The sequence below is a fragment of the Methylophaga sp. genome (assembly GCF_009711715.1).
In the GTDB taxonomy this organism is placed as follows: domain Bacteria; phylum Pseudomonadota; class Gammaproteobacteria; order Nitrosococcales; family Methylophagaceae; genus Methylophaga.
This window is the reverse complement of the sequence record NZ_VENF01000012.1, coordinates 1-57671: the sequence shown is the minus strand read 5'-3', so window position 1 is coordinate 57671 and position 57671 is coordinate 1. Positions and strand designations below refer to the sequence as shown.

55 protein-coding genes and 1 tRNA gene (1 of these 56 running past the window's edge) are annotated in these 57671 nt (G+C 52.0%); 25 read left to right on the top strand and 31 right to left on the bottom strand.

Annotated features, from left to right (window positions below; genetic code table 11):
* Window positions 1-86 carry the 5' portion of a hypothetical protein gene (locus FH755_RS09860; RefSeq protein ID WP_292440949.1) on the bottom strand. Its footprint begins 706 nt before the window's first position, so the window shows 86 of its 792 coding nt (coding positions 1-86); it begins with the start codon at window positions 84-86; the stop codon falls past the left edge of the window.
* A 130-nt stretch (window positions 87-216) separates the two neighbouring features.
* Between FH755_RS09860 and FH755_RS09855 the strand changes: the two genes are divergently transcribed.
* Complete coding sequence (locus FH755_RS09855) at window positions 217-1122, top strand: hypothetical protein (RefSeq protein ID WP_292440948.1); 906 nt, start codon at window positions 217-219, stop codon at window positions 1120-1122.
* On the opposite strand, the gene FH755_RS09850 is transcribed toward FH755_RS09855, so the two are convergent.
* The 3 genes from FH755_RS09850 to FH755_RS09840 form a co-directional block, all read right to left on the bottom strand.
* Window positions 1119-1808: a site-specific integrase gene (locus tag FH755_RS09850; RefSeq protein WP_292440947.1), complete on the bottom strand. Its 690-nt coding sequence runs from the start codon at window positions 1806-1808 to the stop codon at window positions 1119-1121. The genes FH755_RS09855 and FH755_RS09850 overlap by 4 nt on opposite strands.
* 1235 nt (window positions 1809-3043) lie before the next feature.
* Window positions 3044-4228: a porin gene (locus FH755_RS09845; RefSeq protein ID WP_292440946.1), complete on the bottom strand. Its 1185-nt coding sequence runs from the start codon at window positions 4226-4228 to the stop codon at window positions 3044-3046.
* 510 nt (window positions 4229-4738) lie between these two features.
* Window positions 4739-4814, bottom strand: a tRNA-Phe gene (locus FH755_RS09840).
* 366 nt (window positions 4815-5180) lie between these two features.
* Here FH755_RS09840 and FH755_RS09835 point away from each other — a divergent pair.
* Window positions 5181-6281 carry a hypothetical protein gene (locus tag FH755_RS09835; RefSeq protein ID WP_292440945.1) on the top strand — a complete coding sequence of 367 codons (1101 nt, stop codon included), beginning with the start codon at window positions 5181-5183 and terminating at the stop codon, window positions 6279-6281.
* Window positions 6282-6376: 95 nt separating this feature from the next.
* Window positions 6377-9469 carry an efflux RND transporter permease subunit gene (locus tag FH755_RS09830; protein ID WP_292440944.1) on the top strand — a complete coding sequence of 1031 codons (3093 nt, stop codon included), beginning with the start codon at window positions 6377-6379 and terminating at the stop codon, window positions 9467-9469.
* A 182-nt stretch (window positions 9470-9651) separates the two neighbouring features.
* On the opposite strand, the gene FH755_RS09825 is transcribed toward FH755_RS09830, so the two are convergent.
* The 5 genes from FH755_RS09825 to FH755_RS09805 form a co-directional block, all read right to left on the bottom strand.
* Window positions 9652-10776, bottom strand: coding sequence for a hypothetical protein (locus tag FH755_RS09825; protein WP_292440943.1), 1125 nt, complete (start codon window positions 10774-10776; stop codon window positions 9652-9654).
* A 25-nt stretch (window positions 10777-10801) separates the two neighbouring features.
* The gene (mutL, locus tag FH755_RS09820) at window positions 10802-12454 is read right to left on the bottom strand and encodes a DNA mismatch repair endonuclease MutL (protein ID WP_292440942.1); all 1653 of its coding nucleotides are present in this window, start codon (window positions 12452-12454) and stop codon (window positions 10802-10804) included.
* 185 nt (window positions 12455-12639) lie between these two features.
* A complete protein-coding gene (locus FH755_RS09815; RefSeq protein WP_292440941.1) occupies window positions 12640-13995 on the bottom strand; it encodes an N-acetylmuramoyl-L-alanine amidase in 1356 nt (451 codons plus the stop codon).
* A gap of 98 nt (window positions 13996-14093) precedes the next feature.
* Window positions 14094-14549 carry a tRNA (adenosine(37)-N6)-threonylcarbamoyltransferase complex ATPase subunit type 1 TsaE gene (tsaE, locus tag FH755_RS09810; protein WP_292440940.1) on the bottom strand — a complete coding sequence of 152 codons (456 nt, stop codon included), beginning with the start codon at window positions 14547-14549 and terminating at the stop codon, window positions 14094-14096.
* 12 nt (window positions 14550-14561) lie between these two features.
* Window positions 14562-16049 (bottom strand): NAD(P)H-hydrate dehydratase, encoded by a 1488-nt coding sequence (locus FH755_RS09805; protein WP_292440939.1) that lies wholly within the window; start codon window positions 16047-16049, stop codon window positions 14562-14564.
* A 47-nt stretch (window positions 16050-16096) separates the two neighbouring features.
* On the opposite strand from FH755_RS09805, the gene queG reads away from it, so the two are divergent.
* Together queG and FH755_RS09795 are read left to right on the top strand one after the other, a co-directional pair.
* Window positions 16097-17167 (top strand): tRNA epoxyqueuosine(34) reductase QueG, encoded by a 1071-nt coding sequence (gene queG / locus FH755_RS09800; RefSeq protein ID WP_292440938.1) that lies wholly within the window; start codon window positions 16097-16099, stop codon window positions 17165-17167.
* 57 nt (window positions 17168-17224) lie between these two features.
* Window positions 17225-19168 carry a methyl-accepting chemotaxis protein gene (locus tag FH755_RS09795; protein ID WP_292440937.1) on the top strand — a complete coding sequence of 648 codons (1944 nt, stop codon included), beginning with the start codon at window positions 17225-17227 and terminating at the stop codon, window positions 19166-19168.
* Here the strand turns inward: FH755_RS09795 and FH755_RS09790 are convergent.
* Genes FH755_RS09790 through orn form a run of 7 tightly spaced genes read right to left on the bottom strand, consistent with a single transcriptional unit; the run spans window position 19165 to window position 26162 of the window.
* Entirely contained in the window at window positions 19165-20535 is a 1371-nt protein-coding gene (locus FH755_RS09790; protein ID WP_292440936.1) for an ATP-binding protein, read from the bottom strand. The genes FH755_RS09795 and FH755_RS09790 overlap by 4 nt on opposite strands.
* A 60-nt stretch (window positions 20536-20595) precedes the next feature.
* Window positions 20596-21993: a deoxyribodipyrimidine photo-lyase gene (phrB, locus tag FH755_RS09785; protein ID WP_292440935.1), complete on the bottom strand. Its 1398-nt coding sequence runs from the start codon at window positions 21991-21993 to the stop codon at window positions 20596-20598.
* Window positions 21990-23543, bottom strand: a complete 1554-nt coding sequence (locus FH755_RS09780; RefSeq protein ID WP_292440934.1) for a cryptochrome/photolyase family protein — start codon at window positions 23541-23543, stop codon at window positions 21990-21992. The genes phrB and FH755_RS09780 overlap by 4 nt, the downstream gene beginning before the upstream one ends.
* Entirely contained in the window at window positions 23543-23938 is a 396-nt protein-coding gene (locus tag FH755_RS09775) for a DUF3429 domain-containing protein (RefSeq protein ID WP_292440933.1), read from the bottom strand. The genes FH755_RS09780 and FH755_RS09775 overlap by 1 nt, the downstream gene beginning before the upstream one ends.
* Window positions 23938-25404: an exonuclease domain-containing protein gene (locus tag FH755_RS09770; protein ID WP_292440932.1), complete on the bottom strand. Its 1467-nt coding sequence runs from the start codon at window positions 25402-25404 to the stop codon at window positions 23938-23940. The genes FH755_RS09775 and FH755_RS09770 overlap by 1 nt, the downstream gene beginning before the upstream one ends.
* 2 nt (window positions 25405-25406) lie before the next feature.
* Window positions 25407-25544 (bottom strand): DUF2256 domain-containing protein, encoded by a 138-nt coding sequence (locus tag FH755_RS09765; RefSeq protein ID WP_292440931.1) that lies wholly within the window; start codon window positions 25542-25544, stop codon window positions 25407-25409.
* Window positions 25545-25604: 60 nt separating this feature from the next.
* Entirely contained in the window at window positions 25605-26162 is a 558-nt protein-coding gene (gene orn / locus FH755_RS09760; protein WP_292440930.1) for an oligoribonuclease, read from the bottom strand.
* Between the two features lie 106 nt (window positions 26163-26268).
* Between orn and FH755_RS09755 the strand changes: the two genes are divergently transcribed.
* Both FH755_RS09755 and FH755_RS09750 read left to right on the top strand, forming a co-directional pair.
* On the top strand, window positions 26269-27513 hold the full coding sequence (locus FH755_RS09755; RefSeq protein ID WP_292440929.1) for a M48 family metallopeptidase: 1245 nt from the start codon (window positions 26269-26271) through the stop codon (window positions 27511-27513).
* 1 nt (window position 27514) lies between these two features.
* Window positions 27515-27793: a hypothetical protein gene (locus FH755_RS09750; protein ID WP_292440928.1), complete on the top strand. Its 279-nt coding sequence runs from the start codon at window positions 27515-27517 to the stop codon at window positions 27791-27793.
* Here the strand turns inward: FH755_RS09750 and FH755_RS09745 are convergent.
* The 4 genes from FH755_RS09745 to trxB form a co-directional block, all read right to left on the bottom strand.
* Window positions 27790-28824, bottom strand: coding sequence for a GGDEF domain-containing protein (locus tag FH755_RS09745; protein WP_292440927.1), 1035 nt, complete (start codon window positions 28822-28824; stop codon window positions 27790-27792). The genes FH755_RS09750 and FH755_RS09745 overlap by 4 nt on opposite strands.
* Before the next feature lie 65 nt (window positions 28825-28889).
* Complete coding sequence (locus FH755_RS09740; protein ID WP_292440926.1) at window positions 28890-30167, bottom strand: MFS transporter; 1278 nt, start codon at window positions 30165-30167, stop codon at window positions 28890-28892.
* Between the two features lie 18 nt (window positions 30168-30185).
* Window positions 30186-30629, bottom strand: coding sequence for a universal stress protein (locus tag FH755_RS09735; protein WP_292440925.1), 444 nt, complete (start codon window positions 30627-30629; stop codon window positions 30186-30188).
* Between the two features lie 52 nt (window positions 30630-30681).
* The gene (trxB, locus tag FH755_RS09730; protein ID WP_292440924.1) at window positions 30682-31617 is read right to left on the bottom strand and encodes a thioredoxin-disulfide reductase; all 936 of its coding nucleotides are present in this window, start codon (window positions 31615-31617) and stop codon (window positions 30682-30684) included.
* Window positions 31618-31750: 133 nt separating this feature from the next.
* On the opposite strand from trxB, the gene FH755_RS09725 reads away from it, so the two are divergent.
* The 3 genes from FH755_RS09725 (at window position 31751) to FH755_RS09715 (ending at window position 36088) form a co-directional block, all read left to right on the top strand.
* Window positions 31751-34048, top strand: coding sequence for a DNA translocase FtsK (locus tag FH755_RS09725; RefSeq protein ID WP_292440923.1), 2298 nt, complete (start codon window positions 31751-31753; stop codon window positions 34046-34048).
* Between the two features lie 65 nt (window positions 34049-34113).
* Entirely contained in the window at window positions 34114-34743 is a 630-nt protein-coding gene (lolA, locus tag FH755_RS09720; RefSeq protein ID WP_292440922.1) for an outer membrane lipoprotein chaperone LolA, read from the top strand.
* Window positions 34744-34759: 16 nt separating this feature from the next.
* Complete coding sequence (locus tag FH755_RS09715; protein WP_292440921.1) at window positions 34760-36088, top strand: replication-associated recombination protein A; 1329 nt, start codon at window positions 34760-34762, stop codon at window positions 36086-36088.
* Between the two features lie 4 nt (window positions 36089-36092).
* Here FH755_RS09715 and FH755_RS09710 read toward each other — a convergent pair whose 3' ends face one another.
* From FH755_RS09710 to FH755_RS09700, 3 genes are read right to left on the bottom strand one after another with little or no spacing between them, the layout of a single operon-like run.
* Entirely contained in the window at window positions 36093-36845 is a 753-nt protein-coding gene (locus FH755_RS09710) for a class I SAM-dependent methyltransferase (protein WP_292440920.1), read from the bottom strand.
* Window positions 36838-37833, bottom strand: coding sequence for a cytochrome D1 domain-containing protein (locus FH755_RS09705; RefSeq protein WP_292440919.1), 996 nt, complete (start codon window positions 37831-37833; stop codon window positions 36838-36840). Before FH755_RS09705 ends, FH755_RS09710 begins: the two co-directional genes overlap by 8 nt.
* Window positions 37833-38396: an SRPBCC family protein gene (locus FH755_RS09700; protein WP_292440918.1), complete on the bottom strand. Its 564-nt coding sequence runs from the start codon at window positions 38394-38396 to the stop codon at window positions 37833-37835. The genes FH755_RS09705 and FH755_RS09700 overlap by 1 nt, the downstream gene beginning before the upstream one ends.
* A gap of 208 nt (window positions 38397-38604) precedes the next feature.
* On the opposite strand from FH755_RS09700, the gene FH755_RS09695 reads away from it, so the two are divergent.
* Genes FH755_RS09695 through hisC form a run of 10 tightly spaced genes read left to right on the top strand, consistent with a single transcriptional unit; the run spans window position 38605 to window position 46162 of the window.
* Entirely contained in the window at window positions 38605-39423 is an 819-nt protein-coding gene (locus tag FH755_RS09695; RefSeq protein WP_292440917.1) for an ATP-binding cassette domain-containing protein, read from the top strand.
* Complete coding sequence (mlaE, locus tag FH755_RS09690) at window positions 39420-40202, top strand: lipid asymmetry maintenance ABC transporter permease subunit MlaE (protein ID WP_292440916.1); 783 nt, start codon at window positions 39420-39422, stop codon at window positions 40200-40202. Before FH755_RS09695 ends, mlaE begins: the two co-directional genes overlap by 4 nt.
* Window positions 40203-40204: 2 nt before the next feature.
* Complete coding sequence (mlaD, locus tag FH755_RS09685; RefSeq protein WP_292440915.1) at window positions 40205-40672, top strand: outer membrane lipid asymmetry maintenance protein MlaD; 468 nt, start codon at window positions 40205-40207, stop codon at window positions 40670-40672.
* Window positions 40672-41310: a phospholipid-binding protein MlaC gene (locus tag FH755_RS09680; RefSeq protein ID WP_292440914.1), complete on the top strand. Its 639-nt coding sequence runs from the start codon at window positions 40672-40674 to the stop codon at window positions 41308-41310. The genes mlaD and FH755_RS09680 overlap by 1 nt, the downstream gene beginning before the upstream one ends.
* A complete protein-coding gene (locus FH755_RS09675) occupies window positions 41307-41621 on the top strand; it encodes an STAS domain-containing protein (RefSeq protein WP_292440913.1) in 315 nt (104 codons plus the stop codon). The genes FH755_RS09680 and FH755_RS09675 overlap by 4 nt, the downstream gene beginning before the upstream one ends.
* Before the next feature lie 13 nt (window positions 41622-41634).
* Window positions 41635-41859, top strand: a complete 225-nt coding sequence (locus FH755_RS09670; protein ID WP_292440912.1) for a BolA/IbaG family iron-sulfur metabolism protein — start codon at window positions 41635-41637, stop codon at window positions 41857-41859.
* A 26-nt stretch (window positions 41860-41885) separates the two neighbouring features.
* Complete coding sequence (gene murA / locus FH755_RS09665) at window positions 41886-43166, top strand: UDP-N-acetylglucosamine 1-carboxyvinyltransferase (RefSeq protein ID WP_292440911.1); 1281 nt, start codon at window positions 41886-41888, stop codon at window positions 43164-43166.
* The gene (gene hisG, locus FH755_RS09660; protein ID WP_292440910.1) at window positions 43166-43810 is read left to right on the top strand and encodes an ATP phosphoribosyltransferase; all 645 of its coding nucleotides are present in this window, start codon (window positions 43166-43168) and stop codon (window positions 43808-43810) included. Before murA ends, hisG begins: the two co-directional genes overlap by 1 nt.
* Window positions 43803-45104: a histidinol dehydrogenase gene (hisD, locus tag FH755_RS09655; protein ID WP_292440909.1), complete on the top strand. Its 1302-nt coding sequence runs from the start codon at window positions 43803-43805 to the stop codon at window positions 45102-45104. The genes hisG and hisD overlap by 8 nt, the downstream gene beginning before the upstream one ends.
* A 2-nt stretch (window positions 45105-45106) precedes the next feature.
* Entirely contained in the window at window positions 45107-46162 is a 1056-nt protein-coding gene (hisC, locus tag FH755_RS09650; protein WP_292440908.1) for a histidinol-phosphate transaminase, read from the top strand.
* Here hisC and FH755_RS09645 read toward each other — a convergent pair.
* Window positions 46159-46827 carry a DUF4124 domain-containing protein gene (locus FH755_RS09645; RefSeq protein ID WP_292440907.1) on the bottom strand — a complete coding sequence of 223 codons (669 nt, stop codon included), beginning with the start codon at window positions 46825-46827 and terminating at the stop codon, window positions 46159-46161. The two genes, hisC and FH755_RS09645, sit on opposite strands and share 4 nt — an antisense overlap.
* Before the next feature lie 31 nt (window positions 46828-46858).
* Between FH755_RS09645 and FH755_RS09640 the strand changes: the two genes are divergently transcribed.
* The gene (locus tag FH755_RS09640) at window positions 46859-47614 is read left to right on the top strand and encodes a sulfite exporter TauE/SafE family protein (RefSeq protein ID WP_292440906.1); all 756 of its coding nucleotides are present in this window, start codon (window positions 46859-46861) and stop codon (window positions 47612-47614) included.
* Here FH755_RS09640 and pyrE read toward each other — a convergent pair.
* From pyrE to FH755_RS09610, 6 genes are all read right to left on the bottom strand, one after another.
* A complete protein-coding gene (gene pyrE / locus FH755_RS09635) occupies window positions 47611-48252 on the bottom strand; it encodes an orotate phosphoribosyltransferase (RefSeq protein ID WP_292440905.1) in 642 nt (213 codons plus the stop codon). The genes FH755_RS09640 and pyrE overlap by 4 nt on opposite strands.
* On the bottom strand, window positions 48252-48848 hold the full coding sequence (gene metW / locus FH755_RS09630; protein WP_292441000.1) for a methionine biosynthesis protein MetW: 597 nt from the start codon (window positions 48846-48848) through the stop codon (window positions 48252-48254). Before metW ends, pyrE begins: the two co-directional genes overlap by 1 nt.
* Before the next feature lie 2 nt (window positions 48849-48850).
* The gene (locus tag FH755_RS09625) at window positions 48851-49999 is read right to left on the bottom strand and encodes a homoserine O-acetyltransferase (protein WP_292440904.1); all 1149 of its coding nucleotides are present in this window, start codon (window positions 49997-49999) and stop codon (window positions 48851-48853) included.
* Window positions 50000-50067: 68 nt separating this feature from the next.
* Window positions 50068-50634 carry a YggT family protein gene (locus tag FH755_RS09620; RefSeq protein ID WP_292440903.1) on the bottom strand — a complete coding sequence of 189 codons (567 nt, stop codon included), beginning with the start codon at window positions 50632-50634 and terminating at the stop codon, window positions 50068-50070.
* A complete protein-coding gene (proC, locus tag FH755_RS09615) occupies window positions 50627-51460 on the bottom strand; it encodes a pyrroline-5-carboxylate reductase (RefSeq protein WP_292440902.1) in 834 nt (277 codons plus the stop codon). The genes FH755_RS09620 and proC overlap by 8 nt, the downstream gene beginning before the upstream one ends.
* A 50-nt stretch (window positions 51461-51510) precedes the next feature.
* On the bottom strand, window positions 51511-52206 hold the full coding sequence (locus FH755_RS09610; protein WP_292440901.1) for a YggS family pyridoxal phosphate-dependent enzyme: 696 nt from the start codon (window positions 52204-52206) through the stop codon (window positions 51511-51513).
* Between the two features lie 91 nt (window positions 52207-52297).
* Here FH755_RS09610 and FH755_RS09605 point away from each other — a divergent pair, with 91 nt between their 5' ends.
* The 3 genes from FH755_RS09605 (at window position 52298) to FH755_RS09595 (ending at window position 55496) form a co-directional block, all read left to right on the top strand.
* The gene (locus tag FH755_RS09605; protein WP_292440900.1) at window positions 52298-53335 is read left to right on the top strand and encodes a type IV pilus twitching motility protein PilT; all 1038 of its coding nucleotides are present in this window, start codon (window positions 52298-52300) and stop codon (window positions 53333-53335) included.
* Window positions 53336-53344: 9 nt separating this feature from the next.
* Window positions 53345-54487: a PilT/PilU family type 4a pilus ATPase gene (locus FH755_RS09600; protein WP_292440899.1), complete on the top strand. Its 1143-nt coding sequence runs from the start codon at window positions 53345-53347 to the stop codon at window positions 54485-54487.
* Between the two features lie 205 nt (window positions 54488-54692).
* Window positions 54693-55496, top strand: coding sequence for an OmpA family protein (locus FH755_RS09595; RefSeq protein ID WP_292440898.1), 804 nt, complete (start codon window positions 54693-54695; stop codon window positions 55494-55496).
* Window positions 55497-55556: 60 nt separating this feature from the next.
* Here FH755_RS09595 and FH755_RS09590 read toward each other — a convergent pair whose 3' ends face one another.
* Window positions 55557-56354, bottom strand: a complete 798-nt coding sequence (locus FH755_RS09590) for a DUF2927 domain-containing protein (protein WP_292440897.1) — start codon at window positions 56352-56354, stop codon at window positions 55557-55559.
* A 585-nt stretch (window positions 56355-56939) separates the two neighbouring features.
* Here FH755_RS09590 and FH755_RS09585 point away from each other — a divergent pair.
* The gene (locus FH755_RS09585; RefSeq protein WP_292440896.1) at window positions 56940-57305 is read left to right on the top strand and encodes an antitoxin Xre-like helix-turn-helix domain-containing protein; all 366 of its coding nucleotides are present in this window, start codon (window positions 56940-56942) and stop codon (window positions 57303-57305) included.
* The last annotated feature ends 366 nt before the right edge of the window (window positions 57306-57671 follow it).

Sequence of the window (57671 nt, the reverse complement as noted above, 5' to 3'; positions counted from 1 at the left end):
TGCAGCTGGTTTACAGTGTTATCAAAGACTTCAATTTCAGCGTTGGCAGAAGTGTCGTTTTTCACGACAGTTTTTTTATCGGACATGAAAGCCACCTTTTATTAGTTAGTTTCAAGTATCGTCGAAAGCAGTGTTTTTCTGCATTTGACAGGTTCTATTTTAAGCCGTTAGCATAATCATGCTTTTTTTGATATTTAAGTGATAACGCCAAACAAGATGAGTGAACTGGAAAAGCATCGGAGACGTATCTATAAGGGAATGCCTGGCTTGCACAGGATTGATAGAGAGCAGGAAGCCGATGCTGCACTAAATTCTGCTTACTACTGGTGGTTTGAGTATCTGAAGTTAAGTAAAAACTACTGGTGGGTTTGCAGGGGAAATAATTTTAAATACACAAAATCACGCATACTCGCTCGAACAGCGGAAGATTTTGGAGACGTGTTCAGTTTGTCGTTCAGAGACTGGTGGATGAAAACCGGTTGTGAGTTATTCGTTGAGCAACTGGAGTTGCCTAAGGTTAAACAGGTGGGTAGGGATGGTACGCAGCCCTCTATTGTTCAAGCTGATAAGGTGACAGTGGAGATCCCGCTTAACCTCACAGAGCAAACAATAAAAAAGCAGGTGATAGAAATTGTTCGTCAACAGTCAAAAAGACATATAAGCAGAACAACCTCGGCAAAAAGAAAATTAGCCAAGCTCAAGCGTGTCCGTCTTGGTGTACTTGAGAAAGCACGCGATGTTTGGTGTTTGAATCAAATAGGACTATTGGCTGCTGACAATGTTAAAGGCTTTGAGGGGGTTAGTCCTGCAGCGTTGTCTCTCTATGAAATTGGGAAGCGGACAAGGTTAGTAGAATCATGTATGCCTAAGCCTACTGATGGATTGGAGTTGTCACGCAAAAAAAGAAATGGCATGAAGGTGGCTGTGAAGCGAATGCTTAATCGCGCTGATGCCCTTATAGCTAATGTGGATCAAGGCGTTTTTCCCTCTTTCAATATGCCTGAGCTAGAATATTGCTGGACCGATGCGCAGCAAAAACTCATAAACCAAGCTGTGGTTAATGGGGAATGGGTACCTGAGCACTTGTTTAAGTTAAAGCAGGCGCTCAGCAGTAGCAGTTAAATCAGTTCTACAGCAGCACGTTTCATGTCATCGGTGACATCTATGTATCGCATTGTAGTTTGTGCTTGTCTGTGTCCTGCAAGCTCCATCATGGTTCTTAAAGCAACGCCTTTGCCTGATAATTTGGTTAGAAAGTGCCTTCTTCCGCTGTGGCTGCTTGCGCCTTCAAGTCCAGCAGCCTTGTAGAGCATGTGGAAGTGGTAGCAAAGTGTATTTGCGCTAAAACCATTACTTTTCTGCGTTTTAAATAAAGGTTTGTTGTATTCGTCTTTGCAGTAGGGCACTGCGATTAGCTCTTTGGGTGTAAACCGGGATAGTAGATATTGACGCAGTTCTTTTTGCAGTCTGCTACTCAACACAATAGTTCGAGCATATTTCCCCTTAGTTTGGGATGGTTTGAGCACAATTTCGTTTTTAACTGTGCCGTCGTTTGCTAACACATCAATAATACGTGTGCCTGCTACCTCCTTTACCCGCATGCCTGCCAAGTGTGTCATCAATACCATTGCTCTATCTCTTGCTGAATATTTTCTGGTGTTGATAAAAAGCAGTAGTAGATTAAGTTCTTTTTCACTCAGTACACGCGCTTGGGACATCTTATTTTTCCTTCTAAACCAAGTAATTTCATTACGTGTATTGTTTATTCTTTGTTTTATGATTCCTACCGTTTTATACCAAATGTTCATAGATAGATTAATCCTTATATTATTCAGCTGGTTAAGTTTAAATGGCTTTTAAACCAAAGCTTTTGTATATTCTCTTTGGTTTATCTTGCGCCAACTTTTTTACTTATCCCCGCGTAATCAGCACAGCTGATTCCTCGTTCACTTTCAGCATTTATCAGCTTCACTGCGTTTCGCTTCAAACTGCTTCAGTGATTTATTTCGTCAGTTTTTTATGGGGGGGATTTTTGTAGATTCAGAGCTCATAAAGAGGCTGTCACGCCTCTAAATAGCAGTAGCTTTTTGTGAGTTCTTTCTGCCAGCAGTTGCGCACAACTAACAAATGTTAGTAGACAGGGTTGGGCTGTTGCCTTTACGTGCGAAGAGTTAATCCCAGCGCAATGCCATGTCAGCCAATTGCCACCAACACAGCACATACAAGTTACTACCTTCGTAGCCTCTCGTCTTGTTCCACTGCATAAGTTTTTATACAAGCCCGTTGCAGCTTTGCTTGTTGTTTTTGCCGCTGTTAAAGCAAAACATGGACAGCAAGTTCTGTCGGCTAACCCTCGCTAGCAGACTCAATGCTTTTAATGTGGTCCTGTTACAGCTAGCCAATTCGTTGAGGGTTGCAACGCTTGGCGTAATTGTATTTATGCAAAACCAAAGGGAAGCATAAAAAAATCAAAGAATTTTGAAGGCCTTTGTAGGTAGGAAAAAGTTGGGTTAGAACGTACTGTTTTATTTTTGGTGGGGCAGTCGTTATGCAGCTATATGAATGTTGGATTTGTACCAATCTTAGGTTATTGCAGACGCATAGAGTTAAGGTGAGTGCGGAAAATCAAGTACTCGCAAAGAAGCAAATCGAAAGCCTATACCGGCCTGTAAAGCTATTAGGCAAGCCTTACGCTGTAAGTAAAGCCAAAGAGCAAGATATATCTAGCTAGCTGATTTTTATCGCGCTATTGCATAATGCAAGCGGCAGCTGTTTTATGAAAGTGTCGTTTTACACGACATTTCTTGCAAAGCGATGTAAATAAAACTGTCGTGTAAAACGACAATTAATTTACTTGTTACCTTCAAAGGAGATTTCTTGTTTTACAGTGTAGCTGCCGGATAGGTAATACTTTGGCATTTGAATTCCTTTGTGATCTAACTCGACTTCATAATATCTCAAGCAAAAAAAGCCCCAACCCGAAGGTTGAGGCTTTTTTCAGTTTTTTATATCAAATCCGGAGACTTGATACTGAAACTGCTGACTACCAGGTTACGAAACCACCCAGAGCGAAGATGTCTGAATCAAGCAGAGCATCATTGTCATGCTCAACTTTGGTGTATTCAGCAACCAGTTTCAGGTTAGCGTTAACATCGTGGTAAACACCCAGAGTGACACGCTCAGCAGTGTCATCAGAACCTACACCAGCAGAGTCATCCTGAAGTTCTGAGTAGTTAGCTGAAACCAGAGTAGTGCCGGCAAAACGGTAACCCGCTTGAACGACGTATTGGTTCCATTCCAGTTTTTGAGAATCTGTTGCTGCAACTGTAGTCAGGAAAGTTGAGCTGCTTGGGTCTGTGTCATAGAATGCAGCAGTACCAGCAGTAGCGTCTTCTGTATCAGTGTACTGTGCCATGAACTCAAAACCAGATAGTTTCAAGGTACCACCAACAGTCCAAGCTTGTTTGTCTTCAGCCAGATCGTCTTGATCTTGCATCATAGCAGACAACCACATCATGTAGCTACCATTGTCGAATGCACCAGCATAGCTCAGGTCAGCTTCATAACGCAGATCTTCTGAGTCAACTGAAGAGCCTGTGTCAGCGATTGGACCGATTGCACGTGAAGCAGCTGGACCTTGTGGATCAACAACAGCAAAAGCTACTTTGAAGCCGTTCATGTCTGGTGAAGTCCAGCGTACTTGTGAACGCCATGCAGCATAGTCATAACCCAGACCGATACCACCCAGAGTGGTTTGCAGGTTGCCGGTGGTACCGTAACCAACACCATACAGAGTTTGTTCAGTCAGGATGTTGTGTGAACCATACAGGCCCAGTGCTTTACCAGCCAGGATTTGACCGAATGAACCATCAATAGTGGCAAACGCTTCACGTTGTTCCATGGCACCAGACTCACCAGTGTCACCGAAGTAGCTGCCGCCGTTGGTAGATGGAGAGATAGAAACACGAGCACCGATCTTCAGGCCATTGATTTCAGGAGCTGAAACGTTAAAGCCGAAGAATGTTGGCAACAGGCCGTTGCGCATTTCAGAAGTTTCGTCACCGTTGTCGTCGTCTGTGTAAACGAAGAATTGGTTGATGTTGCCGTCTACGCTGAATTCGTAGCCGTTTTCGCCGCCGACCACGATGGTGGCGTTAGCAGCACCGGCTGTTGCCAGGGCAGCTGCACCGACCAGAGAGGCCAGAGTTGTTTTTTTCAATGATTTCATTCTGTTTCACCTTCTATTGTTAACAGATTACTTTAATTTCTCTCGCAACCGGATTGAATCACGGTTGATAGCTTATTTTGCACAGAAAAAAATTCATTGCAACACTTTTACAACAAAAATTTCGCTATAGACAAAAAATTCACAAATCTGTGTTTTTTTTACCACATATTGGTGCTGACCACAGAGACACAGAGGGCACAGAGAAAAGTTGCTACTCATCTCTAATAACGTAGTGCGCTTATGCAGAAGCTTGAAGCAGTAGAAATGTTATCCAGTCACAAGGGTGAGGAGAAGCAACGTCGTATCTAGGGTGAACTATCAAAAAAGACGGCGTTCAGTCATTTTCTAGATCACGCTCGGAGATAAGTGGATTGGGAGCCATGGAATTACTTCGGTGCACGGAAATGTCAGAGGTATATTTCGTTTGTAGTTCTCTGTGTCTGTGTTTATTTCACAACACGTAAAAACAAAAAAGCCCTGTCAGCAAAACTGACAGGGCTTTCATGTTCGTGGTGGCTCGACCTGGAATCGAACCAGGGACACAGGGATTTTCAATCCCTTGCTCTACCAACTGAGCTATCGAGCCGATAAGGCTGCGTATTAAACCTTGTGCGGGGCCCTGTGTCAAGGGTAAAGGCCGATAAATTGTTTGCTTTTTTAAGGCTTCTTCGCTGGTCTGGTGGTCATGCGCTTTCATGAATCAGCAAATAAGGGGACTCGCGCTGAGACCGTTTTGACTGCTGAGACGCTTGGGAGGCGACTTTATATAGAGTGCTGCCGGCAAACTGGCTGAGGATGAGTAAGCGAAGCTGTTTCGTGAACCTGTTGTGGTGAGCTTTTGCTCAGTATATGGCGGTGTCGTACCACGCCTGACCCATTGCTCAAACTTGTCGATGGCATAGCAGCGTGCTCTAATGGCTGCTGATTTTGTCCTGAATAAGTTGGGAAAAAGATGGCATCACGCAACAAACTTTCCTTATGGCTGACGCTGGCACTGATCCTGATTGTTGCCTTTGGGGTACCGCTGGTCACTGATAAATCATGGTCTACACTGATTGATGCAGGCGTGGAGCAATATACTGATGCGGCTGAGCGAGCATCACAAATCGGTGAGGAAGAAGATGATGATGATGAGCGTGAAGGCGCCGAGCCGATGCTGGTTGAGCTCAATGATGAGGTAAAGAACGCAGCTGGCATTGAACTGATGACACTGCAGCAGGATTTGTATTACCCCGAGTCCCGCGCCTATGCCAGCGTCGTCGATGTGCGTGATTTGATTCAGTGGCGAACCCGGCTCAAGCAACTGGCAGTGGAACTGGAACTGGCGCAGATGGAAGAGCGGGCGCAGTTACAGGAATTGAACCGTCTGCGTAAACTGGCTGAAGCCACGGGCAGTATCGCCAGTAAGAATATCAACTATGCCGAGTCTAACTGGCAACAGGCACGGGCAAAACGCCAGGCCGCCGAGTTGGCTTTGGAAGCTGCCAGAACGGAGTTGACGCAAGGTTGGGGCGCCGTGATTGCTTCCTGGGTGTCAGACGAAGATTCGAAAGAATTCGAGCGCCTGGTGACCCGTCAGGACACCTTAATTCAGATTACCCTGCCGGTCGCGCTGACTCTGCCCGCTGATGTGAATGTGATCCGGGTATCACGTCAGGGCCAGCGTGACACGGCCAGAAAAGCCTATTACGTGTCACCGGCTTTTGTCGCCAATTACGCGGCACAGGGTGAAACCTATTACTTCCGGATGGCAACCGGCAAGCTTCGTCTCGGCATGCGTCTGCATGCCTGGATTCCCCGTAACGCCGAAGGACTTGAAGGCTTTTTCATTCCTGAACGTGCCATTGTCTGGTATTCCGGGAAACCCTGGACTTATATTCAGCAGGAAGATCAAATTTATCGCCGACGACCGCTGGCAGAAGGCGAGGCCGTTGCCGGCGGTATTTTCATCCAATCTCAGTTTGACGCGGGTGAGTCACTGGTGGTGGCGGGATCTCAGATGTTGTTGTCGGAAGAGTTCCGCTGGCAGATCCTGGATGAAGACGATGATTGATGTTTCTTATGCTGAAGGCGGGAAGGGCTGTTTGTCAGGGGGCCAGGAGATCGTGTTAGGCGATTCTGCACCGTCAGCTTTGGTGGGGAATTCCGATGCTGTCTAAGCTGGTTGCTTTCTCAGTTCGCTTCCGTGGTGTTGTGGTGGCGCTCGCCTCGCTGATGCTGATCTACGGCTTTTATAAGCTGTCCAATGCCAGCCTCGACATCTTCCCGGAGTTTGCGCCCAAGCAGGTCATTATTCAGACCGAAGCACAAGGTCTCACGGCCGAACAGGTGGAGATCCTGGTCACACAACCGCTGGAGAATGCCTTGCGAGGCCTGGTCGGCCTGCAATCTATCCGCTCGCAGTCGATTCCCAGTTTGTCGGTACTGATTCTGACCTTTTATGACAAAACAGATATCTATCTGGATAGACAATTAGTTTCAGAGCGACTGCTGGGGTTGCAGGAAAAATTACCCGCCGGTGTTGAAACGCCGGTGATGGTGCCGCTGGAATCCTCTTCAGGTACCGTGATGACCATCGGTCTGACCTCTGACACGCATAATCTGATGGAACTACGGTCACTGGTGGACTGGACACTGTCACCCCGGCTGCTGAGTGTCGAGGGGGTGGCTGATATTAATGTCTTCGGCGGCCATGAGCGGCAATTGCAGATTCAAATCGATCCAAACAAGCTGGCACAATTTGATCTGTCCGTTGAAGAGGTGACACAGGCAGCGCGGCAGGCCACCGGTATTATGGGCGCAGGCTATATCGAAAACCCGAATCAGCGCATGGCTTTGCAGGTCATTGGCCAGCCATTGACCGCGGAGCAACTGGCCAAGGTCGTTATACGGAAAAACGGTGTCGATATTCTTCATCTGGGGGATGTCGCCACGGTCAAAACCGCGCCGGCGCCGACAATCGGCGGCGCCGCAGTGGGCACGGTGCCGGGCGTCGTGTTGATGGTGATCGGCCAGTATGATGCTGAAACCCTGGCGATCACCGAAGGTGTGGAAGCGGCTCTGGCTGAGTTTGAGGACGGCTTCGAGGCCGAAGGCATCACGCTGCATGATGATTTATTCCGGCCTGCCAACTATATACAGAGCTCCCTGTATAACATCCAGGAACATCTCTATGTCGGTGGCGGCCTGGTGATGCTGGTACTGGTGCTGTTTCTGTTCAATCTGCGTACCGCGCTTATTTCCCTGACTGCGATCCCACTGTCGATTATGGCTGCGCTGATTGTATTGCTGCATCTGGGCATCAATATCAACATCATGGTGCTGGGAGGTCTGGCGATCGCGCTGGGTGAGGTGGTTGATGATGCGATTATCGATACCGAAAATATCTTCCGCCGGTTACGTGAGAATGCCGCCCTGGCTCAGCCGCGTTCAACGCTGGATGTAGTTTATGAAGCCTCAATGGAAGTCCGAAGCTCGGTGGTTTATGCCAGCTTTATCGTGATGCTGGTGTTCGTGCCGCTGCTGACACTCAGTGGTGTCGCCGGCAGGATGTTCGAACCGCTGGGTGAAGCTTATATTCTGGCGATTTTTGCTTCGCTGCTGGTGGCGCTGACCGTGACGCCGGCATTGTGTCATATATTGCTGGCAAGTAAGGGTGATATCAGTGATCGTGAACCGCCGGTCATCCGCTGGCTTAAACCGCTTTACGGCAGAACATTGCGTTCAGTGAGTCAGGCACCGCGAATGACGATTGCCGGTGTATTACTGTTCTGCGCCGCCGGTGTCGGTATTTTGCCGCTGCTCGGAGGAAGTTTCCTGCCAGAGCTGCGGGAAGGACACTATATTATTCATACGGCCAGTCTGCCCGGCACCTCTATTGGTGAGTCGCTGCGGATCGGTGGCGAGATTGAAAAACGCGTTGCTGAAATTCCAGGGGTACGATCCACCTCACAATGGGCCGGCCGGGCCGAGCGCGGCGCAGATACCTTCGGCACTTACTACAGTGAATACGAGGTTGACCTGGAACCGCTTGACGGTGCTGGTCAGCAGCGGGTGCTGGATGAAATCCGTGACATTCTGGAAGCCTTTCCCGGCATTAACTCCGAAGTAAACTCTTTCCTGACCGAACGGATTGACGAGACGATTTCCGGTTATACCTCACCGGTGGTGGTTAATATTTATGGTCAGGATCTGGAAGCTTTGGATCGCAAGGCTAAAGAAGTCGCTGCGGTAATGCAGGATATTGAAGGCGCGGCCGATGTGCAGTTGCGGGCGCCGCCGAGTGAACCACAACTGGAGATCCGGCTTGATCTGGATAGTCTGGCTTTCTGGGGGCTGACCCCGAAAGAAGTCATGGATACACTAAAAACCGCTTATGACGGTGTGGCGGTTGGTCAGGTGTATGAGGGCAACCAGGTGTTTGATGTAGTGGTTATCGTGCCTGAGGAGCTTCGACAGCAGCCGCGTCATGTGCGTGAATTGCCGATTCGCGCGGCTGACGGCTTTATGCTGAGCCTGCAGGATGTGGCTACCATTCAACAGGTGTCCGGCCGTCATGCGATTCTGCATCGTGATGCTCAGCGGCTGCAGACCGTGACCTGCAATGTCAGCGGTAGGGATCTGACCTCGTTCTTTGATGAACTGCGTGAACGGGTGCATGAAGAGGTCGATTTCAGTGCCGATATTTATCCCGAATTCACCGGTGCCGCCATTGCTCAGGCCCAGTCCCGCGAGGATCTGATTGTGCATTCCAGCCTGGCCGGTATTGCGGTATTACTGCTGCTATTCCTGGCGCTGCGCAGTGTACGTAATGTGTCGCTGGTTTTAATCAATCTGCCGTTTTCGCTGGTGGGCGGGGTGATCGCAGTACTGGTCACCAACGGTGTACTGTCGATTGGTTCCATGGTGGGCTTTGTCACCCTGTTCGGGATTACCTTAAGAAACTCCATCATGCTGGTATCACATTACCAGTATCTTGTGGTGGAAGAAGGTGCGAAGTGGAATCTGGAAACGGCCATTCGCGGCGCCCAGGAACGTCTGCCATCGATTTTGATTACAGCCCTGGTAACCGCACTGGCGATGCTGCCGATTGCCGTTAATTCAGATAATCCCGGTCGTGAAATTATGGGTCCGATGGCCGCTATTATTATTGGCGGGCTGGTGTCTTCGACCATCCTGAATCTGCTGGTGCTGCCCAGCGTCATGCTGCGTTATGGCAAATTCAGCAAACTGGAAAGTTAAACCTCAGGGACGCTTGCTTCTGTTTTATCCGCAGATTTCGCCGGTTTTCACAGATGAAAAACGTTTCCTTTAAGTAATCTGCGGATATAAGCTGGAGCACATTGCAGCGGCTTAATCCAGCGGGATCAGAAAGGCAATGGCAATAATGCCGGCCACAATCAGCAGAAACAGTAAATCAAGCATCAGGGCTGAATAGCGAAGCTCTCTGCCTGTTCGTTACGCTGCTCGGCAAAGAACAAGTAAATGCGTTTAAGTTCATCCGGACTGAAATGGATCAGGATCAATTGCTGGCCCGGATGAATCAGATCCGGATCATGGCCCATGGTGTGGGTGCTGAAATTATAGATATAGCTGGACTCGACTTTCTGATTCAGAATTTTTCCAAGGAAAGAACTGAGGCCAGTCGGCAGCGGTTCGTCGGCATCGGCCGGTATGGTAACACTGACAGTCTCTTTATTCTTGGCAATACCTTCCAGTGACAGCCCCTGGCGAAACCGCTGAATCAGCCCACTCTGGATAATGCCCCACAGTCCCTGTCGATCCGCTTCGGTAACCCGGTGCAGGTAAAACAGCGCATTATCCGGCAGTTCACCGGACTGTACGATATCTTTGACCGACAGTTCTTCCACGCCCCGATTGATAGTGGCGATGACTTCCTGTGACGGTGAGAGGTCGGATGCCGCCAGTTCTCCAGCCGTGATTTGCCGGGTTTGCTTTTTCTCCGTGATCATGGTGATTGAGGCATCAGGTTCCAGGCTTTTGTCATTAAGTAAATCAGCCAGTGGAGCTTCACGACGGCTGCCGTCAGGTTGGGCCAGCGTGATGCGCTGCGTTTTATCTTCGATAGTCTGGTCGAGTTCACGCAAAGTCGTTTGCGTTTCTTCGGTTTCGATGTAATTCAGGGTGAGTGGCGTATCATCACTCAAACTGCCATCTTTCATCAAATCGCCCACGGTGGTATCGCGGTGCTCCAGCCGGGGAATCGCGATGAGTCCGTCATGGCGAACAAATTCCCCTTGTTCTTCCGAGATCATGACGGTTTCGTTCTCCGCCGGAGAGGGGGCCAGATTATCCACGAAGGTTCCGGCTTCCTCCTCGGCTAGCTGGTCCTGATCAATCGCCGGCTGCGGTGTTTCTTCGGTGATAACCTCTAACTCCGGTTCCTCAATTTCAATCGGCGGGGTGACGGTGTGTTCAGTCCGCGAGGGCTGTAAATCTGCAAACAGGATATAGCCCAGAACAACCAGGACAACAAGTGCCAGGATGGCGGGTATGAGCGAAGGTGACGGTCGGGCTGATTTGGCCATAACATCCTGCTTTGTGGCTTAAAGGTCAGTTCGAGAATAAGCCACTCAATGTGGCCGGATCAAGTTTCTGTTGCCAGCTTTTTATCTGGTCGGGGACTTGCGCCAACTCAGCGATAATCTGCCGGGCCTGTGCTTGAGAATGGACCGGTGACAGCGGGATCAAGCCGGTAAGCGCCGCGATCATGGCGGCACTGTCTTCACCATGCTTATCCAGTGTGGTGATCACGGTTTGCACCAGTTGCTGCAAATCGACCTGGGACAGCAGGTAGGGAATGCGCTTAACCGCTGCCGTATCCGCGCTTAATTCAATACTGATTGCCATGCGCTCAAGCAGTGCCTGGTGTTGGTCAATCAGTGCCAGCGCAGCACTTGAGAGCGCCAGTTGCAGCGGTACCAGAATCGGCCGGGAAGTCAGCTCACCGCGTGCCTCAGCCTTACGAAATTGCGCTTGTCGAAGTGCACGGTCTGCTGCCTGTAAATCAACCAGCAGCGGCTCCCCAGAAAAAATCAGCCCAAAACGCTGGTGCAAAACGACTATGTCATCCTGTCGACGCAGACTTGCCGGTGCTGCTGTTGCGCTGACGGATTTTGATTCCGGCTGAGTATGATATGAGGTCGCTTTTTCCGTGACCTGCGGTGATGTCACTGCCGGCAACGGTAGTTCATCCTGAGCCCCGGCCACACTGGTCTCGCTTTCCAGCGCTTCTTCGACGGCACGGGTAATCAAACCATGAATCAGGCGGGCGTCACGAAAGCGCACTTCATGCTTGGTGGGGTGCACATTGACATCGACCCGATCCAGCGGCAGGGTCAGGTACAGCACATAAGCAGGCTGTCTGCCCGGCGGCAGGGTTTCTCCATAAGCCTGACGCACGGCATGGTTGATAATGCGGTCACGGATGACCCGGCCGTTAATAAAGAAATACTGCACATCGGTCTGAGCACGGTGAGCACGGCGCTTGCCGACCCAGCCACGCAGACGGATATCCTCAAACTGCTGCTCCAGATAACAGGCGTCCCGGGCGAAACTCTGACCGCATATTTTAGCGATACGTTGTTTGTGCGCTGCTGTGTCAGCGATCGCTGGCAGCTTGATCTGATGATTGTCACCGAAACGGCCACTGAAACCGATATCAAAGCGGCTCAAAGCGAGCCGGTTGAAGGTCGTGAGAAGATGCTGCAGTTCCGTTTTGTCACTGCGCAGAAATCGACGTCTGGCCGGCAGATTGAAAAACAGTTCTGCGACGCTGACGCTGGTACCGTCAGGGTGGGCGACGGGTTCCGGGCTGTCGGCCTCGCTGTTCAGTTGCCAGCCACATTCCTGATCAGCTTGTTTGGATGCGAGGGTTAGTCTGGACACCGAAGCGATACTGGGCAGGGCTTCGCCGCGAAAGCCGAGGCTGGCGATATGACTGAGTTGTTCACTGCTGTTTATTTTGCTGGTGGCGTGGCGGCTGAGTGCTAGAGGCAGATCATCCGGATGAATGCCACCACCGTTATCGGTGACTTTGACCAACTGCCGGCCGGCGCCTTCAATCTGGATATCAATCTGACTGGCACCGGCATCAATACTGTTTTCGACCAGTTCCTTGAGTACGGAAGCCGGGCGTTCGACCACCTCGCCGGCGGCAATCTGATTGGCAAGGTGCAGGGGCAGCGCATGAATACGATTGATCATTTCGCTAGTTTAGCAGTTCGTCCGGAGCAAGCTATATTCAGGCTAACCACAGAGGCACACAGATCATTAGAGTAATAGCTGTTTCAACAGCCTGGCTTCATTCACTACTGAAGGCATCATATAGCTCGATAGCAATGCGTTACCACTGTGAACTCTGTGCCTTTGTGCTTGAATCAGAATTGAGCTTAAGGAATTTTCAGCACGTCACCGATCTGAATGGTGGTACCCGACATATCATTGACCGAGCGGATATCGGCCATACTGACCTGGTAACGCTGGGCGATCATACTGAGGGTGTCGCCGGCACTGACAATATGCTGTTGTGGCAGGCTGGTGCCCGGTAACGGGTTACGCTGGAAGTAATTGCGAATACCGACCATCATCGCCTGTGCCAGTTTGGCCTGATGGCTGGCAGTGCGAAGACGGCGCTCTTCGTCCGGGTTGGAAATGAATGCGGTTTCCACCAGCACGGAGGGAATATCCGGTGATTTCAGCACAACGAATGCGGCTGATTCGACCTGTTTTTTGTGTACATGACCGACCCGCTTGAGGCCTGACAATACGGTGTTGGCAACTTCCAGACTGGCTTCCAGGCTGGCGGTCTGCGAAAGATCCAGCAGGACTGAAGCCAGCAAGTCATCTTTATCTTCCAGACTAATACCGCCGGCAAGGTCAGCCGCGTTTTCACGATCCGCCAGAATCTGCGCCGCCTCACTACTGGCCCCCCGCTGAGACAGGACGTATACAGATGAGCCTCGGGCACGGTGATTGTGGAAAGCGTCAGCATGAATCGAGATAAACATATCAGCCCCATTTTCATGGGCGCGACGGATACGCTGACGCAGGCTGATAAACACATCATTATCGCGGGTCAGATAAGAACGCATACCGGGTTCCTGATCCACCAGTCGCGCCAGGCGTTTGGCTATCGAGAGCACGATGTCTTTTTCCCTGGTACCTTTAGGGCCAATGGCACCCGGGTCTTGGCCGCCATGGCCGGGGTCAATCGCGATCACGATGTCGCGGCGTGGCAGGACCTTGCTGGTCTTGATAATTTTGGCCCGGGCTTCTGCCTGTTGCTCGGCACTGTCGACAGGTTGCTGCTGCTCCTGTTCAGCTTCTTGGCGGGCGGCCATCAGGGATTGTCTGGCCTGCTTGGCAGTGTAGTCCAGATCCACCACAAGCCGGTGCGGATAGCCTTTATTTGGTCCAAGCGTCTGGGTTTCGTATCGCACTTCATGCGCCAGATCGAGAACGATGCGCAGCGTTTCACGATCATAGGCAGCATAGCGGACAGACTGTACCGGGGTATTAATCAGGGACGGGATGATAAGTTTCTCGCGCTGGCGAAAATCCTTGATATCGATAACCAGCCGATCGGGATTTTCCAGCGTGAACGTGTTGTAGTCTGCGCTGGCATCGAGATCGAAAACCAGCCGCGCGCTCGTGTCATCATGTGACACACGGATGCCCTGAACTGAATCTGCCCAGACAACAGCACTAAACAATAATAAGCAAAAACTAAGCAGGAGACGGCGCATCTCATCATCCTATAAACGACTTGAATAACATTTTGTCGAGCGGTATTGAAAAAATCAAGTTTTCTTTTTAAATAAGCAAGATAGACCTGAAACCTGAATTAAATGTGAAGTTTCGCACAGATTTTCTCACCGCGTGGGGATTGCGCTGAAATATGTGCCTGCCGACCCTGATCACGGTAATGCAGTTCGACCAGTAAATCCGGCTTTGGTAAATACTCACTCCCTCGTTTTGCCCACTCAATCAGGCAAATCGCCCGCGGGCTGAAGTAATCATCAAGTCCCAGAAACTCCAGTTCGCCCGGATCACTGAGGCGGTATAAATCAAAGTGATAGACCGGTCGGTCCGGCAAGGCGTAATGTTCAACCAGAGTATAGGTAGGACTTTTGACTTTGCCCTGATGACCCAGTGCCTGCAGAAAGCCGCGTGTCAGCGTAGTTTTACCGGCACCGAGCTCACCTTCCAAGTGGATAACACAGAGTTCCGCAGGGCAGGCAGCGGCCAGCCTGGCGCCCAGCGCCAGTGTTGCGGATTCATCAGCCAGAAATATTTGCAAAATAACGTTCTCTCAATAATGCAGGTTAACGAGATGTCGCAGATGGGGCATTAAATCCATTGCCAGCATACCGCGCTCACCCTCTTTTTCGGCTGCTTTATCCGCTGCCATCGCATGCAGCAAAACGCCGAGAGAGGCAGCGTCAATCAGGCTCAGTCGCTGAGCCAGTAGTCCGCCAATGACACCGGTCAGCGCATCGCCCATGCCGCCGCTAGCCATGCCGGGGTTGCCAGCAGTGCAGAGCCGAATCGGCAGCTTGCCATCATAAAGCAATGTGCCAGCCCCTTTCAGCACAATTACACCGCCATAGCGTTGTTGCAGTTGTTGCACAGCCTCAAAGCGGTTGGCTTGAATCTCGCGGCTGCTACAACTCAGAAGACGCGCTGCTTCACCGGGATGCGGGGTCAGAATCCAGTTATCACGCTGTTGAGGCGCCTGGCTCAGCATATTAAGTGCATCCGCATCGACCACCATCGGTTTTTCAGCATCCAGAGCACGCGCAAACAGCGTCTGGCTCCAGTGACTCTGACCCAGACCGGGGCCGATGGCCAGTATGCTGGCTTTATCCAGTAACGGTGCAAGAGCCTCGGCATGTTCAATGCCATGACACATCAACTCCGGCCGTGCCTGATTCAAGATGGCACTGTGCGCGGAATGGGTGGCAATACTGACAAGGCCACTGCCGACACGGGCACCGGCTTCAGCAGCAACCCGTGCGGCACCGGGCATGCCATTGTCACCCCCGATAACGACGAGGTGGCCATACAAGCCTTTATGAGCCGTACGCGGACGCGGGGATAGCAGCTCACGGTATTGCGGCAGTTCGATGCGCAAAGCGTCAGCCATGACAGCCTGGTAAACCACTGAGGGTACCTGCAAAGAATCAAAACAGATTTGGCCACAGTAATCCGGCGCATCACCGGTAAACAGGCCTTTGTTAAGACCGATAAAACTCAGCGTGACCGAGGCTCTAACCGCCACTCCCAGGGCTTTGCCAGTGTCGGCATGAATGCCGGATGGAATGTCCAGCGATAGAATTGGTGCAGGGTAAGCGTTATTGATGGCCTCAATTGCGCTGGCATAGCGGCCTTCAACCGCACGATCCAGGCCGGTACCGAATAAGGCATCTACAACCACATCCGCAGCCGGGAGGCTGCCTTCAAAGGGATGAATCACATCAGCAACGGCTTGTAGGGCTTCACGCGCCGCGCGGGTTTCATCGCTCATTTTATCGATGTGACCGACTTCAAACAGCTTGACCCGGTATCCATCCAGTAAGGCCTGACGTGCCAGTTCATAACCGTCACCGCCGTTATTGCCGCTGCCACTGACCACCACGATCTGCTTGGCCTCCGACCAGAAATGTTTGAGCGCCTGAAGCGCGCCGGCACCGGCCCTTGCCATCAATTGACCAGCGGCAATCCGGTGCTGTTCTATCACGAGTCGGTCAAGTTCGCGGGTCTGTTCGGCACTATACAGTTCGTGTGGCAGAGTAAGCATAAAGCCGGGCCCCAATTAGCGTTGCTTAAACATTTATAATAACGTGCATGAGTGAAAAATTCACAACATCAGAGTCACAGGCATTACTCGACAGAATGCAGCGCTGGGCCCGTTCGCTGGGCTTTCAGGCGCTGGGTGTCAGTGATATTGATCTGCACGATGCTGAAGAAAGGCTGCAAAGCTGGCTCGCCAAAGGCTTTCACGGCGAGATGGCGTTTATGCACAAGCATGGTGAAAAGCGTACCCGGCCTGATTTGCTGGTGGAAGGTACCGTCCGCGTTATCAGCGTACGCATGGATTACTGGCCGGGGGAAGCTGCCGACCCCTGGGAGGTGATTGGGAATGGCGACAAAGCCTTTATTTCCCGTTATGCGCTGGGACGGGATTATCACAAACTGATGCGCAAACGACTGGCCAGGCTGGCCGCAAAAATCGAAAAGGAAGTCGGACCGATGGGCTATCGGGTATTTACTGACAGCGCGCCGGTGATGGAAAAGGCCATTGCCGAGAAAGCCGGTCTGGGCTGGATAGGCAAACATACCAATGTACTCAGCCGTGACTGTGGTTCCTATTTTTTCCTGGGCGAAATCTACACCGATCTACCGCTGCCGCTGACAGAAACCACTTCGGCGCATTGCGGCAGTTGCACTGCCTGTATTGATATCTGCCCGACACAGGCGATTGTGGCACCGTATCAACTGGATGCCCGTCGCTGTATTTCCTACCTCACAATTGAACTGCGCGGTTCGATACCGGAGGTGTTCCGCCCCCTGATGGGCAATCGCATCTACGGCTGTGATGACTGCCAGCTGGTCTGTCCCTGGAATAAATATGCGCAGGCCACAGTGGAGTCAGATTACCTGCCGCGTGAGGGCCTGGATGCCCCGCAACTGGTCGATTTATTCAACTGGACGGAGCAGGAATTTCTGCAGCGACTGGAAGGCAGCCCGATTCGTCGTATCGGTTATGAATGCTGGCTGCGTAATATCGCTGTCGCTCTGGGGAATGCAGACAGCTCGCCTGCAGTGATCAACGCTTTGCAAAACAAACAGACCCATCCTTCAGCACTTGTCAGAGAACATGTGAACTGGGCGCTCGCCCAGCACGCCTTGTCATAAATTTGTCATTGAGAGCCGTTAAGCTCGCAGGTTGCATTTTTAATGTGATCGGCTTTTATGAAACTGTCTCTTGTCTCTCGTTTTATTACCTTTTCCATTGTCGGCTTATTGATTCTGTCAGCACTGACCGCTGTCTGGGGCTGGCGACAGCTGGATAAACCCTACCAGATTGCTGATGAGTTCCAGCAATACCGCAATACCTTTGATATCGATGTCCGCATTTTGCTGGAGCGGTATCTGGCCAGTGGTCAGGCTGATTTGCTGCAGCAGGCAGAAGACAAACTCAATGTGCTTGCGGAACAGTCATTTAACTGGCTGAATGAAGCTGAAAATCAGCAGATCCATGAGGCTATCAACCAACTGCAGAGCAGTGTGCAGGCGGTTCGGGCTGCTGGCAAACTGGCTGCCAATCCACAGACATTACTGATTAATAATGAGCGTGAACGCGCCGGCGATATCGGCATGCTGATCAGTTATGCCGATCAGGCAGATTATCAGTTCAATGCTGAACAGACCGTATTTCTCTCCACACTGGCCGAAATGGGCCGTAGTCTGAATCAACTGTCTCATCAGCGGCAGGCATTTTTTGAAGAGCAGGGTGAAGCCCGGCAAAAGGCTTTGCTGGCGCAGAACCAGAAATTCGCCGAGCTGGCTGCCAAGCTGGAATCAATGCCGCGATTTGGCATTTATACCGAAAAGGATGAAATGTCGCTGATCCCGCAGGAGCCGGATGAAATCGGTGAGGTCAGCATTGCGTCAGTGCAGAGTCTGACTCGCCGATATGACAAGGAGATCGCCAATACCATTAGTTTCATGCAGCAGGTCGACCAGGGCCGTGCCAGCCTGAACCAGCATATCCTCTCGCTGCAATCCACACTCAACAGTTTCCAGCAACAGATTGCCGATATTAAGGCGAGTATCACTAATCAGGTACGTTGGGCCATGCTGGCGGCTGTGGTATTGATTGTGATCGCGGTCAGCCTGCAGGCCTTTATACAGAAACTGACCCTGGCTTCATTGCTGGAACTGGAAAGCTTTTTCCGCGGCATGCAGAAAGGCGACTTCAGCCAGACCTTGGAGCTGGATAGCCGTTTTGAGGAAACCCGCTCGGCCGCGGATTCAGCCAGTCACCTGCAGACTTACCTGGCAGAACTGATTGCCAAACTGCAAGCGCAGGCACAGCATGTGACCAGCGCCAGCCAGTCACTGCAAAGTGTATCAGCCTCTACTTCGGAGCTGAGCCGGCAGCAGCATAATGCGACCGATCAGGTGGCAACGGCAGTGACCGAGTTGTCTTATTCCTTTAAGGAAGTCGCTGATAACGCCATTCAGGCATCGAAATCGGCCAGTGAGGCCAATCAGGCGACACAAACCGCCCGTCATACGCTGAGTGAAGCGACCGAAGCCAGTGAAAAACTGGCGGCCGATCTGATGGATGTAGAAAAGGTCATGAACAAGCTGGAACAGAACGGCAATAATATCCGTGCCGTGCTGGAGGTGATTCAGGGGGTAGCCGAACAGACCAATCTGCTGGCGCTGAATGCCGCTATCGAGGCCGCTCGTGCCGGTGAACATGGCCGCGGTTTTGCGGTCGTGGCCGATGAAGTCCGCCAACTGGCATCCAGAACCACCCAGTCCACCGAAGAGATCCGCAGCATTATTGTGCAATTAACCGATTCCGGATCAGAGGCCACCGCGATTGTCAGTCGCCAGAGTCTTGCTGCTGCTGATTGTGCCAGACAGACAGCCCAGGCCCGTTCGGCGATGGAGCCCGTGGTATCAGCGATAAAAACCATCAACGAGATCAATGCGGCGATTGCTTCGGCTACCCAGGAACAGACAACGACGGTCGATGAAATTGCTCGCACCACAGAGCAAATCAAACTGGATTCGCAGCAGGTTGATCAGTATGTCGGTGATATCAATCATGCCGGTGAGGATATGACCCGAATCAGTTATACGCTGGAACAACTGGTCAGACAGCTGAAGCAGGCTGATTAATTATTGGCAAGGGGCAGATCAAACCAGAAGGTTGATCCCTGGTTTTTCTGACTGTCAAAATCGAGTCTGCCATTCATGGCTTCCAGCAGATTCCTGGTGATGACCAGGCCAACGCCACTGCCTTCGGTGCTTGAGTTTTCCTGCCCCAGCCTGGAAAAAGAACGGAACATCTTCTCCTGATGTTTCTCGGAAATGCCGATGCCGGTGTCACGGATCCTGACGCGCAGATGGTTGCCAAGCTGGTCATAGCTCAGTATCAGCTTGCCGCCCTTGCGATTGTATTTAACCCCATTGTTGAGCAGATTGAGCAGGACCTGCTTGAGCCGCATCGCATCGGCGATAACAGGGCAATCGGGGGCCGGAGCAATATCCAGTGACACCGATTTTTCATCGGCCAGAGTCTTGATCAGCGGCAGACAGTCCTCGACCAGTTTGCCGATATGCTGTTCAGTCAGATTCAGCTCCAGTTTGCCGGACTCCACTTTCGCCAGATCCAGCACCTGATTTATCAAAGTCAGTAAATGGTTACTTGCTTTGAGAATATGATTAAGACTATCTTTCTGCTCACGTGTCGGCGGCGATTCCGGATCGCTGGCCAGTAACTGGGTAAAGCCCAGAATCGCATTGAGCGGGGTTCTGAGCTCATGACTCATACTGGAGAGAAATTCTGTTTTGGCCTGGCTGGCTTTTTCAGCCTGATCTCTGGCTGCTACCAGTTCATTGGTCTGTTTCTGCAGCAGTTTATTGACACACAGGGCCCGCCAGTATTCGGTGTTAGCGCGCTTGGCCTGCACCAGTAAAAAGACCAAATAGGCTGCCAAACCGAAAATCAGGCTGGCAGTGAGGGTATTCCACTGCAAAATTATCACGCTTGTGATCGGCAGGAAGATCAGCAGCAGATAAAGCTGGGTCATGCGTTTCCAGATAAACAGGCTGGTGGCCGCCCCGGCGGCAATGCCAATCGTGAACATCATGATGACCATATTGATGGTGATGTTCTGATACAGATAAAAGCTGGCCGCGACATAAAAGCCCCAGACCGCAGCGGAGATTGAGAACATGATGTAGCTGAGTAGACGCCATGTTTTCAGCCGTATTCGCTGACAAAACAGCAGGCGGATGCTGAACAGTCGTAGCAGGACCAAGATGGTCATGATGGTAAACAGGCTACAGATGATACTGCTGGCCCCGTCCATAATCGGGGATGCGGTGGCGGAGATCAGTAAAGCCAGCAGCACGATCAGGCCGCCTGGGAGGGAGCGTTTGGCCAGGTCTCTGGCCGCGTGCTGGTTAAGCTCGCTGATAGTGGCCGCATCCATTGTCGGTAAAGCAGGATCCAGGTAACCGTGTAAATGTGGACGAGCCATAGCTGGGTATCAGGCAAAAATTAGCGCACAAGATACCACATTGATTCAAGTGTGGGAAAATCAGCTGTTTTTCAGATTGGCAAAGGCTTCAATCGCCTGTTGACGAGCTGGCTTGTAATCAATCACAGGAGCCGGATATCCCAGTTTTGAACGTTGCTCATCACTCGGATTATGAATTTGTTTGCCACTGAGTTCAGCCAGTTCCGGCACAAAACGGCGGATAAACTCACCCTCCGGATCAAAACGCTCTGACTGTCGGGTCGGATTGAATACCCGGAAATAGGGCGCCGCATCCACGCCGGTGGAAGCACTCCACTGCCAGCCGCCGTTATTGGCAGCAAACTCGCCATCAATCAGATGCTGCATGAAAAACTGCTCACCACGGCGCCAGTCAATCAACAGCAGTTTGCTCAGGAAACTGGCGCTAATCATTCGCAGCCGGTTATGCATCCAGCCGGTCTGGATCAGCTGGCGCATGGCAGCATCGACAATTGGGAAGCCTGTTCTACCGGCACACCAGGCTCTGAAACCGTCCTCGTTATCAGACCAGATGACCTGATCGGTTTCGGGTTTGAAAGGTTTTTCCATGCTCAGACGAGGGAAATGCAGCAGCAACTGGCGGTAAAAATCCCGCCAGGCCAGTTCCTGCAGCCAGACATTATCCTGCCAGTGCATTTTCTGTGCTCCACAGTGATACTGAATGCTAGCTAAAAGACGACGCGGACCGAGTCGGCCGATCGAGAGATAGGGGGACAGTAAGCTGGTGGCGGGTTCAGCCGGAAAATCGCGCCGTTCAGAATAATGCTTCAACCGTTTTTCACAGAATTTGTCCAGCTTTGCCAGTAACTCGTCTTCCGCGGCTGGCCAGATATCGTCACGATAGTCCCCGGCCCAGTCAGGTTTTTGCCAGTCAACGTTGAATGCCTCGGCCTGTTTCTCCGGTTCCGGGTAAGGTTCGCGTTGTGTCTCCTGCAGGAGCTGCAACCAGCGACGGTAATAGGGGGTGAAGACTTTAAAAGGTTCATCCTGCTGAGTCAGCACCGGCAGTGCAACCAGTAAATCCGTTTCCAGTGCGTGGCAGGCAATACCGGCTTCGGTAAAGATATCCACCACCGCCTGATCCCGGCGGCGCTCGTCCAGCGGTGTTTCCTGGTTAAACCAGAGGGCGCTGAAATTCTGCTGCTGGCAGAAATCAAGCAACAGATCCGGCACATCGGCAAACATCGCCGTTTCGAGCAGGTGCAGCGGGATGCCTTTGCTGGCGAGTTGCTGCTGAATATCCTTCACACTGTCGGCTTTAAGTCCCAGCTTGGCGGCTGACTCGTCATGCTGTTGCCATTGGCCGGGACAGGCCACGAACACCACTTCAATGCCGCCCTGTTGCTGGGCAAGATATAAAGCCGGATTATCGTCCAGCCGCAAATCATTTCTCAGCCAGACCAGTTGTGTTGTTGTCATCCCTGCTCCTTGTAACCGGATTGATCCAGGTGTTGATACAGCCAGTTCGTCCGCTCGCGGATGGCCTGCTTTTCGTCATCTTTTTTATTATCCCAGTTCCTTACCTGCATCCCCAGTCGCGGGTTGCGAGATAACCAGTCACGGTGATGATCAATAAAGGACCAGTACAAAGTGGTAAACGGACAGGCTTGATCACCGCTGGCCTGCTTGGGATTGAACCTGCAGTGGTCGCAGTAGTTGGACATGCGTTTGATATAGGCACCGCTGGCAATATACGGCTTGGAGCCGACAATGCCGCCATCGGCATACTGACTCATACCGATGGTATTGGGGACCTCCACCCAGGCGACAGCATCGATAAACATACCGAGATACCAGCGATGAATCTGTTCCGGTTTGACGCCCCATAGTAAGGAGAACAGTCCGGTCACCATCAGTCTTTGTATATGGTGACCGTAGCCGTAGGTCAGTACTTGTTTAACAGACTGACACATACAGGTCATATCGGTTTCGGCATTCCAGTAAAAACCGGGTAGATCGCGTTGTCGATCCAAAGCGTTATAGTCCAGCCAGTTGTCGCGGTAATACCAGTAAAGTCCACGGATGTATTCACGCCAGCCCAGGATTTGGCGGATAAAGCCTTCCACGGCGTTCAGCGGCGCTTTGCCATCACGGTATGCCTGTTCGGCCGCAGTGATCACTTCCATTGGGTGTAACAGTTTCAGGTTGAGGCAAGCTGACAGACGGGCATGGTAAAGAAAGGGCTGCTCGGTCCACATCGCATCCTGGTAATCACCAAAATGCGATAGCCGGTGTTCAATGAATTCATCCAGCTGTTCCAGTCCCTGCTCACGAGTCACCGGCCAGTTAAAGTCAGCTATCTCGCCCGGTAAATCCGGCAGATGGTTTTCTATATCGCTGATGACCGAGCGGGTCATGGCATCGGTTTTAAATTGCAGTGGTGCGGGGATGGAGTCAGGACCATTTTTACCGAAAGTCTTGCGGTTATCTTTATCAAAATTCCACTGACCACCTTCCGGCTTGTGGTTGTTGTCCATGAGGATTTGCCGATCCTGACGCAAATGCCGGTACCAGTGCTCCATTCTGGGCTGACGCCGGGCCTGCATCCAGCGCCTGAACTCGCCGCGTCGGCTGATAAAGTGATTGTCACTCAGCCACTCAATATCAAGCTGGTGGTGCTGACAGCACGCAGCGAGTTCACGCATCACCGCCACATCGCCGGGCAGTACACAGCGGACCTGACTGATCTCGTATTTATTCAGGGTGGCAGTGAGCGCCTCGGTAAAGCTCTGATAGCCGTCACTGAGGGTGGCGTAATGTAAAGCAAAGCCCTGGATTTCGATGGTTTGGGCAAAATGCCGCATCGCAGACAGAAAAAACACGCTGCGTTGTTTGCTGGACGGCGTTTCACTGGAAGCCGCTTTAACTTCGGCCATCCAGAACCGGTCTTTGTCCCGGTCCACGTCATGCCAGAGCAAGCTGTCCCGGTTAAGTTGATCACCGAGAATCAGGTTCAGACGCAAACCCATCAGAAGTTAGCCAGCACCAGTGACAGGGCGGCAACCAGGCTGAGCTGTCCACGCAGTATCAGAAAATCATGTGCAATAAAGCGCCGCAGCAGAGACCATTCATACAGCCACAAAGCGACAAATGACAATGCTGCCAGCCAGAGCCAGTTATAGGCCGGCGTCAGCAGCCAGAGCCAGGCCCAGAGCATGGCACTGACGGCAACCAGAGCAACATGCGCCGGCAGTTTTTGCCTGATGCTTAAAGTCCACAGCATGCCGCCGAGAAAACTGAAAATCAGTGCAGCATAATCAATCAGAAAAATTTCGGCATGGCGGCTGTTCAGCAGGCTGCCAAGCGCCAACACAATAAAAGGGATCAAGCCGGCGTAACCGAGGTAGCGGTGTTGTGGCCTCATCAGACAAGCTCCGTTTGGTCCAGGGAAAAGGGTTTAATGACCAGCCGCTGATGCTTTTGCCGGTCCGGGGTGAGCAGGAAACGCACCAGAATTTTGTAGCTGTCCCGGTCGAAATAGGCGGGATTCCGCTGGTTTTTATTGAGCAACTGCTGACAATCAGACTCATCCCGGACCTGGCCCAGGTAACGCCATTGGTCGACAAGGTGGTAATGCACCGACTCCCAGCTTTCATGCACCGGATGCTCTTCAATGATGATTGGGCCCGGCCACGGCCATTGCTGATTTTTGAGGCTGTCAAGCGCCAGTTTGAGACGCAGGTTATAGCTGGCTGCGCTCTCTTTGCCACAACAGGCGCCGCGACATTTTTTTAGCTGAAAGCCAAAGCATGCACCCAGCTGACGCTTTTCCAGACCGCAGAGTTTCTGGCAGAGCTGATGTGACTGCGCCAGATCCAGCAATGTGTTCTGCGCCTGCTTACGGCTACGAAACAGACCAAATCGACGGGTGATATCTTCGATCGCAGTCATATCGGTCGCCACCACTTCGGTCTGTAACAGACCGTCATCAGTCTCAGTCAGTGAGATCTGATACAAGGTTTTGCTTTTGGTCTGGCGGCGGTTAAAGCGCGGTGAATACTGTTTTATTTCGGTGTTTTCCAGCAACTGGGCACCGAAGTCTGAAGGCGTCTGCTCAAACTCGATATGATGCAGCGCCTTGCTGATATCGAGTTCCTTTGCATTTTTGTGATCCTGACTGAAATGGCTCAGTACCCGTTCGCGAATATTGACAGATTTGCCGATATAGAGCGGGACACCTTCGGCATCCAGAAAACGATAAATGCCGGGCTGGTCAGGCAGGGCATCAATTTGTTTCTGACTGAGGTGGCTGGGCAGGCTGGGCCGTTTAAGCAGCTGTTTGCAGACCGTCTCGATTTGCTCGGCAGCAAACTGGTCGCTGATATGCTGCATAAAGGCAAGAATGACTTCGGTATCGGCCATCGCCCGGTGGCGATCATCGATTTCGATACCCAGCCTCTCGATAATGCGGTCCAGGCCGTGATAACGGTGCTCAGGAAACAGCTTGCGGCTGAGTCTGACTGAGCACAAAGTCTTGCTGTTAAGCTGAAAGCCGCAGCGCAGGAAAGACTGTTTCAGAAAGCTGTAATCAAAGCGGGCATTATGAGCGACGATTACCCGGTCCTGCAGACGCTCGAATAGTGCCGGCGCAATGGTTTCGAAATGCGGCGCCTCTTCCACCATCGGGTTCGTGATGCCGGTCAGGCGGGTAATCCAGGGCGGGATGGCGATACCGGGATTGATCAGTGTCTGCCAGCGATCAACAACGACGCCGTCGTCTATTTGAATTAATGCCAGCTCGGTCATGCGATCCCGGCTGGCGCGGCCACCAGTGGTCTCGCAGTCGAGCAGAACCATGCGGGGTGGGAATGCAGATAAATCAGCCATCATAATTATCGCGAATGCCTGCGGCAGCGCTCGGAACAATATTTAACCTGATCCCAGTCTCTGCGCCATTTCTTGCGCCAACTGAAAGGGCGCTGACAGGCAAGACAGATTTTGCTGGACAGATGTGGTTTCTGATGGACCATGTCACGGTATTGAAAACAGAGCAGACAATCTCGCTCTCAGTCCGTGAAAACGATGTGAATCTAGACGGTCTCAGGCAGTTTAATCATATGTTCGCGGTAATGCTGAAGTTCACGAATGGAGTCCTTGATATCATCCATTGCCAGGTGCGATGAATTTTTCTTGAAGGATTTTTCCACTTTGGGCGCCCAGCGACGCGCCAGTTCTTTCAGGCTGCTGACATCCAGATTGCGGTAATGGAAAAAGGCTTCGAGCTCCGGCATACAGCGCGCCAGAAAACGACGGTCCTGACAGATGCTGTTGCCGCACATCGGTGACACGCCGGCAGGGACATATTTGCGCAGAAATTCCAGCGTCTTTTCTTCAGCGATGGCCTCGTTGATGGTGCTTTCGCGTACCCGCTCGGTGAGGCCGGATTTGCCGTGCTGGCGGGTATTCCATTCATCCATCCCATCCAGAACCGAGTCGGGTTGATGTATGGCAAAGACGGGGCCTTCTCCCAGTACGTTGAGTTCGCTGTCAGTGACGACGGTAGCGATTTCGATAATATAGTCAGTATTGGTGTCGAGACCGGTCATTTCCAGGTCAATCCAGATCAGGTTGTTTTTGCTTTTGGCCATGGTCTCCGTCTTTATCATTGATGAATGGGATGAACTAACTTGCCAGAGATTGTATCAAAGGCTACTCTTCATGACATTTTTATATGGGAAAACTTAGGCTTAGCGTATGAACGAATTCAGTTGGATATTTTTGGCGGCGGTGTTGCTGATGACTGCGGTGGAAATCTGGTTATCATTCAGACAGGGGCGTTATGTCACTGCTCATCGCGACGAAGTCCCGACTGCGTTCAAAGAACAAATCAGCCTGGCCTCGCATCAGAAAGCTGCGGATTACACCGTGGCCAAAGGCAAGTTCAAACGTACTGAAACGCTTTACAGCAGCGTCATCCTGCTGCTCTGGACGCTGGGCGGCGGACTGGCGGTGCTCTACGGTGGCTGGACACAGTTTGAGATGGGCCCGATGTTAGGTGGGGTTATCTTTTTTCTCAGTTTCCTTTTGATCGGCTCGCTGCTTGAGCTGCCATTTTCCTATTACAAAACCTTTGTGCTCGAAGATAAATTCGGTTTTAACCGGCAGACACCCGGCCTGTTTTTTTCGGATTTCATCAAGCAAACCATTCTGATGCTGGTGGTCGGCGGTCTGCTGATCTGGGTCGCATTGTGGATGATGGGGAGTGCTGGTGAACTCTGGTGGCTCTACTTGTGGGCCGCCTGGATGGGTTTTGCTGTATTCATGATGTGGGCTTACCCGGCCTTTATCGCCCCCCTGTTCAACAAGTTTACGCCGCTGGAAGATGATCAACTGCGAAAGCGGGTGGAAAATCTGTTGAGCCGTTGCGGTTTCAAGAGTCAAGGGATTTTTGTGATGGACGGTTCTCGTCGCAGCGGTCATGGAAATGCCTACTTTACCGGCATGGGCAGTAATAAACGCATCGTGTTTTTCGACACCTTGCTGAACACCCTGAATGAAGATCAGATCGAGGCCGTACTGGCCCACGAACTAGGTCATTTCAGCCGTAAGCACGTGGTTAAAAACATGTTTGTGATGGCCGGCCTGAGCCTGTTGGGGCTGGCCTTACTGGGCTGGGCCTCGGGTCAAACCTGGTTCTTTGAGGGGCTGGGTGCCAACACTGAATCGAACGCCATGGCATTGGCGCTGTTTATGCTGGTGATCCCGGTTTTTCTGTTCTTCCTGCATCCGCTGATGACGTCCTTGTCACGCAAATATGAATACGAAGCCGATGATTATGCGGCCTCGGTTTCCAATGCCGATGATTTGATTGCGGCGCTGGTTGCACTTTACAAGGAAAACGCCAGTACGCTGACGCCGGATCCGCTGGTTTCCGCCGTTTACGATTCGCATCCGCCGGCGGCTTTGCGGATTGCGCACCTGCAGTCGGGGACGGCGTAATATGCGGTTGCTGCTGACTTCACTGGCTATTTTGTTCAGCAGTGCCGCACCGGCGCAGAATGGTAAAGCCCTGCATGATGCAGCCTGTTTGGAGTGCCATGCCTCGCTGGGTGGCGGTGACCCGTATCAGTTGTATCAGCGTGATGACCGTAAGGTGCGTTCGCTGCAGGACCTGGAATCACGCTTGCAGCATTGTATGCGGGCGGCTGATGTCAGTTGGGACCGCGATCAGCAGAAAGCGGTAGTGAATTACCTTAACAGCCGTTTTTACCGGTTCTAGGCAAAATTGACCCTGTTGCGGCCGTCGGCCTTGGATTGATACAGCGCCCGGTCGGCCCGTTCAATCAGATCACGGGCTGTGTCGCCCGCTTGCAGGTGGGTGATGCCGACAGAAACGGTGACCTGACCGATAGATTCTTCACTGCCTTTTTTCTTGAGGCGGCTGGCAGCGAAGGTCTGACGGATTTTTTCTGCCAGCATAAAGGTTTCTTCCAGACTGCTGTGCAGAAAAATCATCGCCATTTCCTCGCCACCGAAACGGGCGGCAATGTGCATATCATCGCGGTGTGCATTGAGAATAGAGGCAAAGTACTGCAACACCTTGTCGCCCAGCAAATGACCGAAAGTGTCGTTCAGACGCTTGAAATTATCGATATCAAACAAAGCCAATGAAAAGGTCATATCCCGGTCCTGGCACAGCTGCGCCAGTTCCCGGTTAAAGGTACCACGGTTAATCAGACCGGTGAGACCGTCTGTGCGTGCAGAGTGTTTGACGGTTTCCAGTTCCTCACGCAGTTTCATGATTTCCTGGGATGACCGGGCCAGTTCACTTTTGAGCTCATGACTGCTCTGGGTCAACTGTTGGGTGTTACTGAGGATCTGGGTCACCAGTCCTTTGAGTTCCTGAATATCATTGCAGTTTTCCAATAAAGACTGGCTCTGAGTCAGGCCCGTACTACAGTGTGTCGCTGTGGCTTCCACCCGGTTGATATTCTGCAGGGTATTGTCGACCACGAGTTTCAAGCCGTTATTGGTGTGATTGAGACGCTCAGGCATGCCCATCAGCACATATTTTTCATACAGGTACTGAGTGACTTCTGCGGTAATCGGCTGGTTTTTGCTCAGGCGGGTGTCAATGGCACTGATGAGTTCGGCATTATCGCCGGAGACATATTCATACCAGACCGCGTAATTGACCGGATTGACCGGTGTTTTATGCTGGTTAACGAGGGGGAGTGTTCGCCGTAGGTTTTCTGAGGCCTGCTGGAATTCGTGGTCGTAGACCGGGGGGAACGACGTTAGTTTGCTCACGTGTGGCTCTCAATGTGACTTAAACCCTACATGAGCTAGGAGAATTACCTAATTTTGCAGGAATATCAAGCCTGTTTTGCTTTTTGTGCACGTGTTGCCAGTAATATTGCGACTATGATTGTAATGACAGGAATGGCCTGCATCATGATCTGACTGGAAACTGCGGCCAGTGCTGCCATCAGTGTGATCATCAGAAAAGTAATCATCACGATATTCTGAACCCAGTTATTCCCCGCCAGAATAGTACCCAGCTGGTCGGTCGGCGCATGCAGTTGGATCAGCGCATTCAGCGGTATAATGAAAAGGCCACCAAAAAAGCCGAAGCTGAGAATGGTGACTGCGAATGCCACTGTTGATGACAGCCCTGGCACGATAAATAACACCACGCCCATACCGATGGCGCCAACGGGAATCAAGCCGGTTTTAATATGCCCTTTACGGCCGGTTCCGGCAACCAGTGAACCGATGATAATGCCGATACCGGAGCACGCCAGCAGGCCCTGAATCACAATCGTGTTGTCTTCGACCAGCACAATCTTGGCAAAAGCCGGAAAGGTCGCCAGAAAGGTCTGGGAGATGCCCCAGAACATTGACAGACCCAGAATGGCATACCAGATGACGGGCTGACGATGGATACGTCGCAGGTTTTCCCGCAGAATATGGCCCTTGCGGTAGCGTTGCCAATCAAAGCGTTGCCCCGGTAATGCCGACTTGGTGAGGGGCAGGCGGCAGGCCAGCATAAACTCCACAATACTGAGCAGGACCAGCAGCCAGCCAATCGGCGCGATATGTTGAATCAGCTCGGCTTCATTGCTGTATTGATGCCCGCTCAACTGTGTTTCAAACAGGATAGTAAAAATGAAAATACCGCTTAAAATCGCGACAATGGTGGTGGCCTGAATAAATCCATTGGCCGGTGCCAGTCTTTCATTACCTGCCAGTTCGCGGATATAGCCATATTTGGCAGGGGAGTATAGCGCGCTCTGGGCGGCCAGTAGCAGTGTCAGAGCAAAGGCAAACAGAAACCAGCCCTGGTAGTAAGCCAGCGTGATCAGCAGGGTAATCAGGATGGCAGCAAAGGCGGTGGCGCGCATGAGCTGAGGTTTAGCAAAGCGATCCGACAGATAGCCGGCGGGTGTGAATAACAGGATGAAAGGCAGCAGAATCAGCGCGTTGATAATCGCGGTCAGGCCGACCTGCACCGCATCATCATAAATCTTAAAAATCGTATTCTGGATCAGGATTTTATGGCCCAGATCGACCATCGCATTGATAAAGGCGACAGCCAGAAAGCTCATAAAGCCGGGCAGACCGGCTGTTTCCAGCAAGTTGGATTTTGCCACGTGTTGTGCTTTAAGCGGTCAGTCTTTAAGCCTGACGGCGAGTACATCACAATGCGCGTGGTGCAGCACGGCATTGGCGGTCGAGCCCAGCAGCATCTTAATACCGTGACGGCCATGGGAACCGACCACGATTAAATCCACCTGGTTTTCATCGGCAATCCTCACCAGATCATGACCGGGGCTGCCACATTCCACCCATTGCTGGGTGGGGGGAATCGAGAGTTCTGCGGCCAGTTTGCTTAACTGTTTTTTGCCTGAATCGAGCAGTGCTTCACGCATATCAATGTCGACGCTGATCATCGGCTCATAGGCAAAGTCGGTTAATGGAAAATCTTCCACAATATGACAGATGCTGAGTTTGGCCTGATTACGTTCCGCCAGCGCCTGTGCCTTGTTGCAGACCTCTTCGGTGTGGCTGGAAAAATCCACAGCGATCAGAATGTGTTGATAATCGGAATCCATATGCGCTCCTCTGACAAAAAAGGGCGGTGAGCCGCCCTTTCATTGTATGACTTTAGTCGTTGTCCAGAAACCGTTCGGCGTCCAGTGCCGCCATACAGCCGGCACCGGCTGAGGTAATTGCCTGACGATAAATGGGATCGGAGACATCGCCGGCTGCAAACACACCCGGGATACTGGTCTCCGTACCTTTCTTCAGAATGATGTAATCATGCTCCATTTCCAGCTGGCCTTTGAACATACCGGTATTGGGCTGGTGGCCGATGGCAATGAAGACACCCTGAACCGGAATTTCCTGGTCCTTGTTGTCTTTGGTGCTTTTGACCCGGATTCCGGTCACACCGGCATCATCACCCAATACCTCATCCAGTACATGATTCCAGAGAATCTCGACATTACCCTCTTCAGCACGCTTGAGCAGTTTGTTGCTGAGAATTTTTTCGGAGCGGAATGAGTCGCGACGATGAATAACGGTCACCTTGGAGGCGATATTGGACAGATATAAGGCTTCTTCCACCGCGGTGTTACCACCGCCGATAACCGCGACCGGCTGACCTTTATAGAAGAAACCGTCACAGGTGGCACAGGCAGAAACACCACGGCCTTTGAAGTTTTCTTCCGACTCAAGGCCCAGGTACTTGGCCGAGGCGCCGGTCGCAATAATCAGTGCATCGCAGGTGTATTCTCCGGCGTCACCAATCAGGCGAAAAGGACGTTGACTCAGATCCGCAGTGTGAATATGGTCGAAAACAATGTCAGTGCCAAACCGTTCGGCATGCCGCTGCATCCTTTGCATTAATTCCGGGCCCTGTACCCCCTGATCATCCCCTGGCCAGTTATCGACATCAGTGGTCGTTGTCAGCTGACCCCCTTGTTCGATACCGGTGATAAGAACCGGTTCCAGCGCCGCGCGGGCAGCATAGACCGCTGCTGTGTAACCGGCAGGACCTGAGCCCAGAATCAATAAACGACAGTGTTTGGCGTCTGCCATGAGGGTTGCCTCCAAAGGATGTTGATCGAGTAGCAGGTAGAGTAACGACTGCTGTGACTTTGGACAAGCATGTTAGTTCAAAAGCTGTGTTAAAATCAGACGTTAATTTATTGGCTGAGTTGGAAATATTACTGTGGCACAAGCGACAAGAGTCAATGACAAACAGAAACAGAATGAAGCTGCCGGCGCAGTGGGCTTCCGCCTGCGTGAAGCGGCCCTGATCCTGGCCGTCGCGCTGGCAGCCTATCTGTTGCTGTCATTATGGAGCTATGAGCCCACCGATCCGGGCTGGTCGACGACCGGTGCTGATGATCTGATTGCCAATAGCGGCGGCATCGTCGGTGCCTGGCTGGCCGATGCATTGTTATATGGTTTTGGCTTCCCGGCCTATCTGTTTCCTTTTATGGTCGGTTTTTCCGGTTGGTTATTATTCAGCTGGGGTAAGCGGGCTGACAGTGATGATGCGCTGCATTTCTGGGTGTTGAAAATGGTCGGCCTGCTGATGGCGCTGGCGGCTGCGAGTGGGCTGTCCTCGCTCAGTCTGACCCAGTATGCGCAACTGTTGCCAATGGGCGCCGGTGGTGTGCTCGGTGAAGTGGTCGGCCAGGGGTTTGAATCTGTCTTCGGCGCCTCCGGTACCAGCCTGTTATTGCTGGCGGTGCTTCTCACTGGGGTCACGCTGTTTACCGGGCTGTCCTGGCTGATGGTGATCGACAAACTGGGTAGCGTGGCGATGATTGCTGTGGTCTATGTCAGCCGCTGGCTGCGCGAAATGAAAGATGATCTGCAGGCGCGCCGTACGCGTCAACAGCGCGAGGAAACCTTCCGCGAGCAGAAAGAAAAACTGCAGCACAAAGCCAAGGTGCGGATTGAACCGGTACTGGACAAGAAAGAACCCAGCAAACGCGAAGAAAAAGAAAAACAGGTGCCCCTGTTTGAAACCCCGGACGCGCCCGGCATGCCGGCGCTGGCTTTACTGGATATGCCCAAGGCCAGTCAGAGTGCCTTCAGTGAGGAAGTTTTGCAGGCGCTGTCACGTCAGGTTGAACTGAAACTCAAAGATTTCGGCGTTGAGGTGCAGGTCGTTGAGGTGCAGCCCGGTCCGGTGGTCACCCGCTTCGAATTGCAACCGGCCCCCGGTATCAAAGTCAGCCGTATCAGTGGTCTGGCTAAAGATCTGGCCCGCGCCCTGTCTGTCAGCAGTGTGCGGATTGTCGAAGTCATTCCCGGCAAGCCGGTAGTGGGACTGGAAATTCCCAACGAAACCCGGGAAATCGTGCGTTTGCGGGAGATCCTCGCCTGCGAGGATTACGAAAACAGCAAATCTTTGCTGGAACTGGCACTGGGTAAAGATATTGCAGGCCGGCCAACGGTTGCCAACCTGGAAAAAATGCCACACTTGCTGGTGGCGGGGACCACCGGTTCCGGTAAGTCCGTTGCCGTTAACGCGATGATTCTGAGCATTCTGTACAAGGCGACACCGGAACAGGTGCGCATGATTATGGTCGACCCCAAAATGCTGGAACTGTCGGTTTATGAGGATATTCCGCACTTGCTGGCACCGGTAGTGACTGATATGAAAGAGGCTGCGAATGCGCTGCGTTGGTGTGTCGCCGAAATGGAGCGACGCTACCCGCTGATGGCGGCACTCGGCGTCAGAAATATTGCCGGCTACAACAAGAAAGTGCGTGATGCGATCGAGCGCGGCGAACCCATTAAAGATCCGACCATGGATGTGGAGCCGGGTGAAGTGGCACCGACGCTGGAGCCATTACCTTTTATTGTGGTCGTTATCGACGAATTGGCCGATATGATGATGGTGGTGGGCAAGCAGGTTGAAGAGCTGATTGCGCGGCTGGCACAGAAGGCCAGGGCTTCCGGCATCCACCTTATTCTGGCAACACAGCGCCCGTCAGTCGATGTCATTACCGGTCTGATCAAGGCCAATATTCCGACCCGGATTGCTTTCCAGGTTTCATCACGTATCGACTCGCGCACGATTCTGGATCAGATGGGCGCTGAGCAATTGCTTGGGCAGGGCGATATGCTCTATCTGCCACCAGGCAGTGGATTGCCGGAGCGTGTTCATGGCGCTTTTGTTGATGATCACGAAGTCCATGCGGTGGTCGAACACCTGAAAAAAATGGCGGCTCCCAATTATCTGGAAGAAATCACTCAGGACCCGGCGGGGGATGATGGTGAAGGTGGCCTCGGTGACCCCAGTGACGCCGAGTCCGATCCGCTGTACGACCAGGCGGTGCAGATTGTGACAGAGAGCCGCCGTGCTTCAGTTTCCGGCATTCAGCGCCGGCTTAAGATTGGCTATAACCGGGCCGCCCGCATTGTTGAAGCGATGGAAGCTGCCGGTGTGGTCTCTGCGATGCAGGGTAATGGCAGTCGCGAAGTCTTGGCCCCGCCGCCGCGTGATTAAACAGGCCGGAACCCCACGGTGATCCCGCAGTCTGCTCAAATAACACAGGACAATGGAGTCAGTGCATGACCTTTTTTAAATCATCAGCTCTGCTGCTGGGCTTTTTTCTTTCCACCGCCGCGTTGGCAGCCGACGATGCGACCGCAAAGCTGGAACAGTTTGTAGAGAATGTTGAGACTTTTTCAGCCCACTTTGAACAGATGGTTATCGACGCCGAAGGGAATCTGCTGGAGGAAGCCGAAGGAGAGTTCCAACTCGAGCGTCCCGGCAAATTCCGTTGGGACTATCAGGAACCCTACCCACAGCAGATTGTGGCTGATGGTGAGCGGATCTGGTTCTATGATGTGGATCTGGAACAGGTGACCGTCAAATCACAACAGGAAGCCCTGGCGGATACGCCTGCCAGCCTGCTTTCCGGTGAGGTGGTCCCGGCAGAGAAATACCATATCCAGAACCTGTCATCGGACGATGGACTGCGCTGGGTGGAACTGACCCCCAAAGAGACGGAGTCGAATTTTCAGGCAGTGAGTCTGGCCTTTGACGGTGATTCCCTGCAGCAGATGATCATGCGAGACAGTTTTGATCAGCGCACCCGGCTGATTTTCAGTCAGGTACAGGAAAACCCGACATTCGAACGCAATATTTTCAGCTTTACTCCACCGGCCGGCGTTGATGTGGTCGGCGACAGCCAATAAAGGTTAACACCGACTCGTGAGTTTATTTGATCAAGTCGAAGCCGATCCGGCCAGCCGTCCGCTGGCGGATCGGATGCGCCCCAAAACCCTGGATGAGTATATTGGCCAGACGCATTTACTGGGCGCCGGCAAACCACTGCGACAGGCCATTGCCTCGGGCCATCCGCACTCGATGATCTTCTGGGGCCCTCCCGGCACCGGTAAAACCACGCTGGCCAAGCTGATTGCCGGTTATTGTGACGCCGAGTTTATGACGATTTCCGCAGTGCTGGCGGGTGTCAAAGAGGTTCGTGCTGCGGTGGCGCGGGCACAGCAACTGCAGCAGGAGCAGGGCCGTCGTACGATGCTGTTTGTGGATGAGGTGCATCGTTTCAATAAATCCCAGCAGGATGCTTTTCTGCCTTATGTTGAGGACGGTACTTTTACCTTTATCGGTGCCACAACCGAAAACCCGTCGTTCGAACTCAATAACGCCTTATTATCGCGGGCCCGGGTCTATGTGCTGAAATCGCTGGAAGCTGCCGATTTGCGACAGATCATTGACCGGGCAATGGTAGACAAAGAACTGGGCCTCGCTGACCGCGGTATCAGTATTTCGGAGGCTTTACGCGATCAACTCGCACAAACTGCGGATGGCGATGGCCGCCGGGTATTGAATCTGCTCGAAATCGCCGTCGATCTGGCTGACAGTAAAGGCCAGACTGAAGTCGATGAAAATGATCTGGCTGAAGTCCTGTCGGGTACGATTCGCCGTTTCGATAAAGGTGGTGAAGCCTTTTATGATCAGATTTCGGCGCTGCACAAGTGCGTGCGCGGATCGGCGCCGGATGCGGCGTTATACTGGTTGTGCCGGATGATCGATGGGGGCTGTGATCCGGTCTACCTGATGCGACGCATTGTACGTATGGCAGTGGAAGATATCGGTAATGCAGACCCGCGCGCATTGCGCATTGCGCTGGATGCCTGGGAAAGTTTCGACAAGCTGGGTAGTCCCGAAGGTGAACTGGCAATTGCCCAGGCCGTGGTTTATCTTGCCTGCGCCCCGAAAAGTAATGCGGTTTATGTCGCTTTCAAGGCGGCAATGAACGATGCCAAAACCCATGGCAGTGCTGAAGTGCCGGTACACCTTCGCAATGCGCCGACCAAGCTGATGAAGGAACTGGGTTACGGCAAGGAATACCGCTATGCCCATGATGAGCCCGATGCTTATGCGGCGGGTGAGCAATACTTTCCTGATTCAATGCGCGACCGCAGCTACTACGAGCCGGTCAACCGCGGTCTGGAAATCAAAATTGCCGAAAAGCTGGCGCGCTTACGGGAACTGGATAAACAATACAAGGGTTGACTGTTCAGACTGTTGGGTAAATATCAAAGCGGGTATTTTTACTCTGAACACTGGCGGCGGGTTTCTGGTCACCAACAAATTCTGCCCCTTTGGGGCGTTTAACCACGACCCGTTTGCCGGCTTTGCTGCGGGCTGCAGAGAGCAGTTCCGCACTGTCTATATCGACACCGACCAACTGGTGCAGCAACTGCATTTCCTTTTTGACCAAAGCGGATTTTTCGCGGCCGGGATACATCGGATCCAGATAGATAACATCAGCCTTGAGATCCGATTCAGCCAGTAATGTAATCGCATTACCCTGGTAAAGCCGCATCCGATCAGCAATCTCTCTAATTGCAGGCTCAGCAGCGGCGCGCTGCAACGCATCCTCGATTAACAGACTCAGTACCAGATTCTGCTCGATCAGCGTGACCTGGCAGCCCAGGCTGGCAAGCACAAAGGCATCACGGGCGAAACCGGCAGTAGCATCAATGATACTGGGTGTCTGACCCTGCTTGAGGCCAACCGCACGGGCAATTGGCTGACCACGTCCGCCGCCAAACTTGCGGCGATGATCATATTTGCCGCTGCTGAAATCGATAGAGAAAGGTTTGTTGAATGCCGGTGCTTTGAAGGCGAGCCCGTGTTCAGACAGCCACAGTTGATTCTCCTCTGGCAGAGGAGCTGACAGCACAAGGCCCAGGCGATCAGCCAGGGCCTGTGCAGGGCCGATCGCCGGGTCATCCAGTGCGACAATAGAAGTAGGTGTCTCAGTCAAGCGTCGTAATAAACTCACCGAACGCGCGGCTGCCTTGTGCAGCTTTAATGGTATCCAGCGTTTTTTCGGTCATGGCATCAATCACTGAGACAGTTCCATTACCCCAGTTGGCGACATAAACCAGGCTACCGTCAGCGGAGGTGTCGATACCTTCCGGCGTGTCTTCGACATCAACCGTATTGGTGACCTGATTCGTTTCTACATCAATGATCGAGATTGTGCTGTCATCCTGGTTGGTGACATAGAGTTTTTTGCCGTCAGGGCTGACGACAGCACAATAAGGCCATTCACCGACCGGAATGGTGGTCACCACTTCGGCAGTTTCAGTATCAATCACACTGACATTACTGCTTTGCACATTGACGGTATAAATAAAGCGACCGTCGGGCGTTATTGCCATCCCGAACGGTGATTTGCCAACACTGATGCTGCGAACGACCTGACCGCTGTTGAGATCAACAAAGGCCACGGCATTGTCGTCACGGTTTGCCACATAAAGCCGCTGCTGACTTTCATCCAGCACCATGCCGGCTGGTGATTGACCGACTGCGATGGTCTGACTGATTTCACCGGATTCAGGGTCCAGCACACTGATATGATTGTCGTACCAGTCAGCGACATAGACCTGTTCGCCCTGACTGTCAGCCACAATGCCGACCGGTCCGCTACCGATTTCAATCTGGCGCAGTTCTTCAAGCGTCTGTAAATCAATGACAGATACCGTACGGCTGTCCGGGTTACTGACAAAGGCTCTGTTGCTGCCGGGACTGACAGCGATACCTGCAGGCGCATCACCGACATTGATTTCCTTGATGACTTTACCGGCGTGAACATCAATCACACTGACATTGTCAGCCAGTTGATTGGTAATCAACGCATATTGTTTGTCTTCACCAAAGCAGCCCGTGAGCGTCAGGGCCAGGGTCACAAAAAAGGCGACCCGAAACCGGGTCGCCTTTTGAATAGGCTGATTCAGCGTGAACAGCATTATTTTTCCAGAATGGCTTTCAGGTTGTTCAGACCTGCTGTGGCAACACCTTCAATCGCTTTCACAGCATCCTCATCACTCTGACCTTCAGGCACCGGCGGGTTGGCCATGAAGGAACGATAGAATTTCGCTTTCCAGGTAACTTCAGACCCACTGTCTTTGGGTTTAACACTCAACCAGGCTTTGTAGTTTTTGACTGGCAAAGTGTAATAAGGTGTTTCCTGGCTGTTAAACTCAATAGTTTTGACAACACTCATCTCTTCAATGGTGTAGATCATCATCATTTTTTCGTTGTCGATTTTGTCCAGTTCTTCAGTGATAGTCGGATTACCTTCCGCTTTCAGGGTCAGAACACGGATGTTGTCTTCTTTCATCTCGGTGCTGGCGATGGCAGGGTGCCAGTTATGCAGACCACCGAAATCACTCACAACTTCCCAGACTTTTTCCGGGGCAGCGTTAATGAATACGGTTTCTTTGACCTGCTGACGAGTCGGGCCGTGCGCTGCAGCCAGCATAGGCACTACCATCATGGCAGTCGCAAAGAATTGTAAAAACTTCTTCATCATATCTCTCCGATTTATTATGAATGCGTAAAGGAAATTAGCACATGAAGTCTGAACGGAATCTGAACAGAAGCCAATGTGAATTATTCCCTTAAGACCAAAAACTGGTGTGCACACTCTAGCCGATAAGCCTGCATTTTTCCATAAGCCAATTTGACTTAGTGTGGCTTATTCACCAAAATTAACGACCTTTCATTCTTGACTGATAATGCTGGAGAAACGCGTGCCACTGGTAAAGATCAGGGACTTGCACTTTTATCGTGGTAACCGTGCCATCTTTGAAGGCGTCAACATCGATATTGAGCGCGGCAAAGTCACGGCTATCATGGGCCCGAGCGGTACCGGCAAAACCACTTTATTAAAACTGATAGGTGGCCAGCTACGTCCTGACAAGGGAACGATCGAAGTTGACGGTCAAAACGTCCATAAACTTTCACGCTCCGATCTCTACGAGCTGCGTAAACGGATGGGCATGCTGTTTCAAAGTGGTGCCTTGCTGACCGACCTCACTGTTTACGACAATGTCGCTTTCCCGCTCAGAGAACATACCGACCTGCCCGAGTCGATGATTCGCGATTTGGTACTGATGAAATTGCAGGCGGTGGGTTTACGTAATGCCCGCAATCTGCAGCCGGCTGAACTGTCCGGAGGTATGGCGCGTCGCGTCGCCCTGGCGCGTGCTGTGACGCTGGAACCAATGATGATCATGTACGATGAGCCGTTTACCGGCCAGGACCCGATTTCAATGGGGACACTGGTAAACCTGATTCATCGTATTAATGATGCGATGGGTTTAACCAGTATCGTGGTGTCACATGACGTCGAGGAGACGGCTGAAATTGCTGACTACATCTATCTGCTATCCGACGGCAAGATTATAGAGCATGGTTCCCCGGTGCTACTGCGTGGGTCCGGCTCCCAATGGGTACAGCAGTTTATGCATGGCTACCCGGACGGTCCGGTGCCGTTCCATTATGCCGGCCCGGACTTTGAAGAAGACTTACTCAAGCCAGAGGAATATGCATGATTAACCTGATTCGGAGTCTCGGCCGCTGGGGGCTGGGCACGTTTGAGCGTCTGGGGCGAGGGCATTTGTTTCTGTTGCATATCCTGGCGGGTGTCCCGGGCCTGTTTCTGCGTTTTTCTCTGGTCATCCAGCAGGTGTATTCCGTCGGCGTACTGTCACTGCTGATTATCCTGGTTTCCGGCCTGTTCGTCGGTATGGTGCTCGGCCTTCAGGGGTATAATACGCTGGTGGATTTCGGCGCCGAGGAGTCTCTCGGTGTGCTGGTCTCGCTATCATTGGTTCGTGAACTGGGCCCCGTGGTTAGTGCCCTGTTGTTTGCCGGTCGTGCCGGTTCAGCGTTGACGGCAGAAATCGGCCTGATGAAAAGCACTGAACAATTGTCAGGTATGGAAATGATGGCGGTGGATCCAATCCGCCGTGTCATTGCGCCGCGTTTCCTGGCTGGTCTTCTCTCCATGCCCCTATTGGCGGCGGTCTTCAGTGCGGTCGGTATTATCGGGGCCTTCCTGGTAGGCCATGGTCTGCTGGGGGTCGATGACGGTGCTTTCTGGTCTCAGATGCAGGCCAAGACAGATTTTTACGATGACATTCTTAACGGGGTCATCAAAAGTGTGGTGTTCGGGTTTGTTGTAACCTGGATCGCTTTGTTTGAAGGGCATGATGCCACACCGACCTCGGAAGGGGTCGGAAGAGCAACAACGCGCACCGTGGTGCACTCTGCGTTTGCGATTCTGGGGCTGGACTTTGTGCTGACTGCGTTGATGTTTGGAGATGAATAAAAATGATGCAGAATAAGAGTACCGAAATTATTGTCGGGATGTTTGTTGCCGTGGGGATCGCTGCCCTGTTCATGCTTGCCATGAAAGTCAGTAATCTGGGCGACTTCACCGATGACGCCGGTTACCAGGTGACTGCGGAATTTGAAAATATCGGTGGTCTCAAGGTTAGAGCTCCGGTGACAATGGCAGGGGTACGCGTGGGCCGGGTTGCAGCGATCAATCTTGACCCGACTACCTACAATGCCGAAGTGACCATCAATATGTACTCCCAGTTTGATACGATTCCACTCGACACTTCAGCCAGCATCTACACCGCCGGCCTGTTAGGGGAACAATACATCGGTCTGGTCGCCGGTGCGGAAGAAGAATTTTTACAACAAGGGGATGTCATAGACTTAACCCAGCCTGCGCTGGTGCTTGAGCAGGTAATCGGACAATTCCTCTATAGTAAAGCGGAAGGTGACGAATAATGACCATGCTGAACAAATTTTTGATGCAATCGCTATTGATGCTGTCAGCCTTAACGCTGGCTTTCAGCCCTTTGACCGTAACGGCAGAAGCGATGTCTGAGCCACAGGCGCTGGTGAAAAAAGCGTCCGATGATATGCTCAAAGCACTCAAGGATAACGAAGCCGAGCTGGAAGAAAATCCTGACAAAATCTACGACCTGGTTGAAGCGATTCTGATGCCGCATTTTGACTTTGAAAAAATGTCGAAACTGGCATTGGGTAAAAACTGGCGTTCAGCTGATGCTGAGCAGCGTGAGCGCTTTGTTGAAGAGTTCCGTTTGCTGCTGATCAGAACTTATTCAACAGCCATGCTGGAATACACCGACGAAGAAATCAAAATGTTGCCGTTTCGTGATGATCTGAGCCGTAAGCGTGTCACCGTTCCGATGGAAGTGGTTCAGAAAGGAGGGCCGTCTATCGGTATGTCTCTGTCTCTGTATCAGAACAAACAGGATGCCTGGAAGGTGTATGACGTCAAGATTGATGGCATCAGCCTTGTCACCAATTATCGCTCCAGCTTTGCCAATGAAATCCGTAGCGGTGGTATGGATCAGCTGATTAAGAATCTGGCTGAGCGTAATCAGAAAGTCAAAGCATGAGTGATTTATTCAGTATCAGGTTTGACGCTGACAGTCAGGCCTATAACGTCAGTGGTGAGCTGACACTGGCAACCGCAAAAGCCGTGCTGTCAGAGTCGACGCGTCTGTTTGACAATGCCGCCAGACTGGATATCGATCTTGCCAATGTGACCCGCGCCGACAGCGCGGGTCTGGCTTTACTGGTGGCTTGGATGCGGCAGGCCAGAGTAGGCAATAAGCCTATTCAATTTCAGCACGTTCCTTCACAGATGCTGGCGATTGCCAAGGCCAGTGGTCTGGACGATATTTTACCCGTTAAACAGCAAACCTAATTGATAATTTGATATGAAAGCCTCTGAAATAAAAGCCCTGATCGAAGCAGGTCTGCCCGATGCCGATGTTGAAGTGAAAGGGGATGATGGTCAGCATTTCGATGCTGTAGTGGTCAGTCCTTCCTTTGTCGGCAAAAGCCTGATCGAACAACACAAAATGGTCAAAGCGACTTTAGGTGACCGTTTCACCAGTGGCGAATTGCACGCGCTGGGTCTCAAAACCTCTGCCCCCCGCTAAGCTAACGCGAGCCTGAAAACGAAAACATGGATAAATTGATCATCAACGGTGGCGTCGCGCTTGACGGCGAAATCCGTATCTCCGGTGCCAAAAACGCCGCGTTGCCGATTCTGATGGGCGCGCTGCTGGCCGACTCCCCGGTGCGTATTGGTAATGTCCCGCATCTGCACGATATTACAACGACGCTGGAACTGCTGGGACGCATGGGGGTGTCGCTGACGGTTGATGAACGTTCCGGTGTGGTTATCGATCCCAGTACGCTGACTGATACCGAAGCGGCTTATGATCTGGTTAAAACCATGCGGGCATCGATTCTGGTACTGGGTCCGTTACTTGCCAGGTACGGCAAGGCCGACGTTTCGCTGCCCGGTGGTTGTGCCATCGGTTCGCGGCCGGTAGATCTGCATCTTCGCGGGCTGGAACAGATGGGTGCTGATATCCGGGTGGAAAATGGCTATATCCGTGCAACCAGTGGCAAGGGGCTGAAGGGTGCCCATATTTTCATGGATCAGGTCACCGTGACCGGTACCGAGAATCTGATGATGGCGGCGACGCTGGCTCAAGGTACCACGATTATTGAGAATGCGGCGCGTGAACCTGAAGTTGTTGATCTGGCGCATTATCTCAATAAAATGGGCGCCAAAATAAGTGGTATCGGTACGGCGACGCTGATCATTGAAGGGGTCAAATCACTTAGCGGTGCCGAATACAAAATCCTGCCCGATAGAATTGAAACCGGCACTTATCTGGTTGCTGCGGCGATAACTCGCGGTCGGGTCAAGCTGAAAGATACCGATGCCAATCAGCTGGAAGCCGTGCTGCTAAAACTGGAAGAAGCCGGTGCTCATATCGGCGTGGGTGATGACTGGATTTCGCTCGATATGAAAGGCAATCGACCCAAAGCCGTTAATATCCGTACCGCGCCTTATCCGGCTTTCCCGACCGATATGCAGGCCCAATTCACGGCGCTCAACAGTATTGCCGAGGGCCAGGCGACCATCGTTGAAACCGTCTTTGAAAATCGGTTTATGCATGTGCAGGAAATGCAGCGCATGGGCGCGCATCTGCAAATTGAAGGTAATACCGTGGTCTGCAAAGGCAGGGACTTTCTGACTGCAGCGCCGGTGATGGCAACCGACCTCAGGGCCTCAGCCTGTCTTGTGCTGGCCGCACTGGTGGCAGAGGGTGATACGGAAGTAGAACGTATTTATCACATTGATCGTGGTTATGAGTGTATTGAAGAGAAGCTACAGCAACTGGGGGCCCGTATCCGCCGCATACCCAGCGCTGTCAGGAGGGCAGTCTAGTGTCTGATGCTTTGACGCTGGCGTTGTCCAAAGGGCGTATCTTTAAGGAGACCCTGCCTTTGCTCAAGGCAGCCGGTATCGAGCCGCTGGATGATCCGGAAACCAGCCGAAAACTGATTCTGGAAACCAATCAGCCTGATGTGAACCTCATTATCGTTCGCGCTTCTGATGTGCCAACCTATGTCGAGTATGGCGGTGCTGATATCGGTGTTGCCGGTAAAGACGTGCTGATGGAACATCCGCATGCCGAGCTTTATGAACCGGTGGATTTGAAAATTGCCTGTTGCAAGCTGATGACAGCCGGTAAACCGGATGTGCCGGTTTCCAATGGTCGGCTTAAGGTCGCTACCAAATTTGTCGAAAGTACCCGCCGTTTCTATGCCGAGAAAGGCGAGCAGGTGGAAATCATCAAGCTTTACGGCTCGATGGAACTGGCACCGCTGGTGGGACTTGCCGACCGGATTGTCGATGTTGTTGATACCGGTAACACACTGCGCGCCAACGGTCTGGTACCGATGGAACATATCGCGGATATCAGCTCCCGTTTAGTAGTCAATAAAGCGTCGATGAAAATGAAGCACAAGCGGATCCAGACTTTTATCGAACAAATCCGCAATGCAGTTAGAGAACAGAATAATGGTTGATATGAAACAGTTGGATGCTTCACAGGCTGATTTCTGGCCGCAGTTGGAAACCCTGCTGGCCTGGGAAGGCGTGTCTGATGACAAGGTAACGACCATAGTCAGGGAAATCCTGGCTGCGGTTAAAGCAAATGGTGATTCGGCGGTGATCGAATACAGCCATCGTTTTGATCGGGTTAAGGCCGAGACGATGGCCGATTTGGAAATCTCACTGGATCGTGCCAGGGCGGCGCTGGAGAATATTCCGCAGGTACAACGGCAGGCGCTGGAAGCCGCGGCTGACCGGGTTAGACAGTATCATGAACATCAGAAGCAGGAATCGTGGAGTTATACCGAGGCTGATGGCACCGTACTGGGACAACAGGTTACACCATTGGATCGCGCCGGACTTTATGTGCCCGGCGGCAAGGCGGCTTATCCTTCTTCGGTATTGATGAACGCGATACCGGCTAAAGTCGCCGGTGTCGGTGAACTGATTATGGTGGTACCCACCCCGGACGATGAAGTCAATGAACTGGTGCTGGCTGCTGCCGCAGTTGCCGGTGTCGATCGCATTTTTGCCATCGGTGGCGCCCAGGCTGTCGCAGCCTTGGCTTATGGCACCGAAACCATCCCGCAGGTCGATAAAATTGTCGGACCGGGGAATATTTTTGTCGCCACAGCCAAGGGCATGGTGTTTGGCACGGTCGGCATTGATATGATTGCCGGTCCGTCAGAAATTCTGGTGATTTGTGACGGCAAAACCGATCCCGATTGGATTGCGATGGACCTGTTCTCACAGGCCGAGCATGATGAAGATGCGCAATCGATTCTGATTTCGCCGGATGCCGATTTCCTGGAGAAGGTCAAAGCAGCGATTGAGCGTTTGCTGCCGACCATGGAACGCAAAGAGATTATCACCACTTCGCTGCAGAATCGTGCTGCGCTAATCCATGTCGAAAGCATGGACAAAGCTATCGAAGTGGCTAACTTTATTGCCGCCGAACATCTGGAATTATCCGTCGACGACCCGATGGAAATGGCCAAGAAAATCCGCCATGCCGGTGCGATTTTCCTGGGGAGATACACACCTGAAGCTTTGGGTGACTATTGTGCCGGCCCCAACCATGTGTTGCCGACCTCACGGACCGCCCGTTTTAGTTCGCCACTGGGTGTCTATGATTTCCAGAAGCGCTCCAGCCTGATTCAGGTTTCGGAAGACGCGGCACAGAGTCTGGGTAAAGTGGCCTCGGTACTCGCTCGCGGCGAGAGTCTGACCGCACACGCGCGTAGTGCTGAATATCGTCTAAAGGATTAAACATGAGTCGCTACTGGAGCGCCTTTGTTCACAATCTGCAGCCCTATGTGCCGGGTGAACAGCCGAAGATGGCCAATCTGGTGAAGCTGAATACCAATGAGAATCCCTACGGGCCGTCACCCAAGGTATTAGAGGCGATTCAACTGGGCGTCAGCGATCGTTTGCGTCTCTATCCCGATCCGACTTCGCGTGAGCTGAAGCAGACGATTGCGGATTATTACAAGGTCAATACGGCCAATGTGTTTATCGGTAACGGTTCTGATGAGGTGCTGGGACATATTTTTCATGCCTTGTTTCAGCATGAACCGCCGCTGCTGTTTCCGGATATCACCTATAGCTTCTATCCGGTTTATTGCCAGCTGTATAAGATCGATTATCAGACCATACCGCTGACGGCGGATTTCCAGATTCATATTGATGATTATCTGCGTGATAACGGCGGTATTATTTTCCCCAATCCCAACGCGCCCACCGGTTGCCTGTTAAGCGTGGCCGAGATTGAACGTCTGTTGCAGAACAATCAGGATTCGGTCGTCGTGGTGGATGAAGCCTATATCGACTTTGGCGGTGAAACGGCGATTCCGCTGACGCAGCGGTATCCTAATCTGCTGGTGACCCAGACTTTGTCCAAGTCCCGCTCACTGGCCGGCATGCGGATTGGTTTTGCGGTCGGTCATGCCGATTTGATTGAAGCCTTGGTGCGGGTCAAGGACAGCTTTAATTCCTATCCACTGGATAGTCTTGCCGAGGCCGCCGGTATCGCCGCCTTTCGTGACAGGACGCATTTTAAAGAGACCTGTGACAAGGTGATTCAGAGCCGCGACAAGGTCACAAGGGGGCTTCAGGAACTGGGCTTTGAAGTCTTACCCTCAGCAGCCAATTTTGTATTTGCCCGTCATCCTCAGCACGATGCGGCTGATTTGGCGGCTGGTTTGCGTAAAGAGGGTATTATTGTCCGCCACTTCAACAAGCGGCGGATTGACCAGTTTTTGCGTATCACCATCGGCACGCCAAGCGAAAACCAGCATCTGCTGTCAGTGATTGATACGCTGGTCTAGTCCTGCGGGGACTCAATGCCTCGAAGTCGCCTAAAGCGTTCCAGATCCTGCTGGTACTGGACCCTTAATTTCTCGATTTCCGCCTGATACTTTTCCATTGCCTGTTTGCGCACACGGATTTCTTCCTGTGCGGCATCCAGTCGTTTTTGCATATTGGTCGTAATCTTACCGCCACTCAGTTCACGTTCAGCGGCTTCTTTCTGCACGGTTTCCAGCCGTTGCTGCAACTTGGGCAGTTTTGCCGACAGTAAATCTATCTGCTCCTGGCGATAACCGATATCCCTGTCCCGAGCTGCAATCAGGTCCGCTTCAGTAGAATAAGTCAGCAGCAGGGTACGATCATACTGATACTGTTTCTGCCTGGCTTCCTCATCCTGCCTTGCTTCGAGTGCCTGCTGACGCTGGCGCTCCGCTTCACGGGCCTGCTCTGCTTTTAATGCTTCTATCTCATCTTCAGTGGGCGCCGGAGATACTCGTTCAATCAGACGCATGGTCTTATCATCAATGATGTCATAGCCCTTCTGGGCCGCCTCCGGAGGCAGGCTGCGACTCAGCGTCAGCACGCCGTTTTCATCAGGGTAGCGGTAGAGTTGACCGGCCTGAACACCGAAAGCAAAAAATACAAGGACAGAGATGCTGTGACAAAGGAATTTACGTATCATCATGGCCTTCATTCTAAAGTGAGTTCGCTGAAAGTTGAACCTGATTGACCAATTTATCCTGTTTCTGGTGTCATTGGTAGCCAATACCTTCTCGGCTTTCAGTGGTGGCGGTGCCGGATTGCTGCAATTCCCGGTACTGATTTTTCTGGGGCTCAGTTTCGGGGTGGCTTTGGCAACGCATAAAGTGGCCAGTGTGGCATTGGGGCTGGGTGCGGTATTGCGTTACCTGCGAAGCAGTCATCTGGAACGGCAGTTTGTCCTGCTGATGCTTATCAGCGGCCTGCCCGGCGTGGTGCTGGGCGGCAGTGTGATTCTGCAGGTGCCGGATCGCTGGGCTGAAATCGCACTGGGTCTGCTGACCGGCGGTCTCGGTCTGTATTCGATGCTGAAAACCGATCTCGGTCAAAACTATAGCCCCAGCCACCGTGATCGTCGCGGGCTTTTACTGGGCGGGCTGATGTTATTTTTTCTGGGCTTTCTGAACGGCTCGCTGACTTCAGGAACTGGCCTGTTTGTCACGATCTGGCTGGTAATGTGGTTCGGTATGGATTACCAGCGGGCCGTTGCCTACACACTGATTCTCGTCGGCTTGTTCTGGAATGGGACCGGCGCAGTAACACTGGGCATTCTCGGTGATATCCGCTGGGACTGGTTACCGGCTTTGCTGCTGGGCTCACTGCTGGGTGGTTATCTGGGTTCGCATTTGGCCATCAAACACGGCAACCGCTGGATTAAACGGGCTTTTGAGATCATCACCCTGCTGGTATCAATCAAACTGATACTGGGCTAAACGCCGTAACGGTCGCGGTAGGCTTTGACGGCAGGCAGGTGTTGACCCAGTTCGGGGCTGTCCTGCAGATAACCCAGCAGATCGTTAAGCGAAATGATATTGAGCACCGGAATGTTGTGCTCGGCCTGCACTTCCTGAATCGCTGACAAATCCCCCTGTCCCCGTTCCTGACGATCCAGCGCAATGACCACGCCGGCAGGCTCGGCGCCGGCGGCGCGAATAATGTCGACCGATTCACGTACCGAGGTGCCGGCGGAAATGACATCGTCGATAATCAGCACTTTGCCCTTTAGTTCGGCACCGACAAGTTGACCGCCTTCGCCATGATCCTTCACTTCCTTGCGGTTGAATACATAGGGCAGATCGCGACCATGCTGGTCCGCCAATGCGACGACGGTGGTCGAAGCCAGCGGAATGCCCTTGTAGGCGGGACCAAACAGGACATCAAACTCAAGTCCGGACTCGGCAATAGTGCGGGCATAGAAGCGGCCCAGACGAGCCAAGGCGGCGCCACTGTTAAACAGACCACTGTTAAAGAAGTACGGGCTCTGACGGCCCGACTTCAGCGTGAATGAGCCAAATTTTAATACCCCGGTCTGCAGGGCAAACTCAATAAATTCGCGTTGATAGTCTTTCATTAGTCTTTTTGTTGTTGCACCAGATAAACCGCGATTTGTCCGAACAGGTTGGGCAGAAGGCGGATACCGAGGCTGTCTTTATGTTCGTGATTGACGATGCTGTGGTTGAGCACAGTCAGATTATTGGAGGCGCAGAGCTGTTCAAAATCCTTGATCGTACACAGATGAATATTCGGTGTTTCATACCAGGCATTAGGCAGCGCCTTGGACACCGGCATACGACCGCCCAGCGCCAGCTGCATACGGCACTGCCAGTGACCGAAGTTGGGAAAGCCGATAATGCCTTTCTTACCCACCCGCACAATCTCTCTGAGCAGGAAGTCCGGTCGTTTGATGGCCTGCAAGGTTTGCGACAGAATCACAAAGTCAAAGCTCTGATCGGCGAACTGGGACAGGCCTTCATCAAGGTCAGCCTGTAGTACGTTGATACCGGCACGAATACAGTCGGCAAATTTGCTGTTATCGATTTCAAGACCGTAGCCGGTGATATGGCGCTCTTGCAGATGGTTAAGCAGGGCGCCGTTACCACAGCCCAGATCCAGTACTTTAGCGCCGTCCGGTATCCAGTCGCTGATGATTTGCTGATCGAGTCGCAAACTCATGCTGCCACCTCCGCTGCAATTTGCTGCATATAGGTACCGAAGATATCGAGATAGCGCGGGATAGGCATCAGGAAAGCATCATGCCCCTGATGCGCTTCAATTTCGGCATAGGTGACCGGCTTACCGGCGGCGAGCAGGGCATTGACAATCTCTCTGGAGCGTACCGGTGAGAAACGCCAGTCGCTGGTAAAGGACATAACCAGGGCTTTGGCTTGGATATTGGCCACGGTCCGGGTCAGGTCGTCATCAAACTCTTTGGCCGGATCAAAATAATCCAGTGCCTTGGTCATCAGCAGATAGGTATTGGCGTCAAAACGTTCGACAAAGCTGGTGCTCTGGTAACGCAGGTAGCTCTCAATCTGGAATTCGACATCGTAGCCGTACTGAATGGCGCCACTGCGCAGTTCACGACCGAATTTCTGACCCATGGCTTCATCGGAAAGATAGGTAATATGCCCCAGCATGCGAGCCAGACCCAGCCCCTGCCGCGGCAGGGTATTAAAGCGCATGTAATCGCCGTCGTGAAAATCCGGGTCGGACTTGATCGCGGTCCGGGCCACCTCGTTAAAAGCGATATTCTGCGCTGATAACTTGGGCGCTGCCGCAATGATCACCGTATGCCGGATCCGTTCCGGCAGGCTGATGGCCCATTGCAGCGCCTGCATGCCACCGAGGCTGCCACCGATGACGGCCGCCCACTGGCTAATACCCAGCTTGTCGGCCAGCACGGACTGACTGCGCACCCAGTCGGGTACGGTCACGATAGGAAAGTCCGGTCCGTAACATTCGCCGGTTTCAGGGTTGATGGTGTTGGGACCGCTTGAGCCTTTGCAGCCGCCGAGGTTATTCGGACACACCACAAAAAAATGGTTGGTATCAATCGCCTTGCCGGGGCCGATCGCGGTATCCCACCAGCCAGGTTTACGATCATCCATGGAATGATAGCCGGCAGCATGATGGTCGCCGGATAAAGCATGGCAGATCAGCACGGCATTGCTGTGATCAGCGTTGAGTTCACCATAGGTCTCGTAGACCAGATCATAGCTGGACAAGGTGCGGCCACAATCCAATTTCAACGGCGAGTCGATATGCAGTGTGGCGGGGCTTACCAAACCAACGGAGTCGGCTGGTATCGATTCCGGCATAAACGGTTGATTCCTGTAAAAAAAGCGATAAGTCTAATCAGACTGGGCGCTGAGCGCAATAATGACAATTAAATACGACCGGTCAGTAAAGGCATGACCAGCATCGATAGCACCTGCAGTCCCAGTATGACAAATAATGGCGATAAATCGACGCCACCCAGTGGCGGAATCAGTCGCCGCACCGGTGTCAGCAACGGCGCATTCATGCGCTGGACCAGCGGGGCTACCGGGTTATAGCTTCCGGGTGGTGTGACCCAACTGAGAATGACCTCGATAATAATACTGACGGTAAAAATACTGATAAACAGAGAAAATAGCTCGGCAGCAATCAGGCTCAGCCACAGCAGTCCGCTTGGCAAGGCGCCGGCAATCAGGCCGACGATGACAAGCTTGAGTAAGGTCACGGCAATCAGCAGGACAATGGTGGCGGTATCCCAGCGACCCATGGCCGGCAGGAACTGGCGCAGGAATTTCACCGGTACCTGAGTGGCTTTGATGATGAACTGTACCAGCGGATTGTGGTACTCCCAGCTTGCCCATTGCATGACCAGCCGCAGCGCCACCACGACCATGTAGAGATAAAACAGCGTTTCAACAATAAAAATCAGCGGATTGGCAAAATAACCGTTAGTCATAGTCCTGTCCCAGTTGATCAGCAAGTTCCCCGGCACGTGATGCGGCTGCACTCAGTGCTTTTTTGAAGGTGCCGCGTAAATCTTCATCTTCGAATACATTCAATGCCCGTTCGGTGGTGCCGCCTGGCGAGGTCACCCGCTGGCGCAGCACACAGGCAGACTCATCACTTTCCAGTGCCATTTTAGCTGCGCCGAAGGCGGTTTCCAGCGCCAGCAGGCGGGCAGTTTCCTCAGGCAGGCCCAGATCCATTCCGGCCGTCTGCATGGCTTCCATCACCAGGAAGAGATAGGCCGGGCCACTCCCTGACAGGGCAGTGACAGCGTCCATCTGTTGTTCATCCTTGACCCATAATGCCAGACCGACAGCGCGCAGGATGGATTCTGCCAGTTCATGCTGGGCGTTGCTGACATGGGCATTGGCGCACAGTGCAGTGGCGCCGGCACGGACCAGGGACGGTGTATTGGGCATAGCCCGAACTACTGCAGATTCCGGGTGACCAATCCAGCGGCTGATATCGTCGAGCCGAATTCCTGCGGCGATGGAAATCAGCAGTTTATTCTGCTGCCAGTGCGGCGCGAGTTCGCGGCAGACCTGTTGCAGTTGTTGCGGCTTAACCGAGAGAATTACAACGTCCGCATTGGCGATAGCTGCGGCATTTTCAGTGAAAGTTCGCACCGGGAAGCGTGCGGATAATTGTTCCAGACTCTCGGTGCTGGGGTCGGCGACATGAATTGATTGTGCCGCAAAGCCATTATTAACGAGACCGCCGATGAGGCTGCGGGCCATGTTGCCGCCGCCGATAAAAGCGAGCGTACAGTCTTTCATTTAAACCCCTTCCTTTATTTGAGTTGCCTTGTCCGTCAGTGTAAAGCTTATTAAGCCTGACGGGTATCACGCTGACCAAACAGCGCGGTGCCGATTCTTACCATCGTGCTGCCCTCGGCAATCGCCGCATTCAGATCACCGGTCATGCCCATCGACAGTGTATCGATACCCTTGAAGCGCTGCTGCAGCGAATTGAACAAATCCTGTGCCCGTTTAAAACTGTCTCGCTGTGCTAATTCTTCACTGTGCCTGGCGGGAATGACCATCAATCCCCGCAGTGTGAGTCTATCCAGTTCAGAGATGGCTTCGGCAAGCGGCAGCACCTTGTCAGCCGTCACACCCGATTTAGTATCTTCCTCATCAATATTAACCTGAATACACACATTCAACGGCGGCAGGCTGTCTGGCCGCTGTTGGTTCAGCCGCCGGGCAATCTTGAGCCGATCCACGCTTTGCGCCCAGTCAAAGCGGGCAGCGATATCACGGGTTTTATTGGATTGAATGGGGCCGATAAAATGCCATTCCAAGTCAAGATCAGCGAGCGCATCCATTTTTTCCAGCGCTTCCTGCAGGTAATTTTCGCCGAAACACTGCTGACCTTCTTCAGCAACCAGCCGCAGTTTCTCAGCCGGCCAGGTTTTACTGACTGCCAGTAATGTCACCGAGCCGGGAGTCCGGCCGGATTCTTGTTCTATCAGCCTGATATTGTCTTTAATAGCGTGGAAACGCTTTTTTATCTCAGTCATCTTGCAAGCCCGAAGTCAGCGCGCTACTTTATGTTTAATCGCTTCGACCGTTAAAGCGCATAGATTACACCAATCAGTAAAGGGAACGTGGATGGATATCACCGAATTGCTCGCCTTCAGCGTCAAGAATAAAGCTTCCGATTTACATATCTCTGCTGGCGAACCACCAATGATCCGCGTCGATGGCGATGTGAAGCGAATCAATTTGCCGCCAATGGAACATAAAGAAGTCCACGCCATGGTGTATGACATCATGAACGATAAACAGCGTAAGGATTTTGAAGAGTTTCTGGAAGCCGACTTTTCATTTGAAGTTCCCAACATGGCGCGGTTCCGGGTCAATGCCTTTAACCAGAACCGTGGCGCGGCCGCGGTCTTCCGGACCATTCCTTCCGAGGTCTTGACGCTGGAAGATCTGAATGCACCGGAAATCTTCAAAACCATCTCGGATAATCGCCGCGGCATCGTACTGGTCACCGGTCCGACCGGTTCCGGTAAGTCAACGACATTGGCCGCCATGGTGGATTACCGTAATGAAAAAGACAACGAACATATTCTGACCATCGAAGACCCGATTGAATTTGTGCACCAGAGTAAGAAATGTCTGGTTAACCAGCGTGAAGTACACCGCGATACATTGGGCTTCAGTGAAGCCCTGCGCAGTGCATTGCGTGAAGATCCGGACATCATCCTGGTCGGCGAGCTGCGTGACCTTGAAACCATCCGTCTGGCGCTGACTGCGGCGGAGACCGGCCACTTGGTATTCGGTACCCTGCATACGTCCTCGGCAGCCAAAACTATCGACCGGATTATCGACGTCTTCCCTGCTGCGGAAAAAGATATGGTGCGTTCTATGTTGTCAGAGTCATTAAGGGCCGTTATTTCCCAGACGCTGATGAAAAAAGTGGGGGGCGGCCGCATTGCAGCCCATGAAATCATGATTGGTACACCGGCGATCCGGAATCTTATCCGTGAAGACAAAGTACCGCAGATGTATTCCGCGATTCAGACCGGCGGGGCTCTGGGTATGCAGACACTGGATCAATGTCTGCAGGATTTGGTACGCCGACAGCAGGTGACCAAGCAGGAAGCCCTGCCGCGTGCTGTTAACAAAGACCTGTTCCGCTAGGAGTTCACGATGGAAATCGTCACTATTCTAAAAGCCGCCGTCAAACACGACGCCTCAGATATCTTTGTCACTGCCGGCCGGCCGGTAACGCTGAAGGTCAACGGCCGTATGGCGACATTGTCCCAGGAAGCGCTGACAGATGATGAGGCCAGGGATCTGGTGCTGAGCACCATGTCCGATGAACAGAAGAAAGTTTTTGAACGTGACAAGGAATGTAACTACGCCCTGGAAACCAAGGGGGCAGGCCGTTTCCGTGTCAGCGCCCTGTTCCAGCGTAACCGCGTTGCGATGGTGTTGCGCCGTATCAAGGATGAAATCCCGACCATTGAAGAACTGCATGTGCCGGAAATTATCAAAGAGCTGGCCATGACCAAACGCGGGCTGGTGATTTTTGTCGGTGCCACCGGCAGTGGTAAATCGACTACGCTGGCAGCAATGATTGGCTATCGTAACCAGAACAGTACCGGGCATATTCTCAGTATTGAGGACCCGATTGAGTTCGATCATAAACATGCCGGTTGTGTCGTCACTCAGCGGGAAGTCGGAATCGATACCGATTCTTATGAAATCGCACTGAAAAATTCATTGCGGCAGGCTCCGGATGTCATCATGATCGGTGAAATCCGTTCACGTGACACAATGGATTACGGCATTGCCTTTGCCGAGACCGGTCATCTTTGTCTATCGACGCTGCACGCCAATAATGCCAACCAGGCGATGGACCGGATTATCAACTTCTTCCCCGAGGAACGGCACAGACAGCTGTTTCTGGATATGTCGCTGAACCTGAAAGCGGTGGTCGCGCAGCGCCTGATACCTAAAAAAGACGGCAGTGGCAGGACAGTTGCGGTCGAAGTATTGTTGAATACCCCCCTGATCGGTGACCTGATCGAAAAAGGCAAAGTGTCTGAAATCAAGGATGTCATGAAGCGGTCGCGGGAGTTGGGCATGCAGACTTTTGATCAGGCGGTTTACGATCTTTATAGAGCCGGAGAGATTTCTTATGAGGAAGCTCTGAAGAATGCCGACTCAGCCAATGAGGTCCGGCTGATGATCAAGCTGGGCGCGGAATCCGGCGAGTTGCCGGAAGACGAATCAATTCAGGGACTGTCACTTGAGCCAGAAGACTCGGGGATTATCGGCAGAATGTAGTTTGTCGCTTTTTTGCGACATTAAAAAGCGAAATTATGGAAATTTATTAGACGTCGCTTGAAATCAGGTCTATTATGTAGTCAAACTACAACAGTCCGATATCAGTCGTGCACAAGCGTATGGCGATATCAATTTCATTTTTCAATCAATAATTAATAAGGAAGGCAAAATGAGACTATCAGGCAAATTTTTTGCTGCTCTGTTCATGGCAGCTTTGTTAGCTGGTTGTTCTGGCCCCGCCAAACGTGATGCGGGCAAAAACTTCATGTGCGCCGCTGGTGGTGCACTCGTCGGTGGTGCTGCAACTGCCGCTGTTGACGGTGGTTCAGGTGTAGCCGGTGGTGCCGCAGTAGGCGGTATGCTGGGTCTGTTGCTCTGCCCTCAGGAAGCTGAGGCCAAAGAGCCAGTGACTGAAGAACCTGTCTGTGCCGTTGAACCACCACCGGGTGCGTTGCTTGACCAGAATGGCTGTGCCTATGATACCGATGGTGACGGTGTCTACGATGGTATCGACCTGTGCCGTAACACCCCGGAAGGTGTAACTGTTGATCGTGTTGGTTGTCCGCTGGACTCTGACAATGATGCCGTTGCTGACTACCTCGACCTGTGTCCAGGTACTCCAGAAGGTGTCATCGTTGACCAGGATGGCTGTCCACTGCCAGGTGAAAACCTGCTGACTCTGACAGACGTTCATTTCGAGTTTGATAAAGCAACACTGACTCCTGCAGCAAAAGACACGCTGGAAGAAGCGGTAACCCTGTTGAAAGAAACTGACCAGATCGTTGAAGTACGTGTTGAAGGTCACACTGACAGCATTGGTACCGAAGCTTATAACCAGGACCTGTCACAACGTCGTGCGCAGTCAGTAGTTGATTACCTGACTTCACGTGGTATTGATGGTCGTTACCTGGTACCAGTAGGTCTGGGTGAAAACTTCCCGATTGCTGACAACAACACCGACGCCGGTCGTGCACTCAACCGTCGTGTGGAGTTTGATGTTAACCAATAACAAGTAAACAGCAAATTCACTATGATAAGGGCCCTGCTTGCAGGGCCCTTTTTTTGTCTGTCAGTTGAGCCAGTTTTCAAGGCTGTCTTGTTGAACTGCTTGTTCAGCCGAGTCAATCAGCGATACAAACGCAGGACGGGATAAAATCAGCTTGAGCTGCTGGCGAAGCGAAACCTGATCCATGCCAGCTTTGATGGCCGGTTCATAAAGTAGTTTCAGTAAGACATAATCCAGCCCGCTCAGAAAATCATTGAATGAGCGATCATTGAATATAGACGGGTAAACACGGCTTGAATCATTGACCAGACCCAGCACCTGGGTCAGTTCTTCCACTACACAACTCATCAACTTGCCATGCGCCCGGGCCCGGTCGACCGGGATCAGCACACTGGCCGCTTTGATCTCTCCCTGAGGCGATGCCATGACCCGGGCTACGCAGACACTGTCATGAATGATTTGTTGACGAAATTGTTTGTTATTGAGCCCCAAATCCTGCAGCAGCGCCTGATCTAAATCCTTTTCCGAACCGAAGATAATGCGTAGATTCGTCTTTTGGGGGTGAGTCGAAGGTTTGATATCCAGTCCGGTAATCGCTGACAAATGGTGCAAATGCTGCGATACCATGCGTTGATGTAATGCTTCGTCAGCAGTCCGGTCGTCAATCAGATAGCGGATCGGGCTCAGCCACTTACTGAGCTTGCCATGATGGCCGCCGTGCTCGCGGTCAAGCGTGATCTCTATAAAACTGTCTGAGATGTAGTCGGCTTTTTTCCAGTGAGCTTGCTCCGCCAGGGCTGACGTTGTCAGCGCGGTGAATAAAAACAGGGAGGGCAGCCGCAGTGTGGTCAATGATTTCATAGCCGCAGTGTAGAGTTAAGCGGCGCTGACAGCAAAAAAGGAATTTATCCTATAGTGGTAAAAAGCGGACAAGACTATGCTGAGGATAACTGATATAGCTTTATTAGTTTTCCTCTATGCCGCTGCGGGCTGCCCGTGGCGGTTTTTTTATGAGCGGGAAAAATGGCGCGCCCGACAGGACTTGAACCTGTGACCCTCGGCTTCGGAAGGTGAAAAATCTACATGTATAGTGATTTATGAAAACTGTCCCAAAGGTCTAATAGATTGCCATTAAATGTATGTAAATTTCTGAAAAAGTTGAAGATTATTGGATGTAGATTTACGACAATTAGTGTCAACTAGGCTTTTTGAAAAGTCACGAAAATTAATCCCAAATGTAAAATTGTCGTTTATGGTGTCACGGACCTACCTTAAAAATTTGACCATTAGCCTGATGATGGATGAGTTATAGATGCTAGATAATGTGTGGACGTGTTCGTGTGTAAAACATTGGTAGTGACAAGCTAGGCAATACTTAATTGCGTGAACATTAATACAGGTGGTAAAAATCTAAACAAGGGCTTTGATTCGGTGAGGTAATGGAGCATGAATGTTAATGAACAAACACAACCTGAGAAAGGTTTAGTTTTGTTAAAAGCATTACTCAATGCATCTGATGAAATTGGACTTAACTCATCTGAGCTCTCAGATGCGCTTGGGGTAGAGCACTCGTCATTCAGTGAAATGGAAACAAAAGGGAGTATAGACCTCAATTCAAAAGAGGGTAAGAGAGCGCTTTATATCATCGACATCGCCAGGAAATTATCCATTCTCACAAGCGGTGACAAAGACTGGATGCGAGCATTTATGCATTCAGATAACAAAGGAACTGGAGGCATTCCTGCCAAACAAACCGCCACGCTAGATGGACTTGTGAAAATTGTAAGGTATCTTGATGGGATGAGTGGTTAGCGTTAATCGTATGGATAGGTTGCTGAACTAACTGTTTCTAGTTTTTGCAACTGATGTAATTTCTATAGTTGTACTAATTAAGACCTGATCATCCTCTGAGCATCATCATCTAGTTCCTTTTTGCAAATTTTTTCGCTGATGGAACCTTTCCAGTCTCTTTTTAAATGGTTCGACAGTGTAAGCTTGGGGACTCTCTTTTAGCGCTCTCCAATCGACCCAAAAAGCGTAAAGAGCAATTATGACCTGCTCCCCGCTTTCTAATCCACGAATAACTTAGTAATGTTCATCACTGAAAAGGAAGATGAGCATGAAAAAACGATTTACAGAAGAACAAATCATCCGGATTTTGAAAGAGGCCGAAGCAGG

Excerpts from the sequence above, each read along its gene's own strand:
- FH755_RS09855 (WP_292440948.1), top strand. The coding sequence starts at position 217 with ATGAGTGAACTGGAAAAGCATCGGAGACGTATCTATAAGGGAATGCCT.
- FH755_RS09850 (WP_292440947.1), bottom strand. The coding sequence starts at position 1,808 with ATGAACATTTGGTATAAAACGGTAGGAATCATAAAACAAAGAATAAAC.
- FH755_RS09845 (WP_292440946.1), bottom strand. The coding sequence starts at position 4,228 with ATGAAATCATTGAAAAAAACAACTCTGGCCTCTCTGGTCGGTGCAGCT.
- FH755_RS09835 (WP_292440945.1), top strand. The coding sequence starts at position 5,181 with ATGGCATCACGCAACAAACTTTCCTTATGGCTGACGCTGGCACTGATC.
- FH755_RS09830 (WP_292440944.1), top strand. The coding sequence starts at position 6,377 with ATGCTGTCTAAGCTGGTTGCTTTCTCAGTTCGCTTCCGTGGTGTTGTG.
- FH755_RS09825 (WP_292440943.1), bottom strand. The coding sequence starts at position 10,776 with ATGGCCAAATCAGCCCGACCGTCACCTTCGCTCATACCCGCCATCCTG.
- mutL (WP_292440942.1), bottom strand. The coding sequence starts at position 12,454 with ATGATCAATCGTATTCATGCGCTGCCCCTGCACCTTGCCAATCAGATT.
- FH755_RS09815 (WP_292440941.1), bottom strand. The coding sequence starts at position 13,995 with ATGCGCCGTCTCCTGCTTAGTTTTTGCTTATTATTGTTTAGTGCTGTT.
- FH755_RS09805 (WP_292440939.1), bottom strand. The coding sequence starts at position 16,049 with ATGCTTACTCTGCCACACGAACTGTATAGTGCCGAACAGACCCGCGAA.
- queG (WP_292440938.1), top strand. The coding sequence starts at position 16,097 with ATGAGTGAAAAATTCACAACATCAGAGTCACAGGCATTACTCGACAGA.
- FH755_RS09795 (WP_292440937.1), top strand. The coding sequence starts at position 17,225 with ATGAAACTGTCTCTTGTCTCTCGTTTTATTACCTTTTCCATTGTCGGC.
- FH755_RS09790 (WP_292440936.1), bottom strand. The coding sequence starts at position 20,535 with ATGGCTCGTCCACATTTACACGGTTACCTGGATCCTGCTTTACCGACA.
- phrB (WP_292440935.1), bottom strand. The coding sequence starts at position 21,993 with ATGACAACAACACAACTGGTCTGGCTGAGAAATGATTTGCGGCTGGAC.
- FH755_RS09780 (WP_292440934.1), bottom strand. The coding sequence starts at position 23,543 with ATGGGTTTGCGTCTGAACCTGATTCTCGGTGATCAACTTAACCGGGAC.
- FH755_RS09775 (WP_292440933.1), bottom strand. The coding sequence starts at position 23,938 with ATGAGGCCACAACACCGCTACCTCGGTTACGCCGGCTTGATCCCTTTT.
- FH755_RS09770 (WP_292440932.1), bottom strand. The coding sequence starts at position 25,404 with ATGATGGCTGATTTATCTGCATTCCCACCCCGCATGGTTCTGCTCGAC.
- FH755_RS09765 (WP_292440931.1), bottom strand. The coding sequence starts at position 25,544 with ATGGTCCATCAGAAACCACATCTGTCCAGCAAAATCTGTCTTGCCTGT.
- orn (WP_292440930.1), bottom strand. The coding sequence starts at position 26,162 with ATGGCCAAAAGCAAAAACAACCTGATCTGGATTGACCTGGAAATGACC.
- FH755_RS09755 (WP_292440929.1), top strand. The coding sequence starts at position 26,269 with ATGAACGAATTCAGTTGGATATTTTTGGCGGCGGTGTTGCTGATGACT.
- FH755_RS09750 (WP_292440928.1), top strand. The coding sequence starts at position 27,515 with ATGCGGTTGCTGCTGACTTCACTGGCTATTTTGTTCAGCAGTGCCGCA.
- FH755_RS09735 (WP_292440925.1), bottom strand. The coding sequence starts at position 30,629 with ATGGATTCCGATTATCAACACATTCTGATCGCTGTGGATTTTTCCAGC.
- trxB (WP_292440924.1), bottom strand. The coding sequence starts at position 31,617 with ATGGCAGACGCCAAACACTGTCGTTTATTGATTCTGGGCTCAGGTCCT.
- lolA (WP_292440922.1), top strand. The coding sequence starts at position 34,114 with ATGACCTTTTTTAAATCATCAGCTCTGCTGCTGGGCTTTTTTCTTTCC.
- FH755_RS09705 (WP_292440919.1), bottom strand. The coding sequence starts at position 37,833 with ATGCTGTTCACGCTGAATCAGCCTATTCAAAAGGCGACCCGGTTTCGG.
- FH755_RS09700 (WP_292440918.1), bottom strand. The coding sequence starts at position 38,396 with ATGAAGAAGTTTTTACAATTCTTTGCGACTGCCATGATGGTAGTGCCT.
- FH755_RS09695 (WP_292440917.1), top strand. The coding sequence starts at position 38,605 with ATGCTGGAGAAACGCGTGCCACTGGTAAAGATCAGGGACTTGCACTTT.
- mlaE (WP_292440916.1), top strand. The coding sequence starts at position 39,420 with ATGATTAACCTGATTCGGAGTCTCGGCCGCTGGGGGCTGGGCACGTTT.
- mlaD (WP_292440915.1), top strand. The coding sequence starts at position 40,205 with ATGATGCAGAATAAGAGTACCGAAATTATTGTCGGGATGTTTGTTGCC.
- FH755_RS09680 (WP_292440914.1), top strand. The coding sequence starts at position 40,672 with ATGACCATGCTGAACAAATTTTTGATGCAATCGCTATTGATGCTGTCA.
- FH755_RS09675 (WP_292440913.1), top strand. The coding sequence starts at position 41,307 with ATGAGTGATTTATTCAGTATCAGGTTTGACGCTGACAGTCAGGCCTAT.
- FH755_RS09670 (WP_292440912.1), top strand. The coding sequence starts at position 41,635 with ATGAAAGCCTCTGAAATAAAAGCCCTGATCGAAGCAGGTCTGCCCGAT.
- murA (WP_292440911.1), top strand. The coding sequence starts at position 41,886 with ATGGATAAATTGATCATCAACGGTGGCGTCGCGCTTGACGGCGAAATC.
- hisD (WP_292440909.1), top strand. The coding sequence starts at position 43,803 with ATGGTTGATATGAAACAGTTGGATGCTTCACAGGCTGATTTCTGGCCG.
- hisC (WP_292440908.1), top strand. The coding sequence starts at position 45,107 with ATGAGTCGCTACTGGAGCGCCTTTGTTCACAATCTGCAGCCCTATGTG.
- FH755_RS09645 (WP_292440907.1), bottom strand. The coding sequence starts at position 46,827 with ATGATGATACGTAAATTCCTTTGTCACAGCATCTCTGTCCTTGTATTT.
- pyrE (WP_292440905.1), bottom strand. The coding sequence starts at position 48,252 with ATGAAAGACTATCAACGCGAATTTATTGAGTTTGCCCTGCAGACCGGG.
- FH755_RS09625 (WP_292440904.1), bottom strand. The coding sequence starts at position 49,999 with ATGCCGGAATCGATACCAGCCGACTCCGTTGGTTTGGTAAGCCCCGCC.
- FH755_RS09620 (WP_292440903.1), bottom strand. The coding sequence starts at position 50,634 with ATGACTAACGGTTATTTTGCCAATCCGCTGATTTTTATTGTTGAAACG.
- proC (WP_292440902.1), bottom strand. The coding sequence starts at position 51,460 with ATGAAAGACTGTACGCTCGCTTTTATCGGCGGCGGCAACATGGCCCGC.
- FH755_RS09610 (WP_292440901.1), bottom strand. The coding sequence starts at position 52,206 with ATGACTGAGATAAAAAAGCGTTTCCACGCTATTAAAGACAATATCAGG.
- FH755_RS09605 (WP_292440900.1), top strand. The coding sequence starts at position 52,298 with ATGGATATCACCGAATTGCTCGCCTTCAGCGTCAAGAATAAAGCTTCC.
- FH755_RS09600 (WP_292440899.1), top strand. The coding sequence starts at position 53,345 with ATGGAAATCGTCACTATTCTAAAAGCCGCCGTCAAACACGACGCCTCA.
- FH755_RS09595 (WP_292440898.1), top strand. The coding sequence starts at position 54,693 with ATGGCAGCTTTGTTAGCTGGTTGTTCTGGCCCCGCCAAACGTGATGCG.
- FH755_RS09590 (WP_292440897.1), bottom strand. The coding sequence starts at position 56,354 with ATGAAATCATTGACCACACTGCGGCTGCCCTCCCTGTTTTTATTCACC.
- FH755_RS09585 (WP_292440896.1), top strand. The coding sequence starts at position 56,940 with ATGAATGTTAATGAACAAACACAACCTGAGAAAGGTTTAGTTTTGTTA.